Source organism: Umezawaea tangerina (assembly GCF_003002815.1).
In the GTDB taxonomy this organism is placed as follows: Bacteria; Actinomycetota; Actinomycetes; order Mycobacteriales; family Pseudonocardiaceae; genus Umezawaea; species Umezawaea tangerina.
In genome coordinates, this window is record NZ_PVTF01000001.1 from 172,505 (window position 1) to 228,608 (window position 56,104).

Annotated in this window: 53 protein-coding genes, 3 tRNA genes and 1 pseudogene (2 of these 57 cut by a window edge); 32 read left to right on the forward strand and 25 right to left on the reverse strand. The window is 69.8% G+C overall.

Translation table 11 applies throughout. From position 1 onward, the window contains the following. From gyrB to CLV43_RS00795, 6 genes and pseudogenes are all read left to right on the forward strand, one after another. Positions 1-1,806, forward strand: partial view of a DNA topoisomerase (ATP-hydrolyzing) subunit B gene (gene gyrB / locus CLV43_RS00770; protein WP_245886049.1) — the 3' portion only. 162 nt of this gene lie to the left of the window's left edge; the window shows 1,806 of its 1,968 coding nt (coding positions 163-1,968); its start codon lies beyond the left edge, outside the window; its stop codon occupies positions 1,804-1,806. 53 nt (positions 1,807-1,859) lie between these two features. Then, complete coding sequence (gene gyrA / locus CLV43_RS00775) at positions 1,860-4,385, forward strand: DNA gyrase subunit A (protein WP_106185006.1); 2,526 nt, start codon at positions 1,860-1,862, stop codon at positions 4,383-4,385. Between the two features lie 485 nt (positions 4,386-4,870). Next, positions 4,871-5,548 (forward strand): DUF3566 domain-containing protein, encoded by a 678-nt coding sequence (locus tag CLV43_RS00785; RefSeq protein WP_425445727.1) that lies wholly within the window; start codon positions 4,871-4,873, stop codon positions 5,546-5,548. A gap of 77 nt (positions 5,549-5,625) precedes the next feature. After that, a tRNA-Ile gene (locus tag CLV43_RS00790) sits at positions 5,626-5,699 on the forward strand. Between the two features lie 143 nt (positions 5,700-5,842). Next, positions 5,843-5,959 (forward strand): annotated as a pseudogene (locus tag CLV43_RS48370) (DLW-39 family protein); the annotation flags it as partial. 39 nt (positions 5,960-5,998) lie between these two features. Next, positions 5,999-6,071 (forward strand) — tRNA-Ala (locus CLV43_RS00795). A gap of 74 nt (positions 6,072-6,145) precedes the next feature. Here the strand turns inward: CLV43_RS00795 and CLV43_RS00800 are convergent. Beyond that, entirely contained in the window at positions 6,146-6,562 is a 417-nt protein-coding gene (locus CLV43_RS00800; protein WP_106185007.1) for a DoxX family protein, read from the reverse strand. A 234-nt stretch (positions 6,563-6,796) separates the two neighbouring features. On the opposite strand from CLV43_RS00800, the gene CLV43_RS00805 reads away from it, so the two are divergent. Next, on the forward strand, positions 6,797-7,234 hold the full coding sequence (locus tag CLV43_RS00805) for a DUF2020 domain-containing protein (protein ID WP_245886050.1): 438 nt from the start codon (positions 6,797-6,799) through the stop codon (positions 7,232-7,234). Between the two features lie 54 nt (positions 7,235-7,288). Continuing rightward, a complete protein-coding gene (locus CLV43_RS00810; protein ID WP_106185009.1) occupies positions 7,289-8,176 on the forward strand; it encodes a helix-turn-helix domain-containing protein in 888 nt (295 codons plus the stop codon). A 299-nt stretch (positions 8,177-8,475) separates the two neighbouring features. Here CLV43_RS00810 and CLV43_RS00815 read toward each other — a convergent pair whose 3' ends face one another. After that, positions 8,476-9,177 carry a hypothetical protein gene (locus CLV43_RS00815; RefSeq protein WP_146174600.1) on the reverse strand — a complete coding sequence of 234 codons (702 nt, stop codon included), beginning with the start codon at positions 9,175-9,177 and terminating at the stop codon, positions 8,476-8,478. 111 nt (positions 9,178-9,288) lie between these two features. Here CLV43_RS00815 and CLV43_RS00820 point away from each other — a divergent pair, with 111 nt between their 5' ends. Both CLV43_RS00820 and CLV43_RS00825 read left to right on the forward strand, forming a co-directional pair. Further along, a complete protein-coding gene (locus CLV43_RS00820) occupies positions 9,289-9,837 on the forward strand; it encodes a peptidylprolyl isomerase (RefSeq protein ID WP_106185891.1) in 549 nt (182 codons plus the stop codon). 229 nt (positions 9,838-10,066) lie between these two features. After that, a complete protein-coding gene (locus CLV43_RS00825) occupies positions 10,067-10,732 on the forward strand; it encodes a rhomboid family intramembrane serine protease (RefSeq protein ID WP_342749741.1) in 666 nt (221 codons plus the stop codon). Positions 10,733-10,740: 8 nt separating this feature from the next. On the opposite strand, the gene CLV43_RS00830 is transcribed toward CLV43_RS00825, so the two are convergent. Then, positions 10,741-11,175: a PH domain-containing protein gene (locus CLV43_RS00830; RefSeq protein WP_245886051.1), complete on the reverse strand. Its 435-nt coding sequence runs from the start codon at positions 11,173-11,175 to the stop codon at positions 10,741-10,743. Between the two features lie 260 nt (positions 11,176-11,435). Beyond that, positions 11,436-11,702, reverse strand: a complete 267-nt coding sequence (crgA, locus tag CLV43_RS00835) for a cell division protein CrgA (RefSeq protein WP_106185013.1) — start codon at positions 11,700-11,702, stop codon at positions 11,436-11,438. A gap of 381 nt (positions 11,703-12,083) precedes the next feature. Here crgA and CLV43_RS00840 point away from each other — a divergent pair, with 381 nt between their 5' ends. After that, positions 12,084-12,962 (forward strand): class E sortase, encoded by an 879-nt coding sequence (locus CLV43_RS00840; RefSeq protein WP_245886052.1) that lies wholly within the window; start codon positions 12,084-12,086, stop codon positions 12,960-12,962. Then, positions 12,962-13,120 carry a hypothetical protein gene (locus CLV43_RS47550; RefSeq protein WP_170155654.1) on the forward strand — a complete coding sequence of 53 codons (159 nt, stop codon included), beginning with the start codon at positions 12,962-12,964 and terminating at the stop codon, positions 13,118-13,120. The genes CLV43_RS00840 and CLV43_RS47550 overlap by 1 nt, the downstream gene beginning before the upstream one ends. A 53-nt stretch (positions 13,121-13,173) precedes the next feature. Here CLV43_RS47550 and CLV43_RS00845 read toward each other — a convergent pair whose 3' ends face one another. After that, entirely contained in the window at positions 13,174-14,517 is a 1,344-nt protein-coding gene (locus CLV43_RS00845) for an FAD-dependent oxidoreductase (protein WP_106185014.1), read from the reverse strand. 66 nt (positions 14,518-14,583) lie between these two features. Here CLV43_RS00845 and CLV43_RS00850 point away from each other — a divergent pair, with 66 nt between their 5' ends. Then, positions 14,584-15,228 (forward strand): aminodeoxychorismate/anthranilate synthase component II, encoded by a 645-nt coding sequence (locus tag CLV43_RS00850; RefSeq protein WP_106185015.1) that lies wholly within the window; start codon positions 14,584-14,586, stop codon positions 15,226-15,228. Positions 15,229-15,382: 154 nt separating this feature from the next. Here CLV43_RS00850 and pknB read toward each other — a convergent pair whose 3' ends face one another. From pknB to CLV43_RS00885, 7 genes are all read right to left on the reverse strand, one after another. Then, complete coding sequence (gene pknB, locus CLV43_RS00855; RefSeq protein WP_106185016.1) at positions 15,383-17,383, reverse strand: Stk1 family PASTA domain-containing Ser/Thr kinase; 2,001 nt, start codon at positions 17,381-17,383, stop codon at positions 15,383-15,385. A gap of 86 nt (positions 17,384-17,469) precedes the next feature. Then, the gene (locus tag CLV43_RS00860; RefSeq protein ID WP_106185017.1) at positions 17,470-18,957 is read right to left on the reverse strand and encodes a protein kinase domain-containing protein; all 1,488 of its coding nucleotides are present in this window, start codon (positions 18,955-18,957) and stop codon (positions 17,470-17,472) included. Continuing rightward, entirely contained in the window at positions 18,957-20,432 is a 1,476-nt protein-coding gene (locus tag CLV43_RS00865) for a peptidoglycan D,D-transpeptidase FtsI family protein (protein ID WP_106185018.1), read from the reverse strand. The genes CLV43_RS00860 and CLV43_RS00865 overlap by 1 nt, the downstream gene beginning before the upstream one ends. After that, positions 20,429-21,892: an FtsW/RodA/SpoVE family cell cycle protein gene (locus CLV43_RS00870; RefSeq protein ID WP_106185019.1), complete on the reverse strand. Its 1,464-nt coding sequence runs from the start codon at positions 21,890-21,892 to the stop codon at positions 20,429-20,431. Before CLV43_RS00870 ends, CLV43_RS00865 begins: the two co-directional genes overlap by 4 nt. A 4-nt stretch (positions 21,893-21,896) precedes the next feature. Then, a complete protein-coding gene (locus tag CLV43_RS00875; protein WP_106185020.1) occupies positions 21,897-23,327 on the reverse strand; it encodes a PP2C family protein-serine/threonine phosphatase in 1,431 nt (476 codons plus the stop codon). Then, positions 23,324-23,785 carry an FHA domain-containing protein FhaB/FipA gene (locus CLV43_RS00880; RefSeq protein WP_106185021.1) on the reverse strand — a complete coding sequence of 154 codons (462 nt, stop codon included), beginning with the start codon at positions 23,783-23,785 and terminating at the stop codon, positions 23,324-23,326. The genes CLV43_RS00875 and CLV43_RS00880 overlap by 4 nt, the downstream gene beginning before the upstream one ends. A 51-nt stretch (positions 23,786-23,836) precedes the next feature. Then, on the reverse strand, positions 23,837-25,030 hold the full coding sequence (locus CLV43_RS00885; protein WP_106185022.1) for an FHA domain-containing protein: 1,194 nt from the start codon (positions 25,028-25,030) through the stop codon (positions 23,837-23,839). A gap of 117 nt (positions 25,031-25,147) precedes the next feature. On the opposite strand from CLV43_RS00885, the gene CLV43_RS00890 reads away from it, so the two are divergent. The 4 genes from CLV43_RS00890 (at position 25,148) to CLV43_RS00905 (ending at position 28,089) form a co-directional block, all read left to right on the forward strand. Then, positions 25,148-25,230 (forward strand) — tRNA-Leu (locus CLV43_RS00890). A gap of 322 nt (positions 25,231-25,552) precedes the next feature. After that, positions 25,553-26,482: an NADP-dependent oxidoreductase gene (locus tag CLV43_RS00895; RefSeq protein WP_106185023.1), complete on the forward strand. Its 930-nt coding sequence runs from the start codon at positions 25,553-25,555 to the stop codon at positions 26,480-26,482. A gap of 345 nt (positions 26,483-26,827) precedes the next feature. Then, complete coding sequence (locus tag CLV43_RS00900; protein ID WP_106185024.1) at positions 26,828-27,445, forward strand: hypothetical protein; 618 nt, start codon at positions 26,828-26,830, stop codon at positions 27,443-27,445. A 14-nt stretch (positions 27,446-27,459) separates the two neighbouring features. Then, a complete protein-coding gene (locus CLV43_RS00905) occupies positions 27,460-28,089 on the forward strand; it encodes an NAD(P)H-binding protein (protein WP_106185025.1) in 630 nt (209 codons plus the stop codon). A 185-nt stretch (positions 28,090-28,274) separates the two neighbouring features. On the opposite strand, the gene CLV43_RS00910 is transcribed toward CLV43_RS00905, so the two are convergent. Beyond that, the gene (locus CLV43_RS00910) at positions 28,275-29,462 is read right to left on the reverse strand and encodes an amino acid deaminase/aldolase (protein WP_106185026.1); all 1,188 of its coding nucleotides are present in this window, start codon (positions 29,460-29,462) and stop codon (positions 28,275-28,277) included. Positions 29,463-29,550: 88 nt separating this feature from the next. On the opposite strand from CLV43_RS00910, the gene CLV43_RS00915 reads away from it, so the two are divergent. Then, positions 29,551-30,855: a D-arabinono-1,4-lactone oxidase gene (locus CLV43_RS00915; RefSeq protein ID WP_106185027.1), complete on the forward strand. Its 1,305-nt coding sequence runs from the start codon at positions 29,551-29,553 to the stop codon at positions 30,853-30,855. Between the two features lie 68 nt (positions 30,856-30,923). Here CLV43_RS00915 and CLV43_RS00920 read toward each other — a convergent pair whose 3' ends face one another. Continuing rightward, positions 30,924-31,571: a TetR/AcrR family transcriptional regulator gene (locus CLV43_RS00920; protein ID WP_106185028.1), complete on the reverse strand. Its 648-nt coding sequence runs from the start codon at positions 31,569-31,571 to the stop codon at positions 30,924-30,926. A gap of 104 nt (positions 31,572-31,675) precedes the next feature. Between CLV43_RS00920 and CLV43_RS00925 the strand changes: the two genes are divergently transcribed. The 3 genes from CLV43_RS00925 to CLV43_RS00935 are packed head-to-tail and all read left to right on the forward strand — an operon-like array spanning position 31,676 to position 34,985. Beyond that, on the forward strand, positions 31,676-32,962 hold the full coding sequence (locus CLV43_RS00925) for a GH1 family beta-glucosidase (protein ID WP_106185029.1): 1,287 nt from the start codon (positions 31,676-31,678) through the stop codon (positions 32,960-32,962). Then, positions 32,940-34,175 carry an MFS transporter gene (locus CLV43_RS00930; protein WP_106185030.1) on the forward strand — a complete coding sequence of 412 codons (1,236 nt, stop codon included), beginning with the start codon at positions 32,940-32,942 and terminating at the stop codon, positions 34,173-34,175. The genes CLV43_RS00925 and CLV43_RS00930 overlap by 23 nt, the downstream gene beginning before the upstream one ends. A 15-nt stretch (positions 34,176-34,190) precedes the next feature. Then, positions 34,191-34,985, forward strand: a complete 795-nt coding sequence (locus tag CLV43_RS00935) for an SDR family NAD(P)-dependent oxidoreductase (protein ID WP_106185031.1) — start codon at positions 34,191-34,193, stop codon at positions 34,983-34,985. 253 nt (positions 34,986-35,238) lie between these two features. Here CLV43_RS00935 and CLV43_RS00940 read toward each other — a convergent pair whose 3' ends face one another. Next, a complete protein-coding gene (locus CLV43_RS00940; RefSeq protein WP_106185032.1) occupies positions 35,239-35,598 on the reverse strand; it encodes a hypothetical protein in 360 nt (119 codons plus the stop codon). 13 nt (positions 35,599-35,611) lie between these two features. Further along, on the reverse strand, positions 35,612-35,935 hold the full coding sequence (locus tag CLV43_RS00945; RefSeq protein WP_106185033.1) for a hypothetical protein: 324 nt from the start codon (positions 35,933-35,935) through the stop codon (positions 35,612-35,614). A gap of 275 nt (positions 35,936-36,210) precedes the next feature. Here CLV43_RS00945 and CLV43_RS00950 point away from each other — a divergent pair, with 275 nt between their 5' ends. The 3 genes from CLV43_RS00950 (at position 36,211) to CLV43_RS00960 (ending at position 38,890) form a co-directional block, all read left to right on the forward strand. Beyond that, positions 36,211-37,533 carry an NsdA family TPR-like regulatory protein gene (locus CLV43_RS00950; protein WP_106185893.1) on the forward strand — a complete coding sequence of 441 codons (1,323 nt, stop codon included), beginning with the start codon at positions 36,211-36,213 and terminating at the stop codon, positions 37,531-37,533. Between the two features lie 14 nt (positions 37,534-37,547). Continuing rightward, positions 37,548-38,465 carry a phosphotransferase family protein gene (locus CLV43_RS00955; protein WP_106185034.1) on the forward strand — a complete coding sequence of 306 codons (918 nt, stop codon included), beginning with the start codon at positions 37,548-37,550 and terminating at the stop codon, positions 38,463-38,465. A 125-nt stretch (positions 38,466-38,590) separates the two neighbouring features. Next, the gene (locus CLV43_RS00960) at positions 38,591-38,890 is read left to right on the forward strand and encodes a hypothetical protein (protein WP_106185035.1); all 300 of its coding nucleotides are present in this window, start codon (positions 38,591-38,593) and stop codon (positions 38,888-38,890) included. Between the two features lie 106 nt (positions 38,891-38,996). Here CLV43_RS00960 and CLV43_RS00965 read toward each other — a convergent pair whose 3' ends face one another. From CLV43_RS00965 to CLV43_RS00980, 4 genes are read right to left on the reverse strand one after another with little or no spacing between them, the layout of a single operon-like run. Continuing rightward, on the reverse strand, positions 38,997-40,016 hold the full coding sequence (locus tag CLV43_RS00965) for a copper resistance D family protein (RefSeq protein ID WP_106185036.1): 1,020 nt from the start codon (positions 40,014-40,016) through the stop codon (positions 38,997-38,999). Continuing rightward, complete coding sequence (locus tag CLV43_RS00970; protein WP_106185037.1) at positions 40,016-40,612, reverse strand: copper resistance CopC family protein; 597 nt, start codon at positions 40,610-40,612, stop codon at positions 40,016-40,018. The genes CLV43_RS00965 and CLV43_RS00970 overlap by 1 nt, the downstream gene beginning before the upstream one ends. Further along, positions 40,609-41,373 (reverse strand): YcnI family copper-binding membrane protein, encoded by a 765-nt coding sequence (locus tag CLV43_RS00975; protein WP_106185038.1) that lies wholly within the window; start codon positions 41,371-41,373, stop codon positions 40,609-40,611. The genes CLV43_RS00970 and CLV43_RS00975 overlap by 4 nt, the downstream gene beginning before the upstream one ends. A 31-nt stretch (positions 41,374-41,404) precedes the next feature. Next, entirely contained in the window at positions 41,405-41,953 is a 549-nt protein-coding gene (locus tag CLV43_RS00980) for a hypothetical protein (protein ID WP_106185039.1), read from the reverse strand. Positions 41,954-42,081: 128 nt separating this feature from the next. On the opposite strand from CLV43_RS00980, the gene CLV43_RS00985 reads away from it, so the two are divergent. Further along, the gene (locus CLV43_RS00985; RefSeq protein WP_211304189.1) at positions 42,082-43,746 is read left to right on the forward strand and encodes a BCCT family transporter; all 1,665 of its coding nucleotides are present in this window, start codon (positions 42,082-42,084) and stop codon (positions 43,744-43,746) included. A gap of 52 nt (positions 43,747-43,798) precedes the next feature. Here CLV43_RS00985 and CLV43_RS00990 read toward each other — a convergent pair whose 3' ends face one another. Next, positions 43,799-44,236, reverse strand: a complete 438-nt coding sequence (locus CLV43_RS00990; protein WP_106185041.1) for a DUF6474 family protein — start codon at positions 44,234-44,236, stop codon at positions 43,799-43,801. Between the two features lie 117 nt (positions 44,237-44,353). Here CLV43_RS00990 and CLV43_RS00995 point away from each other — a divergent pair, with 117 nt between their 5' ends. Further along, positions 44,354-45,994 (forward strand): TM0106 family RecB-like putative nuclease, encoded by a 1,641-nt coding sequence (locus tag CLV43_RS00995; protein WP_106185042.1) that lies wholly within the window; start codon positions 44,354-44,356, stop codon positions 45,992-45,994. 24 nt (positions 45,995-46,018) lie between these two features. Here the strand turns inward: CLV43_RS00995 and CLV43_RS01000 are convergent, their stop codons facing one another. Further along, a complete protein-coding gene (locus CLV43_RS01000; protein ID WP_106185043.1) occupies positions 46,019-46,777 on the reverse strand; it encodes an SDR family NAD(P)-dependent oxidoreductase in 759 nt (252 codons plus the stop codon). A 308-nt stretch (positions 46,778-47,085) separates the two neighbouring features. On the opposite strand from CLV43_RS01000, the gene CLV43_RS01005 reads away from it, so the two are divergent. Then, positions 47,086-48,876, forward strand: a complete 1,791-nt coding sequence (locus CLV43_RS01005; RefSeq protein ID WP_106185044.1) for a gamma-glutamyltransferase family protein — start codon at positions 47,086-47,088, stop codon at positions 48,874-48,876. Here the strand turns inward: CLV43_RS01005 and CLV43_RS01010 are convergent. After that, positions 48,820-49,656, reverse strand: coding sequence for a helix-turn-helix transcriptional regulator (locus CLV43_RS01010; protein WP_106185045.1), 837 nt, complete (start codon positions 49,654-49,656; stop codon positions 48,820-48,822). The genes CLV43_RS01005 and CLV43_RS01010 overlap by 57 nt on opposite strands. A gap of 82 nt (positions 49,657-49,738) precedes the next feature. Between CLV43_RS01010 and CLV43_RS01015 the strand changes: the two genes are divergently transcribed. Beyond that, positions 49,739-50,641 (forward strand): alpha/beta fold hydrolase, encoded by a 903-nt coding sequence (locus tag CLV43_RS01015; protein WP_106185046.1) that lies wholly within the window; start codon positions 49,739-49,741, stop codon positions 50,639-50,641. Between the two features lie 46 nt (positions 50,642-50,687). Here the strand turns inward: CLV43_RS01015 and CLV43_RS01020 are convergent, their stop codons facing one another. Beyond that, on the reverse strand, positions 50,688-51,026 hold the full coding sequence (locus CLV43_RS01020; RefSeq protein ID WP_106185047.1) for a hypothetical protein: 339 nt from the start codon (positions 51,024-51,026) through the stop codon (positions 50,688-50,690). A 288-nt stretch (positions 51,027-51,314) separates the two neighbouring features. Between CLV43_RS01020 and CLV43_RS01025 the strand changes: the two genes are divergently transcribed. Beyond that, positions 51,315-52,256 (forward strand): sensor histidine kinase, encoded by a 942-nt coding sequence (locus CLV43_RS01025; protein ID WP_245886053.1) that lies wholly within the window; start codon positions 51,315-51,317, stop codon positions 52,254-52,256. Continuing rightward, positions 52,138-52,791 carry a response regulator gene (locus CLV43_RS01030; RefSeq protein ID WP_245886163.1) on the forward strand — a complete coding sequence of 218 codons (654 nt, stop codon included), beginning with the start codon at positions 52,138-52,140 and terminating at the stop codon, positions 52,789-52,791. Before CLV43_RS01025 ends, CLV43_RS01030 begins: the two co-directional genes overlap by 119 nt. Positions 52,792-52,865: 74 nt before the next feature. Here the strand turns inward: CLV43_RS01030 and CLV43_RS01035 are convergent, their stop codons facing one another. Beyond that, positions 52,866-53,240: a hypothetical protein gene (locus CLV43_RS01035; RefSeq protein WP_106185049.1), complete on the reverse strand. Its 375-nt coding sequence runs from the start codon at positions 53,238-53,240 to the stop codon at positions 52,866-52,868. 375 nt (positions 53,241-53,615) lie between these two features. On the opposite strand from CLV43_RS01035, the gene CLV43_RS01040 reads away from it, so the two are divergent. Next, entirely contained in the window at positions 53,616-54,926 is a 1,311-nt protein-coding gene (locus tag CLV43_RS01040; protein ID WP_106185050.1) for an alginate O-acetyltransferase AlgX-related protein, read from the forward strand. Positions 54,927-54,987: 61 nt separating this feature from the next. Next, positions 54,988-56,104, forward strand: partial view of a polysaccharide pyruvyl transferase family protein gene (locus CLV43_RS01045; protein WP_106185051.1) — the 5' portion only. The gene runs 365 nt beyond the window's last position; only the first 1,117 of its 1,482 coding nucleotides appear in the window; it begins with the start codon at positions 54,988-54,990; the stop codon falls past the right edge of the window.

Consider the following 56,104-nt stretch of genomic DNA (forward strand, 5'->3'; position numbering starts at 1 on the left):
GGGTACGCCAGCTACGTGGACGTGACGCTGCTGGCCAACGGCGGTGTCCGGGTCATCGACGACGGCCGCGGCATCCCGGTCGACATGCACCCGGTGGAGAAGGTGCCGACCCTCGAGGTCGTCATGACCAAGCTGCACGCGGGCGGCAAGTTCGACAGCGACTCCTACGCGGTCTCCGGCGGTCTGCACGGCGTCGGCATCTCGGTCGTGAACGCGCTCTCCACCGCCGTCGACGTCGAGGTGAAGCGCCAAGGTTTCACGTGGAACCAGCGCTACGAGGGCACCAAGCCCGCGCACCCGTTGACCAAGGGCGCGGCGGTGGCGGACACCGGGACGGTCATCACCTTCTGGGCCGACCCGACGATCTTCGAGACCACGACCTACAACCTGGAGACGATCTCGCGACGCCTCCAGGAGATGGCCTTCCTCAACAAGGGCCTCACCATCGTCCTGCGCGACGAGCGGGTCGTGGAGGTGGACGCCGAAGCCGACGCCGAGGGGCACGTGGCGCGCGTCAAGGAGCGCACGTTCCACTACCCGAACGGGCTCGAGGACTTCGTCAAGCACATCAACCACACGCGCGAAGAGGTCCACAAGAAGGTCATCGCGTTCGAGGCCAAGGGCGACGGCATCGACGTCGAGGTCGCGATGCAGTGGAACACCGGCTACACGGCGTCGGTGTACACGTTCGCCAACACGATCAACACCCACGAAGGTGGCACGCACGAGGAGGGCTTCCGCGCCGCCTTGACCCGAGTGGTCAACGAGTACGCGCGCGACAAGAAGCTGCTCAAAGAGAAGGACACCAACCTCACCGGTGACGACATCCGCGAGGGTCTCGCCGCGATCATCTCGGTGAAGCTGAAGGAGCCCCAGTTCGAGGGGCAGACGAAGACCAAGCTGGGCAACAGCGAGGCGAAGTCGTTCGTCCAGAAGTCGACCAACGAGCACCTGGCCGACTGGTTCGAGCGGCACCCCAACGAGGCGCGCACGATCGTGACGAAGGCGGTCTCGTCGGCGCAGGCCCGGATGGCGGCCCGCAAGGCCCGCGAGCTGGTCCGCCGCAAGGGCGCGCTGGACATCGGCGGCCTGCCCGGCAAGCTGAAGGACTGCCGCTCCACCAACCCGGAGGAGTGCGAGCTCTACATCGTGGAGGGCGACTCCGCGGGTGGCTCGGCCAAGGAGGGCCGGGACTCCATGTTCCAGGCGATCCTGCCGATCCGCGGCAAGATCATCAACGTGGAGAAGGCCCGCATCGACCGGGTCCTCAAGAACAACGAGGTGCAGAGCCTCATCACCGCGCTCGGCACCGGCATCCACGACGAGTTCGACATCACCAAGCTGCGCTACCACAAGGTCGTCCTGATGGCGGACGCCGACGTGGACGGCCAGCACATCCGGACGCTGCTGCTCACCCTGCTGTTCCGCTTCATGCGGCCGCTGATCGAGCACGGCCACGTGTACTTCGCGCAGCCGCCGCTGTACAAGATCAAGTGGCAGCGCATCGAGCCCGAGTTCGCCTACTCCGACCGCGAGCGCGACGGCCTGATCGAAGAGGGCCTGAAGGCGGGCAAGAAGCTCGGCAAGGACGACAACATCCAGCGGTACAAGGGTCTCGGCGAGATGAACGCCTCCGAGCTGTGGGAGACCACGATGGACCCGGCTCACCGCCTGCTCATGCAGGTGACCCTGGACGACGCCGCGACGGCGGACGAGCTGTTCAGCGTGCTGATGGGCGAGGACGTGGAAGCGCGTCGCTCCTTCATCACCCGCAACGCGAAGGACGTCCGGTTCCTGGACGTGTGACGCCGCCCGTCCACCTGTAGACCTGCTCGCCTGGCGAAGAGGAAAGAAGAACCTTGACCGAGACGACTCTGCCTCCGGGGCCCGACCACGACCGCACCGAGATGGTCGACATCCAGCAGGAGATGCAGCGCTCCTACATCGACTACGCGATGAGCGTCATCGTCGGTCGAGCGCTGCCGGACGTCCGCGACGGGCTCAAGCCCGTCCACATCCGGGTGCTCTACTCGATGTTCGACTCCGGCTTCCGGCCGGACCGCGGCTACAACAAGTGCGCCCGCGTCGTCGGCGACGTGATGGGCAACTACCACCCGCACGGCGACTCGTCGATCTACGACGCGCTCGTGCGGCTGGCCCAACCGTGGGCGATGCGGTACCCGCTGATCGACGGCCAGGGCAACTTCGGCTCGCAGGGCAACGACCCCGCGGCCGCCATGCGGTACACGGAGTGCAGGCTCACCCCGTTGGCCATGCACATGCTGGCCGACATCGAGGAAGAGACCGTCGACTTCCGGGCCAACTACGACGGCCGCATCCAGGAGCCGACGGTCCTGCCCGCGCGCATCCCGAACCTGCTGATCAACGGCAGCTCGGGCATCGCGGTCGGCATGGCGACCAACATCCCGCCGCACAACCTGCGCGAGGTCGCGTCGGGCGTGGTGTGGGCGCTGGACAACTGGGAGGCCTCCGACGAGGAGACCCTCGAGGCGATGATCGAGCGGATCAAGGGGCCGGACTTCCCGACCCACGGTCTGATCCTCGGCACCGCGGGCATCGAGGACGCCTACCGCACGGGCCGCGGCTCGGTGAAGATGCGCGCCGTCATCGAGGTCGACGAGGACGCCAAGGGCCGCACGATCCTGGTCGTCACCGAGCTGCCGTACCAGGTGAACCCGGACAACCTGGTCGAGAACATCGCGGCGCTCGTGCGCGACCAGAAGCTGACCGGCATCGCGAACATCGCGGACGAGTCCAACAGCCGCCGCGGCATGCGCATCGTGATCACGATCAAGCGCGACGCCGTGGCGAAGGTCGTGCTGAACAACCTCTACAAGCACACCCAGCTGCAGTACTCGTTCGGCGTGAACATGCTGGCGCTGGTCGACCAGGTGCCGCGCACGCTGCGGATCGACCAGATGATCCGGCACTACGTGAAGCACCAGATCGAGGTCATCGTCCGGCGGACCAGGTTCCGCCTGCGCAAGGCCGAGGAGCGCGCCCACATCCTGCGCGGCCTGGTCAAGGCGCTGGACATGCTCGACGAGGTCATCGCCCTGATCCGCCGGTCGCAGACCCCGGACATCGCGCGCACCGGCCTGGTCGAGCTGCTCGCGGTGGACGAGATCCAGGCGAACGCGATCCTGGAGATGCAGCTCCGCCGCCTGGCGGCCCTGGAGCGCCAGAAGATCATCGACCAGCTGGCCGAGATCGAGCTGGAGATCGCCGACCTCCAGGACATCCTCGCCAAGCCGGAGCGCCAGCGCGTGATCGTGCGCGACGAGCTGACGGCGATCGTCGACAAGTACGGCGACGACCGGCGCACCCAGATCATCCCGTTCGACGGCGACGTGTCGATGGAAGACCTGATCGCGGTCGAGGACGTGGTCGTCACGATCACCCGCACCGGCTACGCGAAGCGCACCAAGACCGACCTGTACCGGGCGCAGAAGCGCGGCGGCAAGGGCGTCCAGGGCGCGCAGCTCAAGCAGGACGACATCGTGGCGCACTTCTTCGTGTGCTCGACGCACGACTGGATCCTGTTCTTCACGAACAAGGGCCGGGTGTACCGGGCGAAGGCGTACGAGCTGCCCGAGGCCAACCGCAACGCGCGCGGCCAGCACGTGGCGAACCTCCTGGCGTTCCAGCCGGAGGAGGAGATCGCCCAGGTCATCCAGATCAAGAACTACGAGGTGGCCCCTTACCTCGTGCTCGCCACCAAGACCGGTCTGGTCAAGAAGTCCAAGTTGTCGGACTTCGACTCCAACCGATCGGGTGGTCTCATCGGCATCAACCTCCGCGACGACGACGAGCTCGTCGGCGCTGTGCTGTGCTCGGCGGAGGACGACCTGCTCCTGGTCTCCACCGACGGCCAGTCCATCCGCTTCCACGCGACCGACGAGGCGCTGCGCCCGATGGGCCGCGCGACCTCGGGTGTCCTCGGCATGCGCTTCAACGGCGGCGACGAGCTGCTGTCGATGGGCGTGGTCGAAGAGGGCAAGTTCGTTTTGGTGGCCACCGACGGTGGGTACTCGAAGCGAACGCCCCTCGAGGACTACCCGGTCCAGGGTCGTGGTGGAAAGGGTGTGCTGACCATCCAGCACGACCGCAGGCGTGGGAGGCTTGTCGGGGCTCTCATCGTCGACGTCGACGACGAGCTGTACGCGATCACTTCCACCGGCGGGGTCATCAGGACCAGCGCCAAGGAGGTTCGCAAGGCGGGACGGCAGACCAAGGGGGTGCGGCTGATGAACCTCGGCGAAGGCACCACCCTGATCGCCGTCGCAGGCAACGCCGATGAGCCTTCCGACGTCCCCATTGATGACGTTCCCGTTGACGGGGACGCGGCCGAACCCGCCAACTAACGCGGACGAGAGGTTGAGGACAGCTCGTGACTTCATCCGAGAACCCGGACGGTCGGGACGCGGACAAGACGGCGGTGATCACCAAACCCGTGCTCCAGGGTGGTGATCAGGGAACCAAGGCCAAGGACGCCGACAAGGCGACCAAGCCGGGCGGTGCGGACAAGGCCGTCGAACCGCCGGTACCCGATGGAGCGACCGTCTCCCTCGCGAAGCCGAACCTGACCTCGACACCGGCGGCGGGGCAGCCCGCTGCCAAGCAGCCGGAGGCCCCGAAGCAGGCCGCGTCGAAGCCCGCCGCCACCCCGGCCAAGCCGGAGGCCAAGGCCCCGGCGCAGCCCGAGGCGAAGGCGGCGACCCCGGCGCAGGCTCCGGCTCCCGCGAAGGCTCCAGCTCCTGCAAAGGCTCCAGCTCAAGCACCGGCGAAGGCCCAGGCACCGGCGAAGCCGGAGGCCAAGCCCGAACCGAAGGCGGAGGCACCCACCGTGGTGACCCCGCCGGAGGGGTTGGACCTGGTCGCGGCCGCGCCGCCGCCCTGGCAGCGGGTCACCAGCGACCAGCAGTACGCCGAGGCGCAAACGGTTGGCTACCCGACGAGCGACGACGTCGCACCGGTCGAGTCGGCCCCCGCCGAGCCCCAGCCCGCCTACCCGGCGCAGGACCCGGACACGATCGCGGTCGCGCGCCCGGTCGTCACGGGGACGGCGGCACCGCAGTCGGCGGGCAACCGCACCTCGGTGAACCTCGGTTCGTCGAGCGCGCGCCAGACCGCCGCGGCGCCCAGCGCCAGGCGACCCGGCCGCGGACCGCGTCGGGCGAGCTTGCAGGTCAAGCGCGTCGACCCGTGGTCGGTGCTGAAGCTCGCGCTCGTGCTGAGCGTGGCGCTGTTCTTCGTGTGGCTGGTGGCCATCGGCGTGCTGTACGGCGTGCTGAACGGCATGGGCGTGTGGGACAAGATCAACAACACCGCCCAGGACCTGCTGTCCGGCAGCGACCAGGCAGGCGACCCGCTCATCAGCGCGGGGCGAGTGTTCGGCGTCGCGGCGATCGTCGGCGCGGTGAACATCGTGTTGTTCACGGCGTTGGCCACGGTCAGCGCGTTCGTCTACAACGTGTCCGCGGACCTCGCGGGTGGCCTGGAGGTCACGCTCTCCGAGCGCGAATGATCAGCGTGAGTTGATCTAGGCACCCCCGATTTGGGGCAGCGACAGGCAGTGCGGTAATCTTCCTGTCGTTGCACCAAGGGCCTATAGCTCAGACGGTTAGAGCACTTCGCTGATAACGAAGGGGTCGGAGGTTCGAGTCCTCCTAGGCCCACGATCGATCACGTGAGAGCGGCTGGTTCCGCGCCAGCCACCTCCGATCGTTATAACATTGGGGATCGCCCCACTCCATCTGGGAAATCTGTTTCCCGGACCTCCCGGCGGGCAGCCGGAACCTTCGAAGGGGAGCTTTCGAACATGAAGAAGATCATCGCTCTGGTTGCGGTCGCAGGTGCCGTGCTGCTGTTCGTGAAGCGCAGCAAGGCCGCCAAGGCCGACGCCGACCTCTGGCGCGAGGCCACCGCCCCCACGGACTGAACCCTGCGAGGGCGGGCGAACTGCCGGCCCCCGAAAGGGGACGTAGCTCAATTGGCAGAGCACCGCCTTTGCAAGGCGGGGGTTAGGGGTTCGATTCCCCTCGTCTCCACCGAAGTACTCACGAACAAGCCCCTACTCGCCACGCTGCGAGGAGGGGCTTGTTTGCGCTTGCGGTCGTGCAGATCAAGCGGTCTGGAGCTCCGGCGTGGACCGCCGGGAAGCCAACACCTTGTCCAGCGCCCAAGCACCGGAACCGGTGAAGACCAGCAGCAGGAACACCCACGAGTACACCGCGGCGAGCTCACCCGAGTTCTCGATGGGGAGCAGACCCTTCGGCTGGTGCACGGTGAAGTACGCGTACGCCATGGAACCCGAAGTGATCAGCGCGGCGACCCTGGTCCACAGACCCAGCAGGATCAAGGACCCGCCGACGAGCTCGATCACACCAGCGGGCCCGCTGGGCCAGGTGGTGATCGGAACGGCGGGCTTCGTGGTGAACAAGCCGAACACGTGCTGGAGTCCGTGGCACGTGAACAACAGGCCCACGACGATCCTGAACAGAGCCAGTGCGTGGTCTCGACCTCGGTCGATAAAGCTCATGTCTTGTCCTCACTAGCAGGGCGACCGGCAGGGTATGGATCAAGCTAACGCTGCTGACATTGCGTGACTAGGTCGCCAACCTGTCGATCGTCGACAGCAAACTGATTGGATTCAGCTAACTTGAACCGCCTGTTGACATCCGCAGTACCGACCCTGCTGCTGTTCGGCGTATTGGCTGGTTGCAGCACGGAGCAAGTGGCTGGGTCGCCGACTACCGTCAGCAAAAACAGTGTTGTGGTTACGACGACGACTACTCCATCCGAGATTCCAGGGGTACCCCAGCCGACTACGGATGGTGAATGCCCCTATCTTTCGTCCCCGGACGTCGCCCAGGCCAACGGGCAGCTCGTCCGCAAGGTCCGCCTGTCCGCGGACAAGCCGAACCCGGCCTGCTTCTTCTACGCGAACGCGACCGACGTCCAGCTCAGCGTCTGGGTCTACACCGGTGACCCGAAGACCGCGAAGGCGATCGTCGACCGGGCCGCCCCCATCGCCCAGTCCAGTCCCGCCACGTCGCCCGAGGGCTGGAACGGCGGCTCGCTCGTGTCCCCCGACGGAGCGGTGTACGCCGTGGCCAAGGGCGCGAACGCGGTCATCGTGACCAGCAACCAGGAGCAGACGATCAAGGCCCGCCGCATCACCGAGTCCGTCGTGCAGAAACTCGGCCTCTGACCGACGCGGCGCAGGACTTGCGCCTCCCACCGGGGGAGGCGCAAGAGTGGCGGCGTGCTCCTAGCCATCGGTGAACTGGCCCGTCGAACCGGTCTCACGGTCAAGGCCGTCCGCTTCTACGCCGACCGCGGCCTCGTCCCACCGACCAGCCGCGACCCCAACGGCCACCGCCTCTTCCCCGAGGACGCCATCGTCCGATTGGGGCTAGTGCGAACGCTGCGGGACCTCGGCGTCGACCTCCCGACCATCCGGGAAATTTTGCACCGCCAAGTCGCACTCGCCGACCTCGCCACGACCCACGCCGATGCGCTAGAGGCACGAATCCGCTCACTCCGCCGCCACCAGGCGGTGCTCCGCCTCACCGCCAAGCACCACCTCACACCCACGGAGCTCAGCCTCGTGCACAAGCTGGCGACCCTGTCCGAAACCGAACGCCACCACCTCGTCGCCGACTTCCTCGCCACCACCCTCCCCGACGTCGACCCCGGCATCCACCGCTCCCTGACCCCGGAGCTCCCCGCCGACCCGACCACCGCCCAGCTGGAGGCGTGGCTAGAACTCGCCGACCTCACCCAGGACCTGGACTTCCGCAGCACCTTGCGCAAGTTGGCGACCAACCACTCCGAGGACGCCAAGCCCCTGCAACGAGACCTGGTCGCCACCATCCGCGACGAAACCGCCCACGCCCTCGCGACCGGACTGGACCCGACCTCCGCGGAAGCGGCAGAGGTCGTCTCGACCGTCATCGCCCACTACGCGAAGGCCACCGGCCACCCCGACGACCTCCAGCACCGCCTCGCCGACCGCCTGCGAACCGCCTGCGACCCCCGCCGCGAGCGCTACCAAGAACTCCTGGCCACCATCAACAACTGGCCGGAACCCCACAGCACCATCCCCGCCCTGACCTGGTTCACCACAGCCCTGCAAGCCCAGGCCGCTTGATAGCAGCAACGGGGCAGCTGCGACAACACCCCCGGACACGTCTCAGCCCCGATCCCGGCGAACCGGTATCGGGGCTGTCGACGAGCTGTCACACAGCTGCAAGCACAACTAGGGCGTGTATCGAAGTCCGTGTTCGCGGTAGCCGGGCCTGAGGCGGCCCCTGGGGGCACGGCCTGGTGGTCCGCATACAACAGCGGTATGCGGACCACCAGGCCGCACCGCCAGGAACCACCTCAGGCGCGACTCCCATCGAACGAGACTTCGATACACGCCCCAGGAGAAGCGCTCACCGAAAGGCGTCACACCTTCCGGTCAGCCACCTGCCCGTTCCGCGCGTGCTCGGCATCCGCCGACCGACTCGCGAAATCCGTCGGCTTCGGCGTGGGCGTCGTCCCGGTGGCCGTGCCGGGCGTCGTGTCCGTCTTCGTCACCGGCTCGGGAACCGGGACCGGCTCCTCGTGCAGTTGGACCTCCTCCGGGCGACGGGTGAGCGCCACGTACCCGGCGACCGCGGCCGCGGTCAGCACGCCGAGGACCCAGGGCCAGCGGCGCCTGGTCTTCGGGGTCTCGCGGGCGAAGTCCTTGCGGGCCTGCTTGGCGGCCTTGCGCACGTCCTTCGCCCGGACCTTCGCGTCCTTGCGGGCGCGGTCGGCGGCCTTCGCGACCTCCTTGCGGACGCCGTCGGCCTTGACCATCAGGTCGGCGCGGGCCTTGCCGCTGCGCTTGGCCAGCTGCTTGCGCTGCTTGGCCAGCTTCTTCCGGGTGCGCCGCGTCGACTTCTCGACTTCCTCGACCTTGCCCGCGAGCGTGTCGGCGGTCTCGGCGAACACACCGCGGAGCTGGTCGGCGGTGACGCCGCGCTCGGCGAGCTTGGTCTCCGCCTTGCCCGCGAGCTGCACCGCCGCGTCCGCACCCGCGTGGCCTGCGCGGACCGCGCCGCGACGCGCCGCACGCAAACCGGTTCCGACGGCCTTGCCGACCGACTCACCGGCTCGGGTCATGGCCTGCACCTCGTCCATATCGCGCTCCAGAAGCTGTCGGTCAGTCATGCACTAGGCATACCCATCCTGCCCGTTCCTGAACATTCGCGCCCGGGATGGCACGATGGTGTGGTGGCTGACAGCAACGAATCCTTCGTCGGGACCAAGGTGACCGCGACTCTGCACACCTCGCAGGGCGACATCCGGATCAACCTCTTCCCCGACCACGCCCCCAAGACGGTGGCCAACTTCGTCGGTTTGGCCGAAGGCACGAAGCAGTACACCGACGCCAACGCGAGTGGCACCAAGTCCGGGCCCTTCTACGACGGCTCGATCTTCCACCGCGTGATCTCCGGCTTCATGCTGCAGGGCGGTGACCCCACCGGCACCGGCCGCGGCGGTCCCGGCTACAAGTTCGCGGACGAGTTCCACCCGGAGCTGCAGTTCACGAAGCCGTACCTGCTGGCGATGGCGAACGCCGGGCCGAACACCAACGGCTCGCAGTTCTTCATCACCGTGGGCCCGACCACGTGGCTCAACTTCAAGCACACCATCTTCGGCGAGGTGGCCGACGCCGAGTCGCAGGCCGTGGTGGACAAGATCGGCGCCACGCCGACCGTCGCGGGCGACCGCCCCGCCACCGACGTGGTGATCGAAAAGGTCGCCATCGAGCGGGCCTGATCCCACTCCGGTGACGAACTCCCCAGTGCCGCCGCCACCTGGTGGGCCGATCGGTGCGCAGCCGGAAGTCCCGGTCTGCGCGAGACACCCCGATCGGCAGACCAGGTTGCGCTGCGTCCGGTGCGAACGGCCCGCGTGTCCGGAGTGCCTCCGCGACGCGTCGGTCGGTTACCAGTGCGTCGACTGCGTCCGCGAGGCGCGGGGGACGGTCCGTCGACCTCGCACCTTCGTGGGTGCCGAGATCGGCGGCCGCCCGCTGGTGACACCGATCCTCATCGTGCTGAACGTGCTGGTCTTCGTCCTCACGGCCGTCCAGGCGAGCAGTGTGGCGAACAACCAGAACTCCGAGGTCTTCACGGACTTCAAGCTGGTACCGGCCGCGGTGTACCTGGGTGACTGGTGGAGGTTGCTCACCTCGGGCTTCCTGCACATCGGCCCGGCGCACCTGGCGCTGAACATGCTCGCGCTCTACGTGCTCGGCCGGGACCTCGAACCGGCTTTCGGCCGGGTGCGGTTCCTCGCGCTCTACCTGGTGTCCCTGTTCGGCGGTGGCGTCGCCATCTACCTGTTCGGCAACGTCCTCACGCCGGTCGCGGGTGCGTCCGGCGCGGTGTACGGCCTGATGGGCGCCATGCTCGTCGCCGTGCTGCGGCTGAAGCTCAACCCCAGTTCGGCGCTGGCCGTCATCGGCCTGAACGTGGTCATCAGCTTCACGCTGCCGGGGATCTCGCTGCTCGGGCACCTCGGCGGCCTGGTGGTCGGCGCGGCGGTCGCCGCGGGCATGGTCTACGCCCCGCAGGAGCGCCGCGACGTGTGGCAGGCGGCGATGGTCGTCGCCACGGTCGTCGTCCTCATCGGCCTGGTGGTCGTGCGCACCGCGCAGCTGGGCGGCTGACCAGGGCCTCAGGGCCTCAACGCGTGCAGGACCTCGGCGACGTCCCTCGGGTCGACGCCGAGGTCCAGCCACGTCAGCACCACCAGGTGCTCGTCCTCGCCGCGCTCCCAGTCGAGTTCCAGCGTGTGCGAGTCCCTCCCCAACCTGCGCGTCCGCACGGGCCGGATCTTGACCTCGTGCCACGGGAAGTTGTGCACACCCCGGAGCGTCCGCACGTGCAGACCCGTGTCGTCCACGCTCAGCCGCGGCCGCACGATCGTTCCGTAGGCGCCGAGCGCGACCCCCACGACGACCGCCACGCCCATCAGCAGCCGGGCGGTGTTCTCGTCGCTCCACAGCGCCGCGAGCAGTGCGAGAGCGGCCAATCCCCAGGCCAGCGCGACGACGCCGGGTAGCGGGGCCCAGCTCCTGGTGGTCGGCTCGGCCGACGGAAGTGGTGTCACGCCGTCGAGTGTCCCGTACGGGTGGTCCAGCTGGCGTGGGGAACCTGTGGACAACTGGAGCCCGCTACCGGCGCTTGTGCAAAATGGCGCAAAGTTGTCCACAGGAGTTGTCCCCACTGGGGATTACTTTTGGGTGTGGACGGGCGCCGCCACTCGACGACCGCCACCGAAACGCGGTGACGCCGGGTGAACGACAGGCGGACACGCGCCAGCCCGGACGGGTCAGGTCCGGGCTGGCGGGAACGCGGAGTGAGGTGTGGTCAGCGCCACTTCATGGTCATGAGCAGCCCGACGATCATCAGCGCGAAACCGATGCCGAAGTTCCAGGACCCCAGGTCCATCATCACCGGGATCTTCTCACCGGCGATGTAGTTGACCACCAGCCAAGCCAGGCCGAGCAGCATCACGCCCAGCATGACGGCGATGTAGAGGGGGTGCGAAGGCCCGGCTGCCTTGACCTTCACCGGCGTGCGGCGATCGGCAGGCGCGGTGTAAACGGCCTTCTTTCGGACCTTGGACTTCGGCATGCTGTCCTCGCCTGGTGTATTGCCTTCCAGTGGCGCGAGTTTACGTCCACTGCTGGGGGAACACGTTAACGTAACCGAGCAGGTCCGCGAAGTGCTGTGCGGATCCGCTCGTTCGCATTCACACCCGGCTCGGGAGGTTTCTCGGTGAGCTACGACCCGCCACCGCCGCACAGCGGCCGTCCGGGCCAGCCGCCACACGCGCCCCGCCCCAGGCCTTACCCGGCCTCTCCGGAGCCATTTCGCGGTAGGCCCGGCCCTGGTCAACGCCCGTCCTCGGCTGAAGCTACGCAGATCATCGGCCGGGTCCCGGCCGCCCCCGCGCCCCGGCGGCCACCGCCCCGGCCGCTGCCCGCGGAGGGTGCCACTGAGGTCATCCCCAGGGTGGTCGACCGCGTCGACGACGAGCCGGAGACGGTCCGCGTGCAGCGGCCGACGCCCGTCCCGGTCGACGGTCCGCTCCGCAAGGCCGTGCGCGGCTTCGGCGAGCTGATGATCACGGCCGGTCTGGTGATCCTGCTGTTCGTCGTCTACGAGGTGTACGTCACCGACATCCTCTCGGCGGAGAAGCAGGACGAGGCGACCACGGCGCTGGACGACAAGTGGAACTCCAACACCGTCGAACCGGTCGACCCGCAGCGCCAGGTGCAGTACGACCTGATCGACGGCCAGGCGTTCGCGAAGATGTACATCCCGGTCTTCGGCCCGGACTACCACTTCTCGATCGTCGAGGGCACGACCGACAAGAACCTCGAGGTCGGTCCCGGCCACTACATCGGCACCGCGCTGCCCGGCAACCCCGGCAACTTCTCCGTGGCGGGCCACCGGGTCGGCAAGGGCGCCCCGTTCAACGACCTCGACCTGCTCAGCTCGTGCGACGCCATCGTGGTGGAGACGCAGACCACCTGGGTCGTCTACCGGATGCTGCCCACCACGGGCGAGGAGGCCGGGTGGGCCGAGGGCAAGGCGAAGAACCCGAAGTGCGCCAAGGTCGCCCCGCTCAAGGACCTGGCCAACACCGGCGCCAGCCCGTACGCGAAGACCGTCGGCCAGGAGATCGTCACCCCGGCGCAGGGCGAGGTGATCAGCCCCGTGCCGCACTTCGCCGGTGAGGTGCCCGTCGCCCAGCAGGCGGCGCTGATGACCCTGACGACCTGCCACCCCCGGTTCTCGGACAAGCAGCGGCTGATCGTGCACGCCGTGCTGACCATGAGCTACCCCAAGGCGAACGGCTTCGTGCCGCCCGAGCTGAAGGAGCAGTGATGTACGGCTGGATCTGGCGCCACCTGCCGGGGCCCACGCCGGTCCGCGTGCTCGAGGCGCTCGTGCTGGCCCTCGCGATCATCGCGCTGCTGATGTTCGTGGTGTTCCCGTGGGCCGAGCCGCTGCTCCCGTTCAACAACGTCACGACACCCTCGTAGGACGCACGAGACCCCCTGGCGCGGGTTCGCCAGGGGGTCTCGTGCCGTCTTGCTCAGCCGCGCGAGACGGCCACCATCGTGTGCCGGTCGACGACCTTCACCCGGTCGCGGCCCGCGTCGGCGCCGAGCGCGACCTCGTGCCGGTCGAGCCGCCGCCAGCCGTCGAACGTCGTGTACTCGACCTTCCGCTGCTCCAGGAACCGCACGACCGCGTCCGGGTCGGGTGTGCTCGCGGTGGCCAGCAGCGGGGCGTCGGCGAGCAGGCTCGTCACGGTCTCCAGCGCGTCGCCCTTGGTGTGGCCGATGAGGCCGACCGGGCCGCGCTTGATCCACCCCGTCACGTACACGCCGGGGATCGCCTGCTCGTCGAGGTCCAGCACGCGGCCCGCCTGGTGCGGCACCGTGCCGGAGGCGTGGTCGAACGGCAGGTCGGCGAGGTGGGTGCCGAGGTAGCCGACCGCGCGGTAGACCGCCTGCACGGGCCAGTCGGTGAACTCGCCGGTGCCGCGGACGCCGCCGTCGCCGGTCAGCTCCATCGTCTCGGTGCGCAGCCCGGTCACCTCGCCGTCGCCGAGCACCTCGACCGGCGCCTGCAGGAAGTGGAGGTGCAGTCGGCGCGGACGGTCGCGGGTGTCCCGAACGGCCCATTCCTGGAGTGTTTTCACGACCATTTCGACCTGCTTGTTCGACCGGATCAGCGCCATGCTCGCCGCGCAGAACTCGATCCCCTCGGGGTGCACGACCACCTCGACGTTCGGCGAGTGGTCTAGCTCGCGCAGCTCCAACGGGGTGAACTTGGCCTGCGCCGGACCGCGCCTGCCGAACACGTGGACGTCGGTCACCGGACTGGACGCGAGGCCCTGGTGGACGTTGTCGGGGATGTCGGTGGTGAGCAGTTCGTCGGCGGTCTTCGCGAGGATGCGGGCGACGTCGACGGCGACGTTGCCGACCCCCAGGACGGCGACGCTGGAGGCGGTCAGCGGCCAGGTGCGCGGGACGTCGGGGTGGCCGTCGTACCAGGACACGAAGTCGGCCGCGCCGAAGCTCCCGCGCTGGTCGATGCCGGGGATGTCGAGGTCGCGGTCCTTCTCGGCGCCGGTGGAGAAGATCACCGCGTCGTACATCTCGCGGAGGTCGTCGAGCTTGAGGTCGACGCCGTACTCGACGTTGCCGAACAGCCGGATGTCCGGTCGTTCGAGCACCCGCTGCAACGCGGTGACGATGCCCTTGATGCGCGGGTGGTCGGGCGCGACGCCGTACCGGATGAGGCCGTAGGGAGCGGGCAACCGCTCGAACAGGTCGATGCTCACGTCGGCGTCGGACTTGGCAAGGAGGTCGGCGGCGTAGATGCCCGCCGGGCCCGCGCCGACGACCGCGACTCGTGGAGAACGGCTCATATCCCGAAGTTTAGGTGAGCCTAACCTCACTTCTAACGAGAGGTTTGTCACCGCTACGCTGCTGACATGCGCGTGCTCGTGGTCGACAACTACGACAGCTTCGTCTACAACCTGGTCCAGTACCTGGCCCAGCTCGACGTGGAATGCGTGGTCCGGCGCAACGACGAGGTGGACTTCGACGAGATCGCTACCGTCGGCGGAGTCCTCGTCAGCCCCGGTCCGAGCACTCCCGACCGAGCCGGTTCCAGCATGGACGTGATCCGGCACTGCGCCGCCAACGGCGTCCCGGTGCTCGGCGTCTGCCTGGGGCACCAGGCCATCGGAGCCGTCTGGGGCGGCACCGTGGACCTGGCCCCCGAACTGCTGCACGGCAAGACCAGCATCGTGCACCACACCGGGAAAGGCGTGCTCAAGGGCGTGCCGAACCCGTTCATCGCCACCCGCTACCACTCGTTGACGGTGCTGCCGGACACGATCCCCGCCGAGTTCGAGGTGACGGCGACGACCGACACCGGCGTGGTCATGGGCATCCGCCACCGCGAGCTCCCGGTCGAGGGCGTCCAGTTCCACCCGGAGTCCGTGCTCACCGAGGGCGGCCACCGGATGCTGGCCAACTGGCTCGCCGTGTGCGGCCACGAGGTGCCCGAGGCCAAGGTCGCCACCCTGGAGAACGGGATGCGCACGCTGGCCGCGGCCGCCCGCAACGCCTGACCCCACGCACGGACGAGGCCCTCACCGCGGACGCGGTGAGGGCCTCCCTATGCGGTTGTCCGAACCCGGACCCGACCCGGACCGACCGCTCCGGGTGACGCGAAAGGGCCCTCGCGACGATCCCGCGAGGGCCCCTCCGTGCGGTTGTCCGAAGCTAGTTCGACGGCGGTGCGCCGGAACCGCCGATCTTGAACTCGCCGATGGTCACGTTCACCCGCTGGTTCTTGGTGAGCTGCGTGCCCGACTTCGGGTCCTGGGTCTGCACCTTGTTGTTCTTGTTGATGTCCGACACGGCGGTCTTCTCCGTGATGGTCAGCTCGCCGTTCCAGCCGAGGCCGTTCAGCTTGGAGCGCGCCTGGCTCTCGGTCATGCCGGTGATGTCGGGCATCGTGATCTGGTTGCCCTTGGACACCGAGAGCGTGACCGTCGACCCCTTCGCGATGCGGCCCGCGCCGGGGGTCTGACCGACTACCTCGCCCTGGTCCTTGGGGCTGTCCACTTCCTTGGTCGTGACGGTGAACCCGGCCTTCTCCAGGGTCGCGGTCGCGTCGGCGACCGGCTGCCCGGTCACGTCGGCCAGCTGCACGGTGTCGGGGCCCTTGCCCACCTTCACCGTCACCACCGCGCCCTTGGCCTGCTTCACGCCCGCCTGCGGGTTCTGCTCGGCCACCTTGCCGACCTTGGCGTCGTCGTCGACCTCGACGGTGTCCGGGCTCTGCGCGAACCCCCAGCCGTCGGCGCTCAGCTTCGCCTGCGCGTCCTGCACCGACAGACCGGTCACGTCCGGGACGGCGACCTGCTCGGGGCTGGTGCCGTAGGTCAGGGTGATCTCGGTGAACTTCGGCACGGACGTGCCCGCGGCGGGCGTCACCGCGAACACCTTGTCGATGTCGTCGGCCGTGCAGCGCGCGGACGCGCCGTTCTGGCCCGGCTGGCACGGCACCGGCTCCAGCGCGTACTTCAGGCCGACCTCTTCGAGGCTCGCCTTCGCGGCCGTGATGGTCTTCCCGGTCACGCCGGGCACGGTGACCTTGTCCGAGCCCGAGCTGTTGTTGCCGCCGATCAGGCTGGTGGTGATCCACGCGGCGAGCGCGATCACCGCGATGCAGAGCAGGACGACCAGGGCGATCATGGTCGTCTTCTTCCGCCTCGCCCGGCGCTCGGCGTCCTCCTCGGCCAGCGGGTCGTACTCGTTCTGCTCGTCGCGCAGCGCCGACGGGCGGTGCCGACCGGAGGACACGACCTCGGTGCGCGGCGTCTGGTTGAGCACCGCGGTGCGGTCCTCGGGCGTCATCACGGCCGGGGCCGACGGGCGCTGGCCGGACAGCACGCGCACCAGGTCCGCGCGCATCTCGGCGGCGGACTGGTAGCGGTTCGCCGGGCCCTTGGCCATGGCCTTGAGCACGATGGCGTCCAGCGCGGGCGTCACCTTCGGGTTCAGCGACGACGGGGACTTCGGGTCCTCCCGCACGTGCTGGTAGGCGACCGCCACGGGGGAGTCGCCGGTGAACGGCGGCTCGCCGGTCAGCAGCTCGAACAGCACGCAGCCGGAGGCGTACACGTCGCTGCGGCCGTCGACCGCCTCGCCGCGAGCCTGCTCCGGGGAGAGGTACTGCGCCGTGCCGATGACGGCGGCGGTCTGCGTCACCGCGGCCTGGCCGTCGTGGACGGCGCGCGCGATGCCGAAGTCCATCACCTTCACGGCGCCGGACCTGGTGATCATCACGTTGGCGGGCTTCACGTCGCGGTGCACGATGCCGTGCCGGTGGCTGAAGTCCAGCGCCGCCGACACGTCCGCCATGACCTCCATGGCGCGCTTGCCCGACAGCGGACCCTGGGTCTTCACCATGTCGCGCAGCGTCCGGCCGTCGACGTACTCCATGACGATGTACGGCAGCGGCCCGTACTCGGTCTGCGTCTCGCCGGTGTCGTAGACCGCGACGATCGCGGGGTGGTTCAGCGCGGCGGAGTTCTGGGCCTCGCGGCGGAAGCGTTCCTGGAAGGTCTTGTCGCGGGCGAGGTCGGCTCGAAGCACCTTGATCGCCACGTCCCGGCCGAGGCGGACGTCGCGGCCCTTGTGGACCTCCGACATACCGCCATAGCCCAGGGTCTCACCCAGTTCGTAGCGATTGGAGAGCAGTCGCGGAGTGCTCATCAGTGCGTCGTCCCGCTCCTCGTCAACGGTCTAACCATCGTGTCTAGCAGTTCGGTTCCGTGCCTGCACAGCCTGGCCTGTTCCGGTCAAGTAGGCACACAGGTCACCCTCACCCGTGAGCCGATCGCAACATCACCCGACGGTGCCACGTCGGAGACCAGGCACCGGTTCTGCTCCCGCGGCTGCTCACCGCTGTTCGTCTGCGACTCGGGGAGCAGGCCGTACCCCGCCAGCTTCTCCGTCGCCTCGTTCACCGGCAGGTCCAGGAAGTCCGACTTCACGATCCGGACCACCGGTTTGTTCGGTCCCAACTGCCCGGACGCGCTGGGCTGCGCGTCGTCACCGGGGTTCTGCGCGGGGCGTGCACCCGAGGTCTCCGGGCTGCTGCTCGACCCGGTGGTGCCCGTGCTCCTCAGCGCCTCGCGCAGCACGAAGACCCCGAGCACGATCAGCGCGACCACCAGGATCCCGACCATAACCCACAGGACGGCCTTCGTTTTCCCCTGCGGTCGCGGCGGGAGCGGCAACGGACGGAAGTTACCCGTGTGCGGGCTGTTGATGGGCAGTGGGTGCTGACCGCTCGGCATGCCCTGCTGCTGCACCGGCGGGAAGCCCGGCTGGGAGGCGGGGTGGGAGATGGGGTGCGACGTCGGGTGGGACGTCGGGTGCGCCATCTGCAGTCCGGGGTGCGTCATCACCGGACCGGTGGCGAGGTTGAGGCCGGAGGGCGCGGGAAGCGGCTGACCAGCGCGGATGGCACCGACCGCGGCCGCGAACTCACCGCCGTTGCGGTAGCGCTGCCTCGGGTCCTTGACCAGGGTCGCCTCGATCAGCGCGCGCGGACCGGTCGGCACGTCCGGCGGCAGCGGCGGCGCGATGTCGCGGATGTGCATCATCGCGACCGTGACCGCGTTCTCCGACCGGAACGGCCGGTGCCCGGTGAGGCACTCGTAGCCGCACACGGCCAGCGCGTACACGTCGCTCGCGGGCTCGGCGTCGTGGCCGAGCGCCTGCTCGGGGGCGATGTAGTGGGCGGTCCCCATGACCATGCCGTTGCGGGTCACCGGTGCCGCGTCCGCCGCCTTCGCGATCCCGAAGTCGGTGATCTTCACCTTGCCGGTCGGGGTGACCAGGATGTTGCCCGGCTTCACGTCGCGGTGCACCAGCCCGCGCTCGTGCGCCGCCTGCAACGCGGTCCCGGCCTGCTGGAGGACGTCCAGCGTGCGGTCGACGGTCAGCCTGCCGCGCGCGATGATCGCCGCCAGCGGCTCGCCCTCGACCAGCTCCATCACCAGGTAGGCCGTGTCCTCCGGCCCGTCCGGCATGGACGCCGTCTCGCCGTAGTCGTGCACCGCGGCGATGCCGGGGTGGTTCAGCGACGCGGTCGTCCGCGCCTCGATGCGGAAGCGCGTGAGGAACTCCGCGTCACCGCTGAGGTCGGCCTTGAGCACCTTGACCGCGACGTTGCGGTCGAGCCTGGTGTCCTCGGCCTCCCAGACCTCGCCCATGCCGCCGACGGCGATCCGCCTGCTGAGGCGGTACCGCTCGGCGAGGAGCTGGCCGGTGATCAGCATCAGCGGCCAGCCAGGTAGGCGCCGATGACCGCCCTGCCGACGGGGGCGGCGACCTTGCCGCCGGTCGCGCCGAGGCCGCGGTCACCACCGTTCTCGACGATCACCGCGACCGCGATGGTGGGCTTCTCGGCGGGCGCGAAGGCGATGTACCAGGCGTGCGGCGGCACCGCGGCCGGGTCGACGCCGTGCTCGGCGGTACCGGTCTTCGACGCGATGTTCACGCCGGTGAGCCTGCCCTCGCCGCCGGTGTTCGTCTCGGACTTCAGCATCATGTCGCGCAGCGTGTTCGCCGTCTGCGGGCTGATCGCGTCCTCGGCCTCGTCCGGCTTGGTCTCGTCGATGACCGACAGGTCCGGCGCGATCAGCTTCTGCACCAGGTACGGCTTCATCCGCACCCCGCCGTTGGCGATGGTGCCCGCGATGACCGCGTTCTCCAGGGGAGTCATGTCGACGACCCGCTGGCCGATGCCGCTCTGGAACAGCGCGGCCTTGTCCGGCACCGGGCCGTAGGTCGACGCGGCCACCGTCTGCGGGACGGTCAGCTCCTTGTCGTTCATGCCGAACTTGTTCGCCTGCTTGGTCAGCTTCTGCTCGCCCAGCTCACCCGCGAGCTCGGCGAACGCGGTGTTGCACGACCGGGCCAGCGCCTCTTCCATGCTGGCCGTGCTGCCGCTGCCGCAGTTCGTCTCGTTGAAGTTCGGCAGCTGGGTGTTCGTGTTCGGCAGCGTGATGGTCGGCGCCGCGGTCAGCTGGGTGTCCTTGGTCTTGCCGTCCTCCAGCGCCGCCGCCGCCACGACGACCTTCCAGGTCGAACCGGGCGGGTAGGTCGCCTGGACCGCCCGGTTCAGCGTGGGCTGGTCGCCGCCCTCGGCGGTGTACTCCTGCCAGGCCTTCTCCTGCTCGTCGCCGTCGTGGCTGGCGAGCCGGTTCGGGTCGTAGGACGGCGTGCTCACCATGCCGAGGATGGCCCCGGTCTGCGGGTTGAGCGCAACCACCGAACCGGTGAAACCGCGGGTGGTCATCTCGTCGTACGCGGTCTGCTGGACCTTCGGGTCGACGGTCAGCTGGAGGCTGGCGCCCTTCGGGTCCCGACCGGTGATCACGTCGGACAGCCTGCGCGCGAACAGCCGGTCGTCCGAGCCGTTGAGCAGGTCGTCCTCGATGCGCTCGACGCCACCGCTGCCGTAGGTCAGCGAGTAGTACCCGGTGACCGGCGCGTACGCCGGGCCGTTCGCGTAGACCCGCTGGTAGCGGTAGGAGTCGTCGGTGGCCTTGACGTTCGCGATGGGCGTGCCGTCGCTCGCGATGATCTGGCCGCGCTCGCGCGAGTACTCGTTGAGCAGGACGCGCTGCCGGTTGTGGTCGTCCTTGCGGTAGTCGTCGGCCTTGATCACCTGCACGTACGTCGCGTTGCCCATGAGCAGCAGGATCATCACCATCATGGCGATGCCCACGCGGCGGAGCGGTGTGTTCATTTGGGACGCTCCACCATGACTGTGTACTGGTCCGCGATCGCGGGCTGCTGCGGCTTCGGCTTCGGCACGACCTTCGGGCCGCGCGCGGCGTCCGAGATGCGCAGCAGCAGTGCGACGAGGACGTAGTTGGCCAGCAGCGACGAGCCGCCGTAGGACAGGAACGGGGCGGTGATGCCGGTCATCGGGATCAGCTTGGTGACACCGCCGACGACGATGAAGACCTGGAAGCACAGCGCGAAGCTGAGACCGCCGCCGAGCAGCTTGCCGAAGCTGTCCCGCACCGCGATCGCGCTGCGCAGGCCGCGCATCGAGAACACCATGTAGACCAGCAGCATCGCGGACAGGCCGACGAACCCGAGCTCCTCGCCGATCGCGGACGTGATGAAGTCCGTGTTCGCCTCGGGGATCAGGTCGGGCCTGCCGGCGCCGAGACCGGCGCCGAAGATGCCGCCGGTGCCCAGCCCGAACAGGGACTGGGCGATCTGGAAGCCACCGCCCGGCAGGTCGTAGGTCGCCAGCGGGTCCAGCCAGTTCGACACGCGCTGCTGCACGTGGTTGAACAGCTTCCACGCCACGACCGCGCCGCCGGAGAACAGCACGAGGCCGACCACGACCCAGGCCGCCCGCTCGGTGGCCACGTAGAGCAGCACCAGCACGATGCCGAAGAACAGCAGCGAGCTGCCGAGGTCCTTCTGCAGCACCATGATGCTCACGCCGACCGCCCACGCGGCGACCAGCGGACCGAGGTCGCGGGCCCGTGGCAGGTCGAGGCCGAGGAACTGCCTGCCCGCCGCGGTGAACAGGTCCCGCTTCGACACCAGGAACGCCGCGAAGAACACCATCAGCAGGATCTTCGCGAACTCGCCCGGCTGGATCGAGAACGCCCCGAACGTCAGCCAGATCTTCGCGCCGTTGATCTCCGGCGCGATGAAGCTCGGCAGGATGCCCGGCAGGATCAGCGCGACCAGGCCGACCAGACCCGCCGTGTACCCGTACTTCGCCAGCGTCCGGTGGTCGGACACGAACTTGAGCACGAGGCAGAACAGGATCAGCGCGACCGCCGTCCACAGCACCTGCTTCGGGGCCTTCGCGGAGTACAGCTCACCCGCGAAGACCTCGCCCTCGTTGGCCAGGTCGATCCGGTGGATCATCACCAGCCCGAGGCCGTTGAGCAGCGCGACGCACGGCAGGATCACCGGGTCCGCGTACGGCGCCCACTTCCGGACGGCGAGATGCGCCACCGCGAACAAGGCCATGTAGGCCAAGCCGTAGTAGACGATCTGCATCGTCAGTTCCTGCTCCTGGTTGGCCTCCACCAGGATGAGCGCGGCCGTCACCAAGGCCGAGGCGAACCCGAGCATGACGAGTTCGGTGCCCCGTCTCGTGGGCGGCCTCAAACCCGGCGACGTGCTGCTGGCCGCAGCGAGCGGCGCCTCCCCGGTGGGGACCGGCGAACCCATCGACTTACTGGCCCTTCCGTCGGCAGTCCGTGCCCGGCGTCTGCGTGGGCGTCGACAGGGGAGTCGCGTCCGGGCTGGAGGTGGTGGTGGGTGGCGGGCTCGGCTCGGTCGTCGTACCGCCGATCACCGTGGTGGCGGACGGGTTCGTCGTCGTGGTCGTAGCCGGCGGCGTCGTCGAGGTCGTGGCCTTCTGCCCGTCGGCGCACGGGGGCAGCACCTGCTCCGTGCGGAGCTTGCGGATGCCCTCCCTGGCTTCCTCCAGGCCGTCCTTCGTGATGCCGTTGCGCACGACCTCGCGGCTCGACACCCGGAGGTCGTCGACCGTGATCGGCTCGCACGCGGCCTCGGACCCCGGAGGGCAGGAGCCCTCGGCGACGGTGTGCAGCGGCACCCCCAAGAAGCTGCCGCTGACCCCGCGGAAGATCGACACCTGGCCCTGGTCCGTGGCCCCGATGTAGTACTGGCGCAACACCCACCACCGCGTGCCGAGGCCCGCGGCGGCGAGGATGAGCAGCAGGAAGAACACCAGCAGCACGGCCTTGACCTTGCGGCGCCGCTTGGTCTTCGGGTCCGGCGCCGGAGGCGGCGGTTCGGCCCGCGGCGGGATCGGCCGCGGACCGGTGATGGAGCTCGCCCGCGAGGCGGGGGAGTCCGGTGGCGGCGGATCTGCGCTGCCGTCACCGGCGGCACCGCCGATTATCGGGGCGTCGTCGCCGAAGTCGATGTCGGCGACGTCCGCGACGATGACCGTCACGTTGTCCGGCCCGCCGCCCTTGAGCGCCAGCTCGATCATCCGGTCGGCGCAGGCCTGCGGGTCGGGGATGCGGATCGCCTCGTCCAGCGTCTCCAGGCTGACCACACCGGAGAGGCCGTCCGAGCAGAGCAGGTAGCGGTCCCCGGGACGCGCCTCGCGGACCATGAGGCGGGGTTCCACCTCGTGGCCGGTAAGCGCGCGCAGCAGCAGCGAGCGCTGCGGGTGCGTGGCCGCTTCCTCCTCGGTGATCCTGCCCTCGTCGATCAGCGACTGGACGAACGTGTCGTCGTGCGTGATCTGCGAGAACGAACCGTTGCGCATCATGTAGGCACGCGAGTCGCCGATGTGGGCCATGCCCAGCCTGCTCCCCGCGAACAGGACGGCTGTGAGCGTGGTGCCCATGCCGTCCAGGTCGGGGTCGCTCGCGACGAGCTCGGAGATGGCGCCGTTGCCCGCTATGACCGCTTCGCGCAACTGGCCGAGCAGGTCATCGCTCGGTTCGTCGTCGTCGAGCGGTGCGAGTGCGGCGATGACGACTTTGCTCGCCACCTCGCCCGCGGCATGGCCACCCATGCCGTCGGCGAGTGCGAGCAGGCGCGGGCCCGCGTACACGGAGTCCTGGTTGTTGTTGCGCACCAGGCCCCGGTCGCTTCGGGCCGCGTATCGGAGGACGAGGGTCATGATCGCAGCTCGATCACCGTTTTGCCGATTCGGATCGGAGAGCCGAGCGGGACCCGGAGGGGTGCCGTGACCTTCGCCCGGTCTAGGTATGTGCCGTTCGTGGAACCTAGGTCTTCCACGTACCAGTCAGTGCCGCGCAGCGAGATGCGCGCGTGCCGGGTCGACGCGAAGTCGTCGTCCAGCACGAGCGTGGAGTCGTCTGCGCGGCCGATCAGGATCGGCCTGCCGTCAAGGGAGATCCGGGTACCCGTCAGCGCCCCGTGAGTGACCACGAGTTGCCGGGGGGCCTTGTTCCCCTTGGCGGCCTTGTCCGCGTTTCTTCGGAAGCCGGGGACTGAAACCCGCAACCCCGAGGCAGCGTAGAGATCGGAGCGGACCACCCGAAGTGCGGCCAGCACGAACAACCACAGCAGGACGAGGAAACCTGCTCTGGTCAGCTGCATCACCAGCTCTGGCACCGGTTGTAACCGCTCCTGCCTTGAGTGCTGTCACCGACGCCCGTATCGACCTCAGCCTTGCGTGCGGAACACCAGTGAGGAGTGGCCGATGCGGACGACATCGCCTTCCGCGAGCTGCCAAGTCTGCACTGGAGTGCCGTTCACCGTGGTGCCGTTGGTCGAACCGAGATCCGCGAGCATTGCACTCTGCCCGTCCCACGTGATCTCCAGGTGCCTCCTGGAGACCCCGGTGTCCGGCAGGCGGAAGTCCGCCTCCTGTCCGCGGCCGACCACATTTCCCCCCTGCTTCAGGGGATACGTGCGGTTCGAACCGTCGTCGAGGTGCAGCGTCGCGTTCAGCGTGCGCGGTCCGGACTGCACGGCGGGCGGAGCGTAACCGGCCGCGGGGTCCTGGTAGCCGCCCTGGCCGTAGCCGCCCTGGCCGTAGCCCTGGTCGTAGGAGGGCTGCTGGCCGTAGCCCTGGTCGTAACCGGGTGCCGCGGGCTGCTGCCCGTAGCCCTGGTCGTAGCCCTGGGCGGGCTGCTGCCCGTAGCCCTGGTCGTAACCGGGCTGCTGGCCGTAGCCCTGGTCGTAGCCGGGCGCGGCGGGCTGCTGCCCGTAGCCCTGGTCGTAGCCCTGGGCGGGCTGCTGGCCGTAACCCTGGTCGTAGCCCTGCTGGCCGTAGCCCTGGTCGTAACCCGGCTGCTGCGGCGCCTGGCCGTAGCCCTGGTCGTAACCGGGCTGCTGTGGCGGTTGGCCGTAACCGCCCTGCCCATAGGGGTCGTGGCCGGGCTGGCCCTGTCCTTGTCCGTAGCCGGGAGGCTGGCTCATGGATCGGTCTCCTGCGGTGCGAGGTGGTGCTGACCGTCGGCTGGCAACTTTCACATCGGGGTCGACGGACGAGCTGGTTCGGAACTGTCCGGTGTGCAGCGCGTCGGAGCGCTCCAGGGAGACTACGACGTCACCATAGGTATCCCACCCAAACTCGGCCAGGTGCTCTCCGAGGGAGTCCCCGAGGAGTTGCGTGATGCGTAGTTCATCCTGCCCGTCACCGGCAAGCCGATCGTGGTCCTGCGGGCCGAGCAGGACCACGTAGTGGTTGGGCGCGAGGAGTCTGCCACCCGCGAGCTCGCGGATGTTGCTCTCGGCTTCACGCTGAAGTGCCTGCGCGACTTCCTGCGGGACGACGCTGCCGCCGAACACGCGCGCAAAGGTATTTCCGACCATGCCTTCGAGACGGCGCTCGAAGCGCTGTACGAGGCCCACGGCAACACCTTCCGACTCGGTTGACTCCGACCCTGATCGTATCCGGGCTGACGTGGTGGGACACGGGCCAATTGGTAACCCGTCCAGAGGGCGTGCTAGTGTTCACCACGTCGCTCCGGGCGAGTGGCGGAATGGCAGACGCGCACGGTTCAGGTCCGTGTGTCCGAAAGGACGTGGGGGTTCAACTCCCCCCTCGCCCACCGAAAGTCCTGGAAGGCCCTTGACCGCAGAGTACGCGGTCAGGGGCCTTTCGGCATTACATCGGGGGTCGAACCCCCGAACCCCCAGCTGGGGGCGAGGCCCCCAGACCCCCAGGTGGTCGCGGTGATCGTCCGGCCCGCCATCGCCGGAGCCGGAGGAGGCGTTGATCCCTTTGGCCCCTTTTGGCCGGCATTGGTCCGGGAGTGGACGGGGGTTCGGGACGTCGCAGGACCCCTCCGACGAACCTTGATCGTTTAACCTTCCCTTGATTCAGTTGTGGCATGGGTGATCTCAGTCACCCGGTCGAGTGATGGAGGGCATATGCGGGCCATCGCGGTGCACGAGTTCGGCGGGCAGCCGGTCCTCGTGGACGTCCCCAAGCCCGTGCCGGGTCCGGGAGGTGTACTCGTCCGGCTCGCGGCCGCTGGGGTGAACCCGTTCGACCGGAAGGTCGCCGACGGGATGATGGACGGCTCCATGCGGCACGTGTTCCCGCTGGTTCTCGGCATCGACGGCGCGGGCGTGGTCGAGGAGGTCGGCGAGGGCGTGACCCGGTTCGCGCCGGGCGACGAGGTGTTCGGCACCTTCTTCCAGGAGCCCGCGGGCATCGGCACCTACGCCGAGTACGCCACCGTGCCCGAGACGAACCCGCTGGCGCTCCTGCCCGCCGGGTTCGACCCGGTGGTCGCCGCCGCGCTCCCCACCGCCGGGCTCACCGCCGTGCAGCTGGTGGAGGCGCTGGAGCCCCGTGCGGGCATCACCCTGCTGCTCGTGGGGGCCACCGGCGGCGTCGGCCAGCTCGTCGTGCAGCTCGCCGCCGCCGCCGGGGCCCAGGTCGTCGCCACCGGGCGTCCGGGCGACGCCGAGATGCTGCTGTCGCTGGGCGCCGCGGAGGTCGTCGACCACACCGCGGGACCGCTCACCAGCCGGGTGCACGGCGTCGACGCGGTCATCGACCTGGTGGGCGACGGGCCGGGGTTCGCCGCCAACCTGCCCGCCGTCCGGCTCGGCGGCCAGGCGCTCACCACCACGTTCGCCGCCGACCCCGCCGTGCTGACCTCCCGAGGGCTGCGCGGCGGGAACTTCGAGGTGCGCGGAACGGCGGAGGCGCTGAGCCGGTTGGCGGAGTCCGTGTCGGACGGTCGGCTGAACGTGCCCGTAGAGCACCGTTTGCCGCTCGCCGAGGCGGCCGCCGAACTGGTCCGACCGAGGTCAACCGGTGCGCGCGGCAAGACCGTCCTGGTCGTCTGAGCGGCCGTTCTCGGGTCGTCCGGTCGATTTGGCGCGCTGAACGGTCGACAAGCGGTCCGGCGGTCGAACGGCCGCCGGTCGTCGAGCGGGTCGCCGGAGGCGATCCACGCCTACTGTCAGCAGTGGATTCGAGCCAACCGACGGCACCGGTGTCACCCGGACGGCAGCATGGTCGGGCCGAACTCCCCAAGACCGCTATCTACCGGTCACCGACCGCTCAGCGCCGTCGATCGCAGGGCCCTCGTCGACCTGGAGGCACGGCCCAGTCCTCCTGGTACCCATTATCCAGAGCACGAGTCGAAACACGGCGGATCTCCCGCCGTGATTCCCGAGGGAGGCCCTGGCGTGAGCAGCACACCAGCACGGATCGCGGTACCCGGTGACACACGGGCGCTGTCGGCCACTGCTGTTCCGGTTCCCGAGCTCCCCGGCACCGCCGAGGAGCTCGCCACGGCCGCGGCCGCGCGCCTCGGCTGGAACGGGGTCGTCCTCCCGGAGATGGTCCTCATGGGCCGCAAGGTCGTCGTCGTCGCCGAGCTGATGGCCGACGCCCACGCCGAGCGCGTCTGCGTCGGAGCGGGCCCGGAAGCGGACCGCACCACCGTGTCCACGTGGGTGTGGCCCGAGATGGAAGGCCGCGTCCCGCCGTCGGCCGTCAAGATCGTCGGTGTCCTCGCCGTGGCCCGCCACTGGCGCACCGCCCTCGCCTCCGCCGTCCCGTTCGCCCGCTACGGCAACGCCGCGGTCGTCCTCCCCACGTCGGTCGCCTTCACCCACGACTACCTGTCCAACTGCCTGCCGCGGGTCCGCCGCTACGGCGTCTCCGTCCTGATGGCCGACGCCGAGTCCGCCGTGACCGTGGACGTGACGGGTCGCAACGAGTACGTGCCGGTCGAGGACACCGCGACCACGCGCTGGGTGAACGAGCTGGTCTACGAGCAGGTGCTGGCCACCGCTTCCTGACATACCGTCGTGGCATGCGAATCGTGATTGCCGGCGGCCACGGGAAGATCGCGTTGGAGTTGGAGCGGCTGATCGCCGCCAGAGGGGACTCGGCCACCGCGCTGGTGCGCAACCCCGACCACTTCACCGATGTGTGGACAGCCGGTGCGGTACCTGTTCATTGTGATCTGGAGACGGCGGACGTCGCTGCCGTGGCCGAATACCTGACCGGCGCGCAAGCCGCGGTGTTCGCCGCAGGCGCGGGAGCCGGGAGTGGACCGGAACGCAAGGAGACCGTCGACAAGGCAGCGGCCGCGTTGTTCGCGGCGGCCGCGCAGCGGGCGGGTGTGCGGCGGTTCGTGCAGATCAGCTCGATGGGCATCGACAAGGCCGACGACCCGTCGGTGACGCCGGAGTTCGCCGTGTACCTGAAGGCGAAGGGCGCCGCCGAGGAGGACCTGCGGGCGCGGGATCTCGACTGGACGATCCTGCGCCCCGGAGCGCTCACGGACGAACCCGCCAAGGGGACCGTGGCGCTGGGGGAGAAGGTGGACCGGGGGTCCATCCCGCGAGCGGACGTCGCCGCCGTGATCCTGGCTTTGATCGACCGGCCGGAGACCGTCCGCCAGACCCTCGAAGTGGTCAGCGGCGCGGACCCGATCTAGCCGGCGGGCAACTTCTCGCCAACCCTGTGGACCCGAGTTGTCCACAGGTATGGCGAAGTTGTCCACAGGTCAAATCCACAGCCGCGGAGGGCACCTCTACACCTAGTGGGTCACCCCTCGACCGACCACAAGGGACGAGTCCGAGATGTGACCGTCGGTACCGTTCTTGCCCTGGTCAGAGGTGGTCAGCCGAAGTTCTGGCCCTCACCCCGGTAGGTGGGCACGGTGCGCTCCACGTCGTTGCCGACGAGCAGGTGGACGTGGTCGAAACGCTCCGCCAGCTCACCCGCTTTGGCGTGACGCATCCACACCCTGTCCCCCAGCCGGAGGCTGTCGGCGGCTTTGCCCACAACCGGCGTCTGGACCTCGCCCGCGCCCTCCATCGGCAGGGTGGTGAGGCCCTCCGGGAGGTACGGGCTCGGCTGCCGGTCGGGGGTGGCGGTGCCCGAGGCGATGTAGCCGCCGACGAACAGGGTCGCGGTGTTGCGCGCCGGGCGGCGGACCACCGGCAGGGCGAAGAGGACCGCCGGTTCCGGGTGGAAGCTGCGGTAGGCGTCGAACAGCGTCGGACCCGCGAGGCCGGAGCCCGCGGCGAGCTCGGTGACGCTCGGGTCGGAGCCGGTGACTTCAAGGCTGCCGGTGCCGCCGCCGTTGACGAACTCCAGCGGCACGGCCTGGCGGATGGCGGCGACCGCGGCGCTGCGGCGTTCGATCAGCTCGGCCGCGGAGCGCTTCTGCATCCAGTGGACGATCGCGCCGCGCAGCGGCTGGCCGGGCGGGTTGTCGCCGAGCCCCGCGATCTGGCCCTCGTACGCCATCACGCCGACGAGCGTGAATCCCGCGCGGTCGCTGATCCGCCGGGCCAGCAGGCCCGCGTCGCGCGCGCTGTGGACCGGTGACCTGCGGGTGCCGACGTGCAGGCCGGGGATCGGGCGCCAGGAGACGTCGAGCTCCAAGCAGACCCGGATGGTCGGGTGGTGGGCGCCGAGGGCGGCGTCGACCAGGTCCAGGTGGTCGAGCGAGTCGATCATCAGCGTCACCCGGCCGAGGGCGACCTCGTCCGCGGCGAGCCTGCGCAGGGCGCCGTGGTCGACCGTGGGGTAGGCGACCAGCAGGTCCTCGCTGGTGTTGTGGTCGGACAGCCACAGCGCCTCGGGCAGCGAGTAGCACATGATGCCCTCGTAGCCGGGCTTGTCCAGCACCCGTCGCAGCAGGTCGCGGACCCGGACCGACTTGCTGGCGACCCGGATCGGCCGACCACCGGCACGGCGGACGAGGTCCGTCGCGTTGTGGTCGAACGCGTCCAGGTCGACGATCGCGAACGGAGGATCGAAGTCCTTCGTCGCCGTGTCCAGGCGGGTTCGGCGCTGCATGGGCTTCACCGTACGGCCTCAAGCCTTGAAATGTGAATAGCTTTCACCTACGGTTCGTATTCTTCGTCACAGTCCGAGGAGGCTTCGCATGAAGGCCCAGTGGACCAACTGGGCGGGCACGGCGTCCGCCTCCCCGCTCCGGGTCGAACACCCGGCGAGCACCGATGCGATCGCGCACGCGATCACGTCCGCGCGGACGGACGGTCGGACGGTGCGGCCGCGCGGCAGCGGGCACTCGTTCTCGGAGATCGCGGTGGCACCGGGGGTGGCACTGGACCTCGACGCCTGGACCGGGATCATCTCAGCCGACACCGAGTCCGGCCTGGTCAAAGTCCGATCGGGTACACCTCTGCACCAGCTCAACGCGAGCCTCGACCGCCTCGGACTGGCGATGGCGAACCTCGGCGACATCGACGCGCAGACCATCTCCGGCGCCGTCTCGACCGGGACCCACGGCACCGGCGCCAAGCTCGGCGGCCTGTCCACGCAGGTGGAGTCCCTGGAGCTCGTCCTCGCCGACGGCTCGGTGACCTCCTGCTCGGCCACCGACAACCCCGACCTCTTCAACGCCGCCCGCCTCGGCCTCGGCGCGCTCGGCGTGATCAGCACGATCACCCTCCGGTGCGTTCCGTCGTTCGTGCTGCACGCCCGCGAGACCACCGGCCACCTCGACGGCATCCTGGAGGAGTTCGACGACCTGACCGCCGTCGAGGACCACGTCGAGTTCCACTGGTTCCTGCACGGCGACGGCGTGCTGGTCAAGCGCAACAACCGGGTCCCCGCCGGCACCGCGGCCGAGCCGCTGTCCAGGCTGCGGCGGTTCTACGAGTACGAGGTCATGGAGAACACCGTCTTCGGCATGGTCGCCCGCCTGGCCCGCGGCATCCCGAAGACCGCCCGCCCGTTGAACAAGCTGTGCGCCGCCGCGCTGTCCGAACGCGTCTACAGCGACCAGTCGCACCGCGTCTTCGTCTCACCGCGCCGAGTCCGCTTCGTCGAGTCCGAGTACGCCGTCCCGCGCGAGGCGCTGCACGAGGTGATCCGCGAGCTGCGGGCCGCGGTGAAGAAGCTCGACCACGGCGTCATCGTCCCGGTCGAGGTCCGCACCGCCCAGGGCGACGACATCTGGCTGTCCACGGCCTCCGGTCGCGACTCCGCCTACATCGCCGTGCACCAGTTCCTCGGCATGCCCTACCGCGAGTACTTCGACGCCTTCGAACGCATCGCGGGCTCGGTCGGCGGCCGCCCGCACTGGGGCAAGATGCACACGCTCGGCGCCGACACCCTCCGCGAGCGCTACCCGCGCTTCGACGACTTCCGCCGCGTCCGCGACCAGGTCGACCCCGAGCACGTCTTCACCAACCCGTACCTGGACCGCGTCCTGGGCGCCTGACCTCGGCGTCCCAGAGCTCCACCCGTGGCGGCACCGGCCGGTGGGGAGCCGACCGGTGCCGCGCCGGGCTACTTCGGCAGTCGGGTGGACAGGTAGCCCCTGATCAGGGACTTCGCCTCGTCCAGCACGCGCTGCTCGCCGTTGGGGTCGATGCGGAACGCCAGGTCGAGCACGCCGTCCGCGGCCTGGACGGCCACGGCGATCGGCAGCTGGAGCTCGTCGAGCGGGATGCCGAACTTCGCGGCGATCAGCTCGACCATCCGGTCGGAGATGACCGCGTTGTTGTCGCGCTTGTCGTCCAGCAGCCGCATGTCGACGGCGTCGCCGAACCGGACCTTGCTGAACGCGGGCACGTCGCGGTGCATGCCGACGTAGGCGTCGAAGATCGTGTCGACCGCGTCCCACCAGTGTTCGAGCGGTGTCTTGGCGAACCGCGCGGTGATGGTGTCCATGAACTTGTCGAGGTTGCGCATGGTCAGGGCCTGCACCACCGCGCGCTTGTCGGGGAAGAACTGGTAGAGAGAGCCGACGGCAACGCCCGCGCGCTCGGCGATGAGTGTTGTCGTCACCCCGTCGTAGCCGACTTCCTCGATCAGCGAGGCGCATGCTTCGAGCATCCGCTCGACGCGTTTGGCGCTCCGTTGCTGCACCGGTTGGCGGCGCAGCGGGGTGGAACTGGTCACGGCGACTCCAGGCGACGACGTTGGGACCCCCATAGTGCCTGCTCGACGCGGTTCGCACTTCCCTGTGAGCCGCAACACGCTTACGATCCGAATCGGTTTCACGTTCTGGACCTGGAAAAACCACCCGGAGGCGTTGCATGCCGTTGCCCGACGAGTTCCTGTGGGGTGTGTCCACCTCCGCCTTCCAGATCGAGGGAGCGTTCACCGAAGGTGGTCGCGGCCCGTCCGTGTGGGACCGGTTCTCACCGGTGCGCGACGACGACACCGGTGAGGTGGCGTGCGACCACTACCACCGCTACGCCGACGACATCGCCCTGATGAAGGACCTCGGGGTGGGCGCGTACCGGTTCTCCGTCGCCTGGCCACGCGTGCAGCCGACCGGGAAGGGCCCCGCGAACGCCGAGGGCCTCGACTTCTACGACCGGCTCGTCGACGGCCTCGTCGAAGCGGGCATCGACCCGGTCGCGACCCTCTACCACTGGGACACCCCGCTGGAACTGGAGGACGAGGGCGGCTGGCTGGGCCGCGACATCACCGAGCGGTTCGCCGAGTACGCGGCGCTGGTGGCCGACCGGCTCGCCGATCGGGTGAAACTCTGGATCCCGATCAACGAACCGGTCGTCGTCACGCTTTCGGGCTACGCGATCGGGGAGCACGCGCCGGGCAAGTCGCTGCTCTTCGGCTCGCTGCCCGCCGCCCACCACCTCAACCTCGCGCACGGCCTGGCCGTCCAGGCGCTCCGGGCGAACGGCGCCGACGCCGTCGGCACGGCGAACAACCACTCGCCCGCGTGGCCGGAGTCGGACTCGCCGGAGGACCGGTTCGCCGCGGGCTTCTACGACACCATCCACAACCGGCTGTTCGCGGACCCGCAGCTCACCGGCGCGTACCCGGAGGAGGCGACGCCGTTCCTGCCGATCGTCGACGGCGACCTGGAGAAGATCGCCGCCCCGCTCGACTTCTACGGCGTGAACTACTACAACCCGACCCGGCTGCGGGCCACCGGCGAGGGCGAGCCGCTGCCGTTCGAGCGGATCGACATCGACGAGTACCCGAAGACCGGCTTCGGCTGGCCGGTCGTGCCCGCCGGGCTGACCGAGGTGTTGACCTCGCTGCGGGAGCGCTACGGCGACCGCCTGCCGCCGGTCTACATCACCGAAAGCGGCTGCAGCTACCCCGGCGAGGGTACCAGCCCGGAGGAGCTGGCCGACCAGGAGCGGATCGACTACCTCGACGCGCACCTCCGGGCGGCCCGCGAGGCAGGCGTCCGCGGCTACTTCGTCTGGTCGATCATGGACAACTTCGAGTGGGACGCGGGCTACTCCCAGCGCTTCGGCTTGGTGCACGTGGACTACAAGACGCAGGAACGGACCCCGCGCGACTCCTACCGCTGGTACCGCGATGTCATCGCCCGCGAGAGCTGAGGCGCTCGGCGAACCGGAGGTCCCGGTCCGCCGGAGCTGGATGGCGTGGCTCTTCTTCGCCAACCTGGGGCTGTGGCTCGGGGTGTACGCGCCGATCCAGGTGCTGCTCCCGCAGCAGGCCGAGCTGTTCGACAACGCCAACAAGGAGCTGGTGTTCGGCCTGGTCACGGGCGCGGGAGCCGTCGCGGCGCTGCTCGCGAACCCGGTGATCGGCCTGCTGTCGGACCGCACCACGTCCCGGTTCGGCCGCAGGCACCCGTGGACGCTGACCGGTGCGCTGATCGGCGCGGCCGGGCTGGTCGTCCTGGCCAACGCGCCCGACATCACCGTGATGACCATCGGCTGGTGCCTGGTCCAGGCCGGGCTGAACGGCATGCTGGCCAGCCTCACGTCCGTGGTGCCCGACCAGGTGCCGGTCGGCCAGCGGGCGACGGTCGGCGGACTGGTCGGGATCAGCCAGATGCTGGGCACGGTGCTCGGCGCGGTCGTGGTGACGCTGCTGGTGACCGGGCTGACCAACGGCTACCTGGCGTGCGCCGCGATCGTCGTGGTCGGCGCGCTGCTGTTCGTCGTGATCACCCCCGACGTCCGGCTGCCGAAGGCGCTGCGCCCGTCGTTCGCGCTGCGCGAGATGTGGATCTCACCGAGGCGGCACCCCGACTTCAGCTGGGCGTGGGGCTGCCACTTCATGATCAACCTCGGCAACGCGTTCGGCACGCTCTACCTGCTGTTCTTCCTCGCCGACGTGGTCCACTACCCGTCCCCCGAGGACGGGCTGCTGATCCTGATGGCCCTCTACGGCGTCGCGCTCGTCATCGGCGCGGTGGTGTTCGGCTCGATGTCCGACCGCTCGGGCAAGCGCAAGCCGTTCGTCCTCCTCGCCGTCGTCGTGATGGCCGTCGCCGCGCTGCTGCTCGTCGTCTGGCAGACGTGGACCGCCGCGCTGATCGCCGCACCGCTGCTGGGTGTCGGGTTCGGCGTGTACATGGCCGTGGCGCTGGCCCTGCTCACGCAGGTGCTGCCTGCCGCGGCCGACCGGGCGAAGGACCTCGGCGTGGTCAACATCGCGAACGCGCTGCCGCAGGTCGTGGCCCCGCTGCTGACCACGGTCGTGCTCGCCAACCTCGGCGGTTACCGGGGCCTGTTCGCGGTCTCGGCCCTCGCCACGGTCATCGCCGGTTTCCTGGTCACCAGGGTCAAGTCCGTTTCCTAGAGCTGGAGGTCGTGCGTGCGGTTGGCAGGCAAGACCGTGTTGATCACCGGAGCGTCGCAGGGGATCGGTGCGGCGACCGCTGAGCTGGTGGCGAGCAAGGGCGCACGGGTCGTACTTGTGGCCCGCAGCGCCGAGCTGCTGTCCGAGCACGCCGAACGGATAGCGGCGATCGGCGGACGGGCTGTCGTCCATCCGGCCGATCTCGCGGACAGCGCCCAGATCGCCGCGCTGGCCGCGCGGGTGCTGGGCGAGTTCGGGCCGCCGGACGTCCTGGTGAATAACGCGGGTGTCGGCAGGTGGCTCTTCCTGGACGACACCGAACCCGACGAGCTCCGGAACATGGTCGCGCTCCCGTTCACGGCCGCTTTGGAGCTGACCCGCGCGCTCCTCCCGGCGATGCGGGAACGCGGCAGCGGGTGGGTGGTCAACGTGAACTCACCGGTGTCGCGGCTGCCAATCCCCGGCGCGACCGGGTACGTGACGGCGCGCTTCGCGTTGCGCGGACTCACCGAAGCGCTGCGGATGGACCTGCGCGGCAGCGGGATCGGGGTCAGCGAGGTGGTGCCCGGCAAGGTGAGCAGCGAGTACTTCGCCAACAACGCAGGCGCGGAGGAGCGGATCCCGGCGTTGGCGCGGCTGGCCATCCCGACCAGCACCCCGGAGAAGGTGGCCGCCGTCATCGCGTCGGCCGTCGAACGGGAGCGCACCGAGGTCGTCTTCCCGTGGCAGCTCAAGGCTTTCGAACTGACCGGCAGGCTCTTCCCGGCACTGACCCGCTACCTGAGCTGGCGCACCGGCACACACCGCTGACCACGTGAAATCGGCCCCGATGCCCGCGCGGGAGGTGCGGACATCAGGGCCGAGGTTGGAGTCCGCGGACCAGTATTGGTCGGGGAGGGGAAGGTGGCACAACACCGGCCCGCGGAAGACTGTTGAGTTGTGGTGGTACCTGGCCGGCGATCCGGTACGTCGCGGTCGGGGGGTCGCCCGTCCCGAATCGCCGGCCAGTAGGCGGCGCCGAGGCCGTGTCGTGTCGGGGGAACGACACGGCCCCGGCCGCCCGTTAGTGGGCTCGAACCACCGCGCGGCGAGACCTGGTGACAGGAGGAGTCACCGGGGCTGCGCGCAGGTGGCGAGCCGGGCGCGGGGCCAAACCGCCCGCGACCAGGTGTTCGTACGCGGCGCGCCACACCGAGCAAGGAGACTTCTGCTGCCGCCAACGACTGGAGCACTCAGGGCAGTTGCCCTTCTCGTCCGGTTCGTGCGCGGCGAGCAGCGCTCGCCATCCCTCGGTCAGCCGGGGGAGCTCGGATCGAGCCACCGAGAGCAGGGACGGGGCGTCGGCTTGGCTGGCCAGCTCGGTGAGCAGGTCCAGTCGCTCCCACACCGCGTTGCGGAGGACTTGTCCAAGGATCTCGTCCATCGAAACGTCACCGTCACCTTTCCGCCTGCTCGGCGGCTTCGCGTAGCGCAGCCCTGAGCTGTACGAGTTGATCGGCCGAGAGCACCGCGGTCTCACCGGGAGGACCGACCAGGACCACGCGGTCCTGGTCCACCACAACGGTGAGGCAGCGCTCACGGTCGACCACGTCGCTGCAGCGGATCCGCCACCAACGACGTTGCCCAGTCGAACCGCGCCATCCGGAGCCAAGGTCGTTGGACTCCTGGACGGACAGGGAAGACGGAGTGGAACCCGTGGTGACGGCAGGCTCTGCCGAACCACCACGTGTGGTGGTCACCGCCCGCTCGATCAGATCCACTTGGTGTTCCTCTCCGTGCTCACTCGCTTACCGGAACTTAGATTGCGATGATTCATGCCGGATCGGGACGTCATAGCGCTGGCCGGTGGGACTTCCACGATGAGCGGTCAGCGGAGTTCGGCAGAGCCGATCAGCTCTGCTGATCGGCACTTCTCGCAGTTGGGGGAGTGCCCCTACTCTGCCGTTGACGCCCAATGGACTGTGAGGCGGCGAAATTGAACACCATCGGTTCGCAAGGTTCTCCTGTGACGCCCGAGGTCTGGGACCAGCAGGAGATGCGGGACGCGCTGGCGCGGCGTGAGATCAGTTCGGTGTACCGGCTGCTCCGCCGACACGGCGTGTCGCAGCGCCAGATCGCGGCGCTGACTGGCCAGTCGCAGTCCGAGGTCTCGGAGATCCTCAAGGGTCGTCAGGTCATGGCCTACGACGTCCTGACGCGGATCGCCGTGGGCTTGGGTGTCCCAAGGGGATACATGGGCCTCGCTTACGACGAGGCAACGGCAGTACGGGTGGCCGCGACCGCGGACTCACCCAATTCTGAGGAGGACGAGTCGGTGAAGCGTCGGAAGTTCCTCGCGCACGCCGCCGCCGTGACAGTCGGCGCGGCCGTGCTCGGTACGGACTCCGGGTCGTGGGTTTCCAACCCCACACAGACTCCGGCCCCTGGACGTATCGGCATGACCGACGTCCGACAGGTGGAAGCCGCTACCCGCGCCCTGCGAGCGCTGGACTACCAGTACGGCGGCGGCTCCTGTCGCGACGCAGTGGTGGCCCAGTTGTCGTGGGGCCAGCAGATGCTGGGCGCGAACGCGACCGACCTGGTGCGGGAGCGCCTCTTCGTGGCTCTCGCCGACCTGCACAACCTGGCCGGGTGGACGTCGTTCGACACCGGTCTGATGGACTCCGCCCGCAACCACTTCGGGCAGGCGCTCGACCTCGCGAAGCAGGGCCGCAACGAGGCGCTGGTGGCCAACATCCTGTACCGGATGGGCCGGGTGTACTTGCACCAGGACGCGCCGGACGACGCGCTCAAGGTGTTCCAGCTCGGTCAGCTGGCCGCGCAGAACTCCGGTTCCGAGCTGGCCGTCGGGATACTGTGCGCGAACGAGGCGTGGGCCTACGCGAAGATGGGTTCCGACGACCAGGCCATCAAGCTGCTGGGCCGGGCACGGGACGAGTTCGCCAGGGCGAACGTCGGCGAAGCGCCCGCGTGGGCCAAGTTCTTCACCGAGATCGACCTGTCGTCGATGATCGGCACGGTGCACACGGAGCTGGCCCAGACGGTGGACCCGAAGTACACGCGGACCGCGATCCCGGCGCTGTCCAAGGCCGTCAACACCTTCGGCGAGGACATGAGCCGCAGCCGGTCGTTCAACCTGACCTCGCTGTCGATCAACCACCTCATCGAGGGCGACGTCGACCACGGCACCAAGGTCGGCCGCCAGGCCATCGACCTCTCCGAGGGGCTGAAGTCCGTGCGCACCAAGCACCGGATGAAGCCCTTGCTCCAGGAGGCCGACAAGCGCCGCAACAACCCCGATGCCCGTGAGCTGGCGGACCGCCTTGCCAAGTTCACCGGCAGCGACACCGCGGCCTGAGACCGGGCGGCCTGATGTCCTCGACGGTCGCGCTCGACGGTCGGTTCACCAGGGAGAAGCTGTCCGGCGCACTGCGTCGGCTGTGCGCCGAGCTGGGGCTCGACCACCGCGGCGCGAGACTGGTGAAGTTCACCAGCAACGCTGTTTTCGAACTGCCGGCTGAGCGGCTGGTGGTGCGGATCGTGGGCTCGATGGGCCTGCGGCACCGCGCCGCCAAGGTGGTGCGGGTGGCCACCTGGCTGGCCGAGCACGACGTCCCGGCGGTCCGGTTGGTGACCGGGATCCCGCAGCCGATCGCCGTCGGGGAGCACCTGGCGACGCTCTGGCACGTGGTCCCCGAGCACCCCAAACCGGCTCGCGGGCTCGACGGCCGGGACCTCGCGAGCGTGCTGCGGAGGTGGCACGCGCTGCCCGCTCCGACGTTCGAACTGCCCGGATGGGCACCGCTCGACGACGTCCGGCGTCGACTCGCCGATGCGGAAGAGCTGTCCGATCAGGACCGGGCGTTCCTCGAAGAACGTTGCACGGCCCTCGACGAACGGCTCGCGGATCTGCGACCGGTCCTCCCGAGGGGCGTGCTGCACGGCGACGCGCACCTCGGCAACCTGATCGCGAGCCCCACCGGGCCCGTGATCTGCGACTTCGACTCGACGTCGGTCGGCCCGCGCGAGTGGGACCTCAGCTCGCTGCCCGTCGGCGTCGCCCGGTTCGGGCACTCGCCCCGCTGGCAGCGCCAGCTCGTCCGCGGTTACCGGTTCGACGTCACTCGTTGGGATGGCTTCGCCGTCCTTCGCGACGTGCGTGAGCTGAAACTCACCACGAGCGCGCTGCCGATCTTGCGCAGCCACCCCGGAGTTCGCGCTGAGCTGCGGAAACGCCTCGACTCGCTGCGTAGGGGTGACCCCACCGCGCGGTGGGCCCCCTACCGCTGAGAACCTGTCGTCCAGGCCACGAACCGGTAACGCCTGCGCTCCGGATTCCGACGTTGGCTTCGAAGGGCGCATTTTTGCGCCCTGGGTTCGGACGGGGACTTCGACGGGCGAGGTGGGTAGCCACGATGAGTGAGATCGTGACTCGGATCGGGATGCGGCGGTGGCGCGCTCGGCGTGCCCTGCGCTCGGCCCGTCTGCTCGACGAGGTCGTCGACACCCAACTCCCGCTGCTGGCCTCGTTCAGCGAGGAGCGGCGTCGCCGTTCGGCCGACTACCTGGCCGAACTGGTGAAGCTCGCCCAGGACTACCGGTACTTCGCGAACGGCTGGATCGACGCGAAGGAGCTCGAACGCCGTGGTCAGGAGGCCATCGTGCAGCTCAGCAGGCTGCGCGAGGACCCGACCGCGCGACTGATCAACGACTGAGACCGGATCCGCAGCTCAGCGCGCCAAAGGCACCGCTCGCCGTTTGAGATCATCCGGCCATCGGGAGTTTCCGCGATGTTTCACGTTGAACACGCGACTGCGCAGGTCAGGCGACCGGAGCGCTCGCGAGGACCACGGCGAGGCCGAACGCGACACCCATGACGGTCAGCTCCACGGCCGCCCAGGCGAACACGGCGGTCCGCTCGTGCTTGGCGATCCGGGGCAGCAGGCGCCACCGGATGTTGGCCCCCAGTAGCGCCAACCCGCCCGCGCAGACGGCCTTGCCGAGCAGCAGCAGGCCGTAGGACGTGGTGAACAGCGAGCCGGGCAGCGAGACGACCGGGTTGAGGCCGAGCTCCAGCAGGCCGTTGAACAGGCCCGTCACCGAGACCAGCACCAGGCTGACCGTGGCGAGCTTGGAGAACTTCGGCAGCGCCTCGGCGAGCAGCCCCCTGCGGTGGGCGACCAGCGCGATCAGCGCGCCCAGACCACCGGTCCACGCGGCCGCGCCGAGGACGTGCAGCTCCATCGAGATCATCGAGTAGTCGTGGTACTTCCAGTTCGACGCGTGCCCGGTGACCGGCAGGGGCAGCAGGCCGAACATGGCGACCAGGATGCGCAGCTCGGCGGGCACCGTCTCGCCCCGGCGGGCGGCCAGCGAGCCGACCCACAGGTAGACGAGCGCGCACACGGCGCTGAACAGCAGGCCCTGGCCCGCGCCGACCCGTTGCACGTAGTCGACGACCCCGCCCATGGTGAGCGGCTGGCCGGGGCGGACCTCGTAGGCCCTGATCACGATGGACAGCAGGGCGGTGAGCACCCAGACCGCGGCGGCGACCACCGCGGCCGGCCTGGCGATCCGCAGCACCGGCTCCGTGGTGGACGGCCTGCCGAAGCCGAGCAGCTTCGGCAGCAGGCTCAGGCCGACGACCACGGTCGCCGAGAGGTCGAGCAGCACCCGCACGAGCGGGTGGAGGAACTGGACCACCGGTCCCGCCTCGGCGATCCCGACCACGGTCTGCGTGGTCGAGAGCGCCAGGCCGAGCAGCACACCGGCCACCCCGCCCGCGATGAGCCCACCGAGCACGTAGTACCTGGTGGGAGCGGTGGTCCAGTTCGTCGTCACTACCTCGAGTCCTCTTTGACACCGCCGCGCAGTGCCAGGAAGACACCACCGCCGAGCAGCACCACGGCACCCAGGATCCACACCCAGATGGGCACACCGCCACCGCCGTCGGCGGTACCGCCCGCCGTCGAGGTCGCCGCCGGGTTGGCCGCGGCGATCTCGCTGGCCGGTGCGGGGGTGCCGGAGCCCGCCTTGGTGAGCGTGAACTTCAGCGACTCCGTCACCGGGTGCCCGTCGGCCGACAGGATCCGGTAGCTGACGGTGTACTCGCCTGCCGGGCCGAGCGGCCGCAGCTGCGCGGTCACCACGTTGTCCCGGACGGTCGGCTCGCCGACGCCCTCCCAGTGACCGCCGTCCGGGCTGACCACGGAGACGGCGTTGAGGCCCGGCCCGCCGTTCACCGGCTGGTCGAACGTCAGCGTGATCGTCGCCGGGCCGGTCTCGACGGACGAGCCCGCCAGCGGGTTGCTGCTGACCAGGACGTTGTGCGCGAGTGCGGGGCCCGCCACGCCGAGCATGATGCCTCCGGCGACCAAGCAGGAGAGGAGCAGGCGCGGCAGGATCCGGATCGGTGTCGCCGAGAACCCGCGCCTCATGCCGCGGGCTTCCCCGTGGCGCGGCGCGAGCGGAGCACGGCACCGGCGCCGAAGCCGAGTCCGAGCGCACCGACCGCGAGACCCGCTCCACCCAGGTAGCGGGCGGTGTTGTCCTTGCCCGCGACGGCGGCCTCCGCGTGCTCGTCGCTCGCGGTCGCCGTGGCGGCGGTGGCGTCGTGGTGGTCTCCGCCCGCGGCCTTCGCGACCAGGTTCAGCACCGGAGCGGGCTTCGCGGGCTCCTCGGCGCCCTCGGCGGCGGGGGGCGCGTCCCACGCGACGACCTCGCCGCTGCTGTAGGTCTGCTTGGTGGGCAGCAGCAGGCGGTCGGTGTCCTCGGGCAGCGGGCCGACGGACAGGTCGAACTCGTTGAACTGGCCGGGTTCGATCTGCACGCCCGCGTCCGCGGTCCAGATCACCGTGCTGGGCGCCTCGGTGACCTCCTTGCCGTGGCTGGTGATCGGCTTGGGCAGCTTGGCCTTGACGACCTCGACCTTCCAGCCGGGCACGGGCTTGCTGCTGACCGAGGCCAGCGGGTACTCGGGCGGGAGGGTCAGTTCGAGCTTCACCGTGCCCGCGTCGGGGCGCTCGTTCGGCACCCGGATGGTGACCTTGGTGTAGCCGCCCTTGGCCGCCGGGCTGGGCGTGGACGCGGTGACGTGCGCCGAGGCGAGGCCCGCGGTGCCGAGCGCGATCGCGCCGGCGGCTCCGAGGACGGCTGCGCCACGGGCGAGCGTGCGCACGCCGAATCGATTTGTCGACATGGAGATGTTGCTCCTGGGTGTTCCGGAGTGGTCAGGGGACTCGGGTAACCAGGAGTACGGGCGGCCCTCGGCGGCCGTTCACGCTGCGCAGCAGTAGTTCGATCAGTACTCGTCCGGCCACCGCGCTCAGGGCGGCGGCACGCGGGGTGAGCAGGACCGGGCCCGGCGCGAGCGTGCGGGGGAGCAGCCGGGACACGGCGGCGGCCAGCGCGAACAGGGCGTCGTCGGCCTTGACCAGCAGCAGGCCGGTGCCCAGCGCGGCGAGCACGTGCGCGGTCGTCATCTGCACCACGTCGAACCCGAGACCGCCGGTCGAGGTGTGGTGGTGGTGCATCAGGCCGAGCAGCTCGTGCTGCGCGAACTGCGCCGCCCCGAGCGCGGCCAGGATGGCCAACGGGCTCCGGCGGCGGTTCGCCAGCGCGGTCGCCGCACCCGCGATGAGCAGCGTCAACGGCAGCGCGGGTGTGAACTCCGCCAGGCTGCCGCCAGCCGCGCCGTGAGCGGCGACGCCCAGCGCGGCGGACGTCACGGCCAGCAGCAGACCGCGTGCTACGCGGGTGGGTGCGGGCCGTGGGGTCACGCCATGAGAGTAGGAGAACAAGCCGTACGGGCGTAAGGCGCCATGTTTGGCCGTTCGGAGCAGCGGGTACCGGCTGACCGGACGCAGTCCCGCGACGGTTGCCAAGTGACCAGCTCAGGAGGCCAGGTGTGACAACGCCGCTCGAACAACCCCTGCCCGGCGAACCCTCGGCCGAACGCGCCGACCGACCCGCGAGCACCGACAAGGTCGTCTTCGGTGTCGCCGCCGTCATCACCCTCGGTTTCGTGGCCTGGGGCGTCTTCGCCACGGATTCCCTCGCTTCGGCTTCCAAAACCTCCCTGTCCTGGATCATCGGGAACCTCGGCTGGGCGTTCGTCCTGGCCGCCTCCGGCTTCGTGGTGTTCGCGCTGTGGCTGGCGTTCAGCCGCTACGGCCGGATCCCGCTCGGCAAGGACGACGAGGAGCCCGAGTTCAGGACGGTGTCCTGGGTCGCGATGATGTTCAGCGCGGGCATGGGCATCGGCCTGATGTTCTACGGCGTGAACGAGCCGCTGACGCACTTCGTGAAGCCGCCGCCCGGCACCGTCGAAGGCGGTTCCGAGCAGGCGGTGCAGACCGCCATGGCGACCACGATGTTCCACTGGACCCTGCACCCGTGGGCGATCTACGCCGTCGTCGGCCTCGCGATCGCGTACGGCAGCTTCCGGCGCGGCCGCAGCCAGCTGATCAGCGCCGCGTTCGCCCCGCTGCTCGGCTCCAGGCGCGCGAACGGCCCGGCGGGCAAGGCGATCGACGTGCTCGCGATCTTCGCCACGCTGTTCGGCTCGGCGGCCTCGCTCGGGCTCGGCGCGCTGCAGATCGGCAGCGGCCTGAAGGTCGCGGGCTGGGCCGGTGACATCGGCAACGGCGTCCTGGTCGGGATCATCGCCGTGCTGACCGCCGCGTTCGTGGCGTCGGCGGTGTCCGGTGTCGCCAAGGGCATCCAGTGGCTGTCCAACATCAACATGGTGCTGGCCGTCGTGCTCGCCGCGTTCCTCTTCGTGGTCGGCCCGACGGTGTTCATCCTCAACCTGGTGCCCACCGCGATCGGCGACTACCTGCGCGAACTGGCCGACATGGCCGGTCGCACCGCCGCGTCCGGCGGCGACGCCACGGAGACCTGGCTGTCCGGCTGGACGATCTTCTACTGGGCCTGGTGGATCTCGTGGACGCCGTTCGTCGGCATGTTCATCGCCCGCATCAGCCGCGGCCGCACCATCCGCCAGTTCGTCGCGGGCGTCATCCTCGTCCCCAGCGCCGTCAGCCTGGTCTGGTTCGCCATCCTCGGCGGCACCGCGATCTTCACCCAGCGGGCGGGCACCGACATCGCGGGCCAGTCCACCCCGGAGGGCCAGCTCTTCGCGCTGCTGGACAACTTCCCGCTGGCCGCCGTCGCGGGCGTCGTCGTGATGCTCCTCGTCGCGATCTTCTTCGTCTCCGGCGCCGACGCCGCGTCCATCGTCATGGGCACGCTCTCCCAGCGCGGTTCCATCGAGCCCAACAAGCGCGTCGTCGTGTTCTGGGGCGTCCTGACCGGCGCCGTCGCGGCGGTCATGCTGCTCGTCGGCGGCTCCAACGCCCTCACCGGCCTGCAGAACCTGACCATCATCGCCGCCCTGCCGTTCCTGGTGATCATGATCGGCCTGTGCGTGTCGCTCACGAAGGACCTGCGCAGCGACCCGATGATCAGACGCGAGGAACGCGTGGCCGAAGCCATGGAGCAGGCCACCGCCCACCTCGGTCCCGAGGAAGCCGCCCTCCGCGCGGTGGAACAGGTCACCGCCAAGCGCTGAACGACGAGTGCCCCCTCCGAAGATCGTGGAGGGGGCACTCGTCTGTCCGGGGTCAGGAGACGCCGAGCCGCCTGAGGAGGTCGTTCTCGAGCACGTCCAGGTCGCTGCTCACGGCGCGGTGGGCGGCCTTGCGGCGGGGGGTGGGCATGCGTTCGGAGGCGCGGACGGCGGCGGCGAGCTTGACCAGGCGCGATTCCGTCTCGGTGACGTAGTCGGGGTCCTTGGCGCGCAGCTCGTCGAGAGCCTGGGCGAAGCCCGCGATGCGGGCGTGCAGGCGGGCGCCCTTGCCGGTGTACTTGGTGAGGTCCTCGATGCCGACGCCGAGCCTGCGGGCGCGGTAGTGGTCGTACTGGTCGCTGACCAGGCCCGCGGCCTTGGCGGCGAACGGCGCGAGCACCGGGATGAGGACGGGGCCGACGACCTTGGCCACGCCGAGCAGGTTCTTCGCCTTCGAGGGCGTGAGCCGGGGACCGAGTGCTTTGCGTGCCATGGTGGCGCCACCTCCTAGGGGGAACAGTAGAGCCGACGCCGACCCGTCGCACAAAAGATCGACAGGAGTACCCAGGTTGCGCGCACGCCGGTTGCGGTCGCGGCATACCCTTCACCAGTGACTTCCCAGGTGCAGCTCGACGCCGGTGTGGTCACTCGTTGCCGGCGGCGGGTGCACCTAGAACACGATCCGGAGATGCGCGACGTCGACAAGGCGCCGCCGGACCCCGCTGGTGAGCAGCGCAAAGCCGACGCGACCGAGCACCGCCGACAGGTGTCGAACGCGCTGGCGCGGCTGTTCGGCTCGCAGCTCATGGAGATCCCGTTCGGCCCGGACATCCGCACCGCGGACCGCGAGCGCGTGACGCTGGCCGCGATGCAGGCGGGCACCCCGTACATCTGGGGCCCGGCGCTGCCCCGCGACCTGACCGGCGGTCGGCGCGGCGGGATCGACCTGCTGGTGAAGGACACGACCGGGTACGTGCCGGTGCTGGTGGTCCGGCACAAGACCAGCGACCCCGGCCACGGCGCGCGCACCTCGCCGTTGTCGCACCCGCTGCCCAACGGCGCGCGCGTCGACCCGGCGCGCAAGGTCCGCCCGCAGCCGCGCGACCAGCTCAGGCTGGCCCACGCCCAGCGGCAGCTCCAGGCCGCCGGGTTCGCCAAGCACGGCCGCGCGATGGCGGGTGTGATCGGCATGGACGCGGACGTGGTGGTCTGGCACGACCTGGAGGCGCCGACCTGGCCCGGTGGCCGGACCGCGCTCGCCGAGTACGACGCCCGGTTCTCCGACCGGCTCGCCGTCGCCGGTGCCGCCGCTCGCGGTGACGAGCCGCTCGCGCGCCCGTCGCGGATCGTGGAGTGCAAGTCCTGTCCGTGGTGGCCGACCTGCGACGTGGAGCTCAAGCGCACCCGCGACGTCAGCCTGGTCGCCCGCGGCGAGGACGCCATCGCGCTGCGCAGGGCTGGCGTGTCCACTGTGGACCAGCTGGCCGAGCAGACCGTGGGCGAGCCGCTGATCCCGTTGGTGGGCATGCCGTTCGACGACGCCGTCATCCTGGCCCGCGCGTGGCTGCGCGACCTCACCGTCGTCCGCCGGTCCGAGCGGATGACCGTGCCGCGCGCCGACGTCGAGGTCGACGTCGACATGGAGAGCTTCGCGGACCTCGGCGCGTACATGTGGGGCTGCTGGCTGTCCGGCGAGAACGTCGACGAGGAACCGGGCTACCGCGCCTTCGCCACGTGGGACCCGGTGCCCAGCGACGACGAGGCCCGCTCGTTCGCCGAGTTCTGGACGTGGCTGACCGCGGTCCGGCTGCGCGCCCGCGCGCGCGGGCTGAGCTTCCGCGCCTACTGCTACAACGAACTGGCCGAGAACCGCTGGCTGCTGGGCTCCGCCGAGCGGTTCAAGGGGATGCCGGGCATCCCGCCGGTCGCGCAGGTCCGCGAGTTCATCAAGTCCGACGCGTGGGTCGACCTGTTCGGCATCGTGCGCGAGGAGTTCCTCTGCGCGCACGGCAAGGGCCTCAAGACGATCGCCCCGGTCGCCGGGTTCACCTGGCGCGACCCGGAGGCGGGCGGCGAGAACTCCATGCGCTGGTACCGCGACGCGGTCGGCATGGACGGCAACCCGCCCGACGACGACCAGCGCCGCAGGCTGCTGGAGTACAACGAGGACGACGTCCGCGCAACGCACGCCCTGCGCAACTGGATGTCGTCCGAGGAGATCAAGCTCCTGCCGTTCGCGGGCGACCTGTGAGGGCCGCCCGCGTCGGCGGGCGAGCTAGCGGGGTGCCATCCGGAGGGCGCCGTCCATGCGGATGACCTCGCCGTTGAGGTAGTCGTGCTCGACGATCGTCAGCGCGAGCTGCGCGTACTCGGCGGGCAGGGCGAGGCGCTTCGGGAACGGGACACCCGCGGCGAGGCCCGCGCGGAACTCGTCGGAGACGGTGGCGAGCATCGGGGTGTCGACGATGCCGGGCGCGATGGTCATCACGCGGATGCCGACGGAGGACAGGTCGCGCGCGGCGGGCAGGGTCATGCCGACGACGGCGGCCTTGGACGAGGCGTAGGCGACCTGGCCGATCTGGCCGTCGAACGCGGCGATGGACGCGGTGTTGATGACGACGCCGCGCTGCCCGTCCTCCAGCGGCTCGGTCTTGCCGATCGCCGCGGCGGCCAGGCGCAGCACGTTGAACGTGCCGACGAGGTTGATCTCGACGACCTTGCGGTACAGGTCGAGGTCGTGCGGGCCGTTCTTGCCGACGGTCCTGGTCGACGGGCCGATGCCCGCGCAGTTGACGACGATCCGCAGCGGAGCGCCCGAACCGGCCGCGGTGTCGACGGCCGCCTGGACCTCCTCGGGGGAGGTCACGTCGGCGGCCAGGTAGGTCACGCCGTCGACGGCCTCGGCCTTCTCAACGGCACCCGGCAGGTCGAGCGCGAACACCTGCGCCCCCTTGAGCGCCAAGGCGCGCGCGGTCGCTCCACCGAGGCCGGACGCACCACCCGTCACGATCGCCGCGGTACCCGTGATCTGCATGCCCGCCAGGTTAACGCTCGTTCAGTGCAGGCTCTTGCCCCGGTGGTCGGAGAAGTGCAGCAGTGCGACCAACGGCACAGCCGCCAGCACCGCCAGTCCCACGAACAGCAGCAGAATCAGCAGTAGCTCCATGCGGTGAACAGTGCTCCCCTTGTGGTCCTCCGCGCGCCGTCCGCCAGAGGGGTTGTCTTCGTGCACTCAGGGGATAACCCGTGTCACGCTCAGCTACACCTCGATGATCGACTTTTCTCGACGGAAGTTCGTTAGCAGGGGTAACCAAAAACGCCCGCACCGCGTAAGTTGGCCACGTGTTCACCACCCGGCCGGAACTCGTCGGCACCCACGGCATGGTCGCCTCCACCCACTGGCTCGCCTCGTCGGCGGGCATGGCGGTGCTGGAGGCGGGCGGCAACGCCTTCGACGCGGCGGTGGCCGCGGGCTTCGTCCTGCAGGTCGTCGAACCGCACCTCAACGGCCCCGGCGGCGAGGTGCCGGTGGTCTTCTCGGCCGTCGGCGAGTCCGCACCGCGGGTGCTGTGCGGCCAGGGCGTGGCTCCGGCGGGCGCGACCACCGAGCACTACACGGGGCTCGGCCTCGACCTGGTGCCCGGCAGCGGCCTGCTCGCCGCGACCGTGCCCGGCGCGTGGGACGGCTGGCTGACGCTGCTGCGCGACTACGGCACGAAGTCGTTGCGCGAGGTGCTGGACTACGCGATCGGGTACGCGCGTGACGGGTTCCCGCTGCTGGAACGCGTGTCGGGCACCATCTCGACCGTCGCGGACCTGTTCCGCGACCACTGGACCACCTCCGCGGCCCAGTGGATGCCGGGTGGCCGCGTGCCCGAGCCGGGCACGCGGTTCCGCAACCCCAAGCTGGCCGACACGTGGGAGTGGCTGCTCGCCGCCGGTGAGGCCGCGGGCGGCGACCGCGAGGCCCAGATCGAGGCCGCCCGCCGCGCCTGGTCGCAGGGTTTCGTGGCCGCGCAGGTCGACGAGTTCTGCCGCGGCGAGTTCCGCGACGACTCCGGCCGCGACCACGCGGGCGTGCTGACCGGCGCGGACATGGCCGGGTGGGAGGCGACCTACGAGGACGCCGTCACCGCCGACTTCGGCGACTGGACGGTCGCCAAGTGCGGGGCCTGGTCGCAGGGACCCGTTCTGCTGCAACAGCTCCGGCTGCTGGAGGGCTTCGCCGACCGGCTGTCCTACGTGGACGGCAAGCCCACCGCGCAGACGATCCACCTCGCCGTGGAGTGCGCGAAGCTCGCGTTCGCCGACCGCGAGGCCTGGTACGGCGACACCGGCGACGTGCCGCTGGACGTGCTGCTGTCCCGCGAGTACGCCGACCTGCGCCGCAAGCTCGTCGACGAGAACGCGTCGCTTGAGCTGCGCCCCGGTTCCCCCGGCTCGGCACGACCCGTGCTCGCCGAGCACATCCGCCGCGGCCCGAGCGCCCTGGCCGACCTCAGCGGTGCCGTCGGCGAACCGACCGTCGGTCCGACCGGCACCACCAAGGGCGACACGGTGCACGTCGACGTCGTGGACCGCTGGGGCAACCTGGTCTCCGCGACCCCGTCCGGCGGCTGGCTCCAGTCGTCGCCGACGATCCCGTCGCTCGGGTTCTGCCTCGGCAGCCGCGCGCAGATGTTCTGGCTGGACAAGGGACTGCCGAACTCGCTGGCCCCCGGCAAGCGCCCGCGCACCACGTTGTCGCCGTCGCTCGCGCTGCGCGACGGCCTGCCCGCGATGGCGTTCGGCACGCCCGGCGGCGACCAGCAGGACCAGTGGCAGCTCGGGTTCTGGCTCGCGCACACCGCAGGCGGCCTCAACCTCCAGCAGTCGATCGACGCGCCGCTGTGGCACACCAACGCGTTCCCCAGCTCGTTCTACCCGCGGGCCTGGACGCCGGGCGAGGTCGTCGTCGAGTCCCGCGTGGGCGCCGAGGCGATCGCGGACCTGCGCGAGCGCGGCCACTCCGTGGTCGACGCGGGGGAGTGGACGCTCGGCCGGATGTCCGCCGTGGCGCGGGACTCCCGCGACGGCCTACTCCGCGCCGCCGCCAACCCCCGTGGTGCCCAGGGCTACGCCGTCGGTCGCTAGCGCGGCGATGGCCTCGGCTGACGGCGAACCGGGCTCGGCGGAGTAGGTGATGATCATCTGCTCCGGCGCGTCCGGCACCGGCAGCGCCTCGTAGGCCAGTTCCAGCGGGCCGACGCGCGGGTGTCGCAGCCGCATCGTCCCGTGCGGCACGGTCCACACCTCGTGCGCCGCCCACAGCGCCCGGAACTCCGGGCTCGCGGACAGCTCCTCCACCAGTGCGGCCATCCGCGGGTCGTCCGGGTGGAGGGCGGCCTGCATCCGCAGCCCGCCGACGGTGTTGTTCGCCTTGTCCTCCCACGGCGTCCACAGCTCGCGCGACGACGGGTGCAGGAAGATCAGCCGCGCCATGTTGTCGTGCACGTCGAGGTCGACGCCGTACATGGCCGCCGCCAACGGGTTCCACGCGACGATGTCCATGTGCCCGCCCAGCACGTACGCGGGCGACCCGGTGATGTTCGCCAGCAGCCACCGCAGCCCCGGCCGCACCCGCCCGGCGGGCACCGGCCGTTTCGGCGGCCGGGCCAGGTTGTGCAGGTGCGTCCGCTCGCCCTCGTCCAACCGCAGCGCCCGCGCCACCGCGTTCAGCACCTCGTCGGACACGTTGGCCAGCCGCCCCTGTTCGAGGCGGCCGTAGTAGTCAGCGCTCACGCCCGCGAGCTGCGCCAGCTCCTCGCGCCGCAGCCCCGGCACGCGCCGCCGCCCGCCGAACGTCGGCAGGCCGGTCCCCTCGGGCGTCAGCCGCGCCCGTCGGGACTGCAGGAAGTCCCCCAGCTCCGTCATGGACGACAGCGAACCACGGTTTGCCAGACCTGGGTTGAACGGGCATCTGGGTACGCCGTCGCGGGGGCGCGAACCTGGGCGCATGACGAACATCGAAGAGCAGCGCTTCATCCGCGTCGGCGGCGTCGAGCAGTGGGTCCAGATCCGCGGCGCGAACCGCGACAACCCGGTCCTGCTGGTCCTGCACGGCGGCCCCGGTTCCCCGTACGCCCTGTTCACGCCGCTGCTGCGGTCGTGGGAGGAGCACTACACCGTCGTGCAGTGGGACCGCCGCGGTGCCGGGAAGACGTTGCGGCGCAACGGCCGCGAGGGCTGCGGCGAGATGTCGTTCGAGCAGTGCGTGCAGGACGCCGTCGAGGTCGTCGAGTTCCTGCGCGGCCACCTCGACAAGGACAAGGTCGTGCTGCTCGCGGGCTCGATGGGCACCATGGTCGGCACGCCGCTCGTGCAGCGCAGGCCCGACCTGTTCGAGGCGTACGTGGCGACCGACCTGTACGTCGACATGGTCGCCAACGAGGCCGAGTCGTACCGGCTGGTGCTGGCGAAGAACCCCAAGGCCGCCAAGGCGCTCGCCGCGATCGGCCCCGACCCGACCGCGTGGGACCTCAAGGCGTGGGAGGTCAAGATGCGCTGGAGCATGGACAACGCCGTGCTCGGCAAGCTCTTCCTGCCGCTGGTGCTCGGCCGCGCGGTCTACGGCTGGCGCGACCTCCGGCACGTCGCGGCCGGGTTCGGGTACTCCAAGAAGGCGCTGTTCCACGACTTCATGGGCTTCCGCGCCAAGCCGGACTTCGAGGTGCCGGTCGTCATCCTGCAAGGCGCGGACGACGAGGTCACCGTCCGCTCGCTCGCCGAGGACTACTTCGCGCGGGTCTCCGCGCCGAGCAAGCGCATGGCGCTCATCCAGGACGCGGGCCACTTCGCCGCGTTCACCCAGCCCGACCGCTTCCTCGCCGCGATGCTGGGGGAAGTGGAACGGCCCTGACCCGAGGGGGGAGGGGGCCAGGGCCGTTCCGGTTCGGGGACGACGCTCAGCTGGGGTCGACCAGCGCGCCCACGCCGACGTTCGACGCGTCCTCGGTGTTGTCGTAGCCGAGCAGCGTCGGGACGACCTGACCGTCGACGTTCTCCACGAGCGCCTTGGCACCGACGGTGTCGAGGTTGATCGCCTCGATCTTGCCCGCGGGGTTGTTCGTGTCGATGCTCGCCAGGTTGCCCGCGTTGGCCACCTTGCCCAGCTCGAGGTCGAGGTTCGGAGTGGTCGCGGCGTTGCCGTCGACAGCGGCGTTCGCCGTGCCGCCCAGGCCGAGCATGACGGTGGCGCCGCCGAGCGCGATAGCAGCGCCCGCGATGGTCTTCCTGAGGTTCATGGGCGCGAAAGTGTCGCAATCGGGGCCCCCGGAGCAAGGCGCGCAATCCTTCTGGGCGACATCGTTCACCCGCGCGAGGGTCGTACCCGGTCTGCGTTCGCTTCCCGGCATCGCTTTCCGGTGCTCCCCGAACACCCTTCCTCGTGCCTTGCTCTTCACGGGGCGTCGACGACCGGTCGAGAGGCGAACCGGACGGACCCGGACGACCTGGCGTACGACCGCTGACGTACGTCCACCTGCCGCCTCAGCACCCACGCCACCGGCGGTTTCCTGCCGTACGGTCGACCCGTGTCCTTGGAGCAGTACCTGCCCTACGCCTGGTTCGCGGCCACGTTCGGCCTGTTGTTGTTGCGCAAGAGGTACCCGGTGGCGACGATCGCGCTGACCGGCGCGTCCACGTGGCTGTACTACGTGGCCGGGCACGTGGGGCCGTTGGTGGCGGCGCCCGCGTTGGCGGTGTTCAGCCTGGCGCGGAGGTCGGCGGTCGAGCGGCGGCGGTGGCACTCGGAGCAGGAGCGGTTGAGGATCGCGCGCGAGGTGCACGACGTGGTGGCGCACAGCCTGGCGATGATCAACGTGCAGGCCGGGGTGGCGGCGCACGTGGCGGACCGGAAGCCGGAGGAGGCGGTGAAGGCGCTGCTGGCGATCAAGGAGGCGAGCGGGGCGGCGCTGGTGGACCTGCGGGCGACGTTGGGGGTGCTGCGCAGCGGGGAGGGGACGACGCCGGTGCCGAGCCTGCGGCGGTTGGCCGAGCTGGTAGACCCGGTGGGCAAGCCGGTCGAGGTGGTGGGTGATCCGGGTGACCTGCCCGCGCCGGTGGACACGGCGGCCTACCGGATCGTGCAGGAGTCGGTGACGAACGCGCTGCGGTACGCGCCGGACGCCACCCTGATCACGATCCGGTTCGAGCGGACCGAGGAGCACCTGGAGCTCCGGGTGACCGATGACGGGCAGGGCGGGATGCCGAGCGTCGGGGCCGGGACGGGGCTGGCGGGGATGCGGGAACGGGCGGAGGCGCTCGGCGGGGAGCTGCACGCGGGAGGATTGCCCGGCGGGGGGTTCGAGGTTCGGGCGGTGCTGCCGCTCAGAGGGGAGAGCAGTGATCACAGTGGTGCTGGCCGACGACCAGGCCCTGGTCAGGGCGGGTTTTCGGCTGCTGCTGGAGACCGAGGACGGGTTCGAGGTCGTCGGGGAGGCTGCGGACGGGGCCGAGGCGGTCGCCGAGGCTGAGCGGTGCCGACCGGACATCGTGGTCATGGACATCCGGATGCCGGGCACCGACGGGCTGGAGGCGACGCGGCTGATCTCGGAGCACCCGGACCTGCGGGACACGAAGGTGCTGGTGCTGACGACGTTCGACGTGGACGAGTACGTGTTCGAGGCCCTGCGCGGCGGCGCCAGCGGGTTCCTGCTCAAGGACGTCGAACCGGTGGAGCTCCTGCACGCGCTGCGCGTCATCGCCGCAGGTGATGCCCTGCTTGCACCGAGCGTGACGCGCAGGCTGATCGCGGAGTACGCCTCGCGGCCGCAGAACCGGCGTCCGCATCCCACCGCCCTGCGGGAGCTGACGGACCGGGAGCGGGAGGTCCTCGCCCTGGTGGCGGGCGGCCTGTCGAACGACGAGATCGCGGAACACCTGGTCATCAGCCCCGCGACGGCCAGGACGCACGTCAGCCGGATCATGACGAAGATTGGCGCCAGGGACCGCGCGCAGCTCGTCGTTCTCGCTTATGAATCGGGACTCGTGACCCCGAAAAGATTATGAGTGAATCGTGAACTAGTTACCGGCTGTATTGGTCGTATTGGTCACGCCTTTTACGGAGCGCAACCGAATGCGTACTAAGCGATGGCGCCGGGCGGCAGGTTCAACTTGAAAGGCAACGTTGTCACCACGGCGAGATCCGACGCCGTGCTCTTCATCAACGTCGGTGCGTTGCGGGCGCCGGGCTCGGGCAGGTTGAGCAGCCGCTCGACCGCCTCGACCAGCTGACCCTCGTAGATCCACACCGCCTGTGGAGCCCTGCTGCTGTCCCGAACCGCAGGTAGACGGCCCGCGCGCGCCTCGGTCTCCGACCAGAACAGGATGGAGTCGACGAAGCCTCTCCGCTGCTTGAACGCCATGATCCGGTCGAGTTCGCCGTCGCCGTCCCGCAGGTGCAGGAACTGGAAGCCGCTTTCGCGCAACTCGATGACCTTGCTCAGTGCGAGATCCATGACGCACCTACCTCTGTGAGGTCCCCGGTCAGGCGTAGACCGTTCCCATATCAACTGGAATGGATCGTACGGCAACCGTGGGAATCAGACATAGACCTGCAGGGGCCGAACTATGTCTCAATCGGGGTTGTTGGCACCAGCGTGCCGTTTTCTTCGGTTGTAGTTCTCTTGGGTACGGCTCGCAGGACACGAAAGGTGCGTGTCAAGAATGCAACACTCGCCAAAGTGACCAGAGTCACATGCAACCACATCGCAGCCTCCGCCGAGTCATGGGGGCCCCGGTTCGGGCGTGACCCATCCACATAGACGTCCGTCGGTCGTGTGAGGTTGCAGATCTCACCGACTCGGTACGGCGCGCCTGGATACCCTGATCCGGTGACCGCCAATCGGCTCGATTCGCCTACTCCACCGGGAAGCGGTCCCGGACTCCCCCCGCTGCCCGAGTCGTGGCTGCCGAAGGAGCACCCGCTGCACCGGCCGCGGCACGGCGCCCGGCAGACCTCGTCCCGCGTCGCGGCGGTCATCTTCTTCTGCGTCCCGATGTTCCTGCTGGTCGTGGGCGTGCGAGCACCCGAGTTCGAGAACCGGAAGCTGGCCGACTTCCCGTCGATCACCGACGGGTTCGGCCTGTTCACCGGCCTTGACCGGTGGGCGACCGACCACCTGCCGCTGCGCGACAAGGCCGTGGCGGCCGAGGACGCGATCAGCCGCGGCGTGTTCGGGGAGCCGCCGCAGTTCAAGAAGGAGCAGAAGACCGAGGTCGGTCCGGTCATCGCGCCGGAGCAGGACAGCCCGGCCCCGACGCCGCCCTCGGAGTACCAGGACGTGATCGAGGGCAGCGACGGCTGGCTGTACTTCGGGTTCGACGTGAAGGGCGCGTGCGAGCCGCAGCTGCCGCTCAACGACGTGTTCCAGCGGGTCAACCAGCTGCGCCAGGCCGTCGAGTCGTCCGGCCGCAAGTTCGTGTTCGTGGTCGCCCCGAACAAGACGACGATGGTGCCCGAGCACCTGCCGCCGGGGTACTTCGGCGCGGCCTGCGCGACGAAGGCCCGCGACGAGTTCTGGAAGCGGGTCGTCGCCGAGACCGGCGCCGTCGACCTCCGGCCGGGCCTCCAGCTCGCGGCGGACCGCATCAAGGGCCCGGTCTACTCCAAGCTCGACACGCACTGGACGTTCGACGGCGGCCTCGTCTACTCCCGCGCCGTCGCCGAGCAGGTCAAGCCCGGCGTCTCGGTCACCTGGCGCAGCACCCAGGGCAAGGTCGTCCAGGTCCCCGGCGACCTGTCCTCGCTCCTCGGTCAGCGCAAGAACGTCGTCCTCCAGTCCTACCGCCTGGCCCCGGACGGCGTCGACGTGCGCAGCCGCGAGGTCGAGGGCAGCTTCGCCGAGCCCCGCCGCGTCACCCAGGACCCGTCCAAGGGCGTCGTCGACGCCAAGGTCGGCCTGCTCGGCGACTCGTTCACCTTCTACGTGCACCAGTACGTCGTCGCGGGCTTCTCCGACATCACGCTCCAGAACAGCGACTTCGTCCCGCCGGACCCGCACCGCACCGGCGCGATGCTCGCCGACCAGGACGTCGTGGTGGTCGAGGCGGCCGAAAGGTCCCTGGTCGGAGGCGTGAACCCGCTGCTCCAGTCCGACGTCATCGCCGCGATCGGCGAGGAGCTGGCGAAGAAGCCCCGCTAGCTCCGGTGATCAGCCGAAACTGCGAGGACCCTTCACCTGTCCCGGATACAGTTGTCCGGTGATGAGCAGTCGTGACACCTCTCGGCCGGTCGGCACGGTCGCGGTGTGGGGGACCTTCGATCTCGACAACTTCGGGGACCACCTCTTCCCGCGGGTCACCGAGCAGGAGATCACCCGCCGCCTCGACGGCTGGCGCGTGCGCCCCTTTTCCCCCTTCGGTGCGGAGCACCCCTGTCGGATGGACGGGGGGTTCATCGCCGAGGCGCTCGGCGACTGGTCCCCGGTCCGGGTCGAGCAGCTGGCCGAGTCGGCCGACCTGACCCTCATCGGCGGCGGCGAGATCGTCCACTTCCAGGACGAGCTGCTGGCAGGCGCGTACCACACGACTCCGCAGGTCCTGGCCGGTCGCGCGCCCAGCCGGTTCTTCGTGGACGGCCTCGGGGACTACGAGAAGGACCACCCGGTGGTCTGGAACGCGGTCGGCATCCCGTTCGTGCCGGACGCCGAGAAGGCCGGGATGATCAAGGACGCGGTGTCGCGCCGCGAGTACACCGCCGTGCGCGACGAGCTGTCCCTGGAACGCCTGCGCGCGTGCGGCGTCGAGGGCGACGTGGCGCTGGTGCCGGACCTCGGCTTCCTGCTGGACCGGCTGGTCGACCCCAAGGTGCTCGACGAGCGGCTGCGGTACCTCAAGTTCATGGGCTGGTTCCCCAACGACCGGCCGGCCATGGTCGTGCAGGCCAACCGGTCCGCCGTGCACCAGGTGGCCGGGATCGCGAAGGTGCTCGACTGGGCGCTGGACGAGGGCATCGTCGGCGACGTCGTGCTGATGGAGACCGGCCCGTGCCACGGCGACGACCTGTTCGCCGACGCGCTCCAGCAGAAGCTGCCGACCCGCACCGTGCACCGGCTGCCCGGCGGCCAGCCGCCGGAGGACATCCTCGCGGCGATCTGGGGTTCGGCCGGTGTGGTCGCGATGAGCTTCCACGCCAACATCGCCGCGTTCGTCTACGGCAAGCCGTGGGTGGTCCTGGACCTGTCCGACCAGAGCAAGCTCCGCGCGCTCGCCGACACGATGGGCCACCCCGACCAGCGCGGCACCGACGAGGACACGCTGGCGAACGCCATCAGGGCCGCCTTCGGCCGCGAGCCCGACCCGGAACGCCTGCGCGGCCTCC

What these genes read in the sequence shown, in the direction of transcription:
- CLV43_RS01020 (WP_106185047.1), bottom strand. Translation starts at nt 51,026, where the DNA reads ATGAACCTCAGGAAGACCATCGCGGGCGCTGCTATCGCGCTCGGCGGC.
- CLV43_RS00940 (WP_106185032.1), bottom strand. Translation starts at nt 35,598, where the DNA reads ATGGACGAGATCCTTGGACAAGTCCTCCGCAACGCGGTGTGGGAGCGA.
- CLV43_RS00910 (WP_106185026.1), bottom strand. Translation starts at nt 29,462, where the DNA reads ATGCAGCGCCGAACCCGCCTGGACACGGCGACGAAGGACTTCGATCCT.
- CLV43_RS00955 (WP_106185034.1), top strand. Translation starts at nt 37,548, where the DNA reads ATGTCCTCGACGGTCGCGCTCGACGGTCGGTTCACCAGGGAGAAGCTG.
- CLV43_RS47550 (WP_170155654.1), top strand. Translation starts at nt 12,962, where the DNA reads ATGTACGGCTGGATCTGGCGCCACCTGCCGGGGCCCACGCCGGTCCGC.
- CLV43_RS01000 (WP_106185043.1), bottom strand. Translation starts at nt 46,777, where the DNA reads ATGCAGATCACGGGTACCGCGGCGATCGTGACGGGTGGTGCGTCCGGC.
- CLV43_RS00950 (WP_106185893.1), top strand. Translation starts at nt 36,211, where the DNA reads ATGCGGGACGCGCTGGCGCGGCGTGAGATCAGTTCGGTGTACCGGCTG.
- CLV43_RS01010 (WP_106185045.1), bottom strand. Translation starts at nt 49,656, where the DNA reads ATGACGGAGCTGGGGGACTTCCTGCAGTCCCGACGGGCGCGGCTGACG.
- CLV43_RS00990 (WP_106185041.1), bottom strand. Translation starts at nt 44,236, where the DNA reads ATGGCACGCAAAGCACTCGGTCCCCGGCTCACGCCCTCGAAGGCGAAG.
- CLV43_RS00925 (WP_106185029.1), top strand. Translation starts at nt 31,676, where the DNA reads ATGCCGTTGCCCGACGAGTTCCTGTGGGGTGTGTCCACCTCCGCCTTC.
- CLV43_RS00920 (WP_106185028.1), bottom strand. Translation starts at nt 31,571, where the DNA reads ATGGGGGTCCCAACGTCGTCGCCTGGAGTCGCCGTGACCAGTTCCACC.
- CLV43_RS00975 (WP_106185038.1), bottom strand. Translation starts at nt 41,373, where the DNA reads ATGTCGACAAATCGATTCGGCGTGCGCACGCTCGCCCGTGGCGCAGCC.
- CLV43_RS00845 (WP_106185014.1), bottom strand. Translation starts at nt 14,517, where the DNA reads ATGAGCCGTTCTCCACGAGTCGCGGTCGTCGGCGCGGGCCCGGCGGGC.
- CLV43_RS00815 (WP_146174600.1), bottom strand. Translation starts at nt 9,177, where the DNA reads ATGACCCGAGCCGGTGAGTCGGTCGGCAAGGCCGTCGGAACCGGTTTG.
- CLV43_RS00915 (WP_106185027.1), top strand. Translation starts at nt 29,551, where the DNA reads ATGAAGGCCCAGTGGACCAACTGGGCGGGCACGGCGTCCGCCTCCCCG.
- crgA (WP_106185013.1), bottom strand. Translation starts at nt 11,702, where the DNA reads ATGCCGAAGTCCAAGGTCCGAAAGAAGGCCGTTTACACCGCGCCTGCC.
- CLV43_RS00865 (WP_106185018.1), bottom strand. Translation starts at nt 20,432, where the DNA reads ATGAACACACCGCTCCGCCGCGTGGGCATCGCCATGATGGTGATGATC.
- CLV43_RS00905 (WP_106185025.1), top strand. Translation starts at nt 27,460, where the DNA reads ATGCGAATCGTGATTGCCGGCGGCCACGGGAAGATCGCGTTGGAGTTG.
- CLV43_RS00860 (WP_106185017.1), bottom strand. Translation starts at nt 18,957, where the DNA reads ATGCTGATCACCGGCCAGCTCCTCGCCGAGCGGTACCGCCTCAGCAGG.
- CLV43_RS00895 (WP_106185023.1), top strand. Translation starts at nt 25,553, where the DNA reads ATGCGGGCCATCGCGGTGCACGAGTTCGGCGGGCAGCCGGTCCTCGTG.
- CLV43_RS01015 (WP_106185046.1), top strand. Translation starts at nt 49,739, where the DNA reads ATGACGAACATCGAAGAGCAGCGCTTCATCCGCGTCGGCGGCGTCGAG.
- CLV43_RS00960 (WP_106185035.1), top strand. Translation starts at nt 38,591, where the DNA reads ATGAGTGAGATCGTGACTCGGATCGGGATGCGGCGGTGGCGCGCTCGG.
- CLV43_RS01035 (WP_106185049.1), bottom strand. Translation starts at nt 53,240, where the DNA reads ATGGATCTCGCACTGAGCAAGGTCATCGAGTTGCGCGAAAGCGGCTTC.
- CLV43_RS00875 (WP_106185020.1), bottom strand. Translation starts at nt 23,327, where the DNA reads ATGACCCTCGTCCTCCGATACGCGGCCCGAAGCGACCGGGGCCTGGTG.
- pknB (WP_106185016.1), bottom strand. Translation starts at nt 17,383, where the DNA reads ATGAGCACTCCGCGACTGCTCTCCAATCGCTACGAACTGGGTGAGACC.
- CLV43_RS00870 (WP_106185019.1), bottom strand. Translation starts at nt 21,892, where the DNA reads ATGGGTTCGCCGGTCCCCACCGGGGAGGCGCCGCTCGCTGCGGCCAGC.
- CLV43_RS00800 (WP_106185007.1), bottom strand. Translation starts at nt 6,562, where the DNA reads ATGAGCTTTATCGACCGAGGTCGAGACCACGCACTGGCTCTGTTCAGG.
- CLV43_RS00970 (WP_106185037.1), bottom strand. Translation starts at nt 40,612, where the DNA reads ATGAGGCGCGGGTTCTCGGCGACACCGATCCGGATCCTGCCGCGCCTG.
- CLV43_RS00850 (WP_106185015.1), top strand. Translation starts at nt 14,584, where the DNA reads ATGCGCGTGCTCGTGGTCGACAACTACGACAGCTTCGTCTACAACCTG.
- CLV43_RS00930 (WP_106185030.1), top strand. Translation starts at nt 32,940, where the DNA reads ATGTCATCGCCCGCGAGAGCTGAGGCGCTCGGCGAACCGGAGGTCCCG.